The sequence below is a fragment of the Bifidobacterium pseudolongum subsp. globosum genome (genome assembly GCF_004155535.1).
GTDB classification, from domain to species: Bacteria; Actinomycetota; Actinomycetes; order Actinomycetales; family Bifidobacteriaceae; genus Bifidobacterium; species Bifidobacterium pseudolongum_C.
Window position 1 is genome coordinate 344,478 of sequence record NZ_RYUH01000010.1, and the last position, 57,671, is coordinate 402,148.

The following is a 57,671-nucleotide window of genomic DNA, read 5'->3' on the forward strand; positions in this document are numbered from 1 at the left end:
ATGCAGTACCGCAGACCGCCGCGCTCTCGTGGACCGTCCGAGAACACATGGCCTAGGTGGCTGTTGGAACCCGTCGCGCGCACTTCGAGACGCGGGTGCATCGGCAGGCTGTGGTCTTCGACCTCACGCACCGACGCGCGGTCGATCGGCGCGCTGAATGCCGGCCATCCGCATCCGGAATCGAATTTGTCGGTCGAGAAGAACAACGGCTCGCCACTGACGCGGTCCACATAGATGCCCGGTTCGAACACACGGTCGTATTCGTTGCGGAACGGCGCCTCTGTGGCGGCGTGCTGCGTGACTTCATACTGTTCGGGAGTCAGGCACCAGATACGTTCGATGTAGCGTTGGCGCTCACGCATATGGTTGATCACATCCACCGGAATATGGCAATAACCACCCGGATTGACGAGTAGATAATCCTGATGCTCGGGCTCCGCAGGTGTGAAGTTGCGCAACCGCTCCACTTCCACAGCCGGTTCGTGGCCGGCACGTTGCGCGAGCTGCGCCAGCGCCTCCTCATACACCACACGTTGTTCGGCGGCGCGCTCACCGGCCGGATACAGGCCGGAACGGTACTGCGCACCGACGTCGTTGCCTTGGCGGTCGACGCTGAACGGGTCGATGATGTCCAGAAACAGCAGCGTCAACGTCCGCAGGCTCACGCGCTCCGGGTCATAGGCAACGCGCACCGTCTCCACGGCACCCGTTGCGCCGGAACACACCTGCCGGTATGTGGGATTGGGCGTGTTGGATTGCGCATACCCCACGGTCGTGTCGGTGACGCCGTCGACGTTCTGCATGGCACGTTCAAGCCCCCAGAAACAGCCGCCGGCCATATATGCCACATGTGCTTCGGCGGCCGGCTCCGCATCATGCGCGGCCATGGCGCTCACGCCTCGTCCGCGTACTTCGCGGGGTCCTGATCAAAGACCTCGGCGCAGTGGGGGTTGCAGAAATAGATGGTTTTGCCGTGGAAGACGCGTGTGTCAGCCGCGTGCTCCGGATCGACGACCATGCCGCAGACCGGATCGATTGCCTCATGCACATCGTTCATGGTATGTCCTTTCGTTGTGGCGGTGTTGTCTGCCGCCGGCTTGGCGAGCGCCTGCTCGTCGATGGTGATGGGCGCAAGGCGCCCTGTGGTATGTCTAGGCTTAGCACGGGTCGGGTCGAAGGCATGCAGCCGGTTAGCGTTGAGCACAACCGAGAGCGAGGAGAACGCCATCGCCGCGCCGGCGATCATCGGACTGAGCAGGATGTGCCACGCGGGATACAGCACACCGGCGGCCACGGGGATGCCGAGCCCGTTGTACCCCAGCGCGAAGCCGAGGTTTTCCCGGATGTTGCGCAGGGTGGCGCGTGAGAGGTCCCATGCGGTCACCACCGCCATCGGCGAACCGTGCATGAGGGTGATGTCGGCGGATTCCATGGCCACATCGGTGCCGGTGCCCATCGCCATGCCCACATCCGCGCGCACAAGGGCAGGAGCGTCGTTGATGCCGTCGCCCACCATGGCCACCACATGCCCTTGGTCCTGCACCATGCGAATCACCTGCTCCTTGGCTTGTGGAGCCACATTGGCCACCACAGTGCTCATGCCGACCTGATGCGCGATGGCATAGGCGGTTGTGGCGTTGTCACCGGTGAGCATGACCGTCTGCACGCCGCGCGCGTGCAGCGCCGCGATGGCTTCGTGTGCGTCCGGTTTGACGGTGTCGGCCACGGCGAGCACCGCCACAAGGGAGCCATCGATGGCGGCCAGTACCGGCGTGGCGCCTGCGGCGGCGAACCGTTCCATAATCCCGTGTGCGTCGTCCATCTGCTGCGCGGGTATGGCGCCGTCAAGCAACGCGGCGTTGCCCACACGCACGGCGTGGCCCCGCACAGTGGCCAGCACGCCCTGACCGGGCACACTGGTGAATGCGCTGGCGTCGGGCAAGTCAAGGCTCCGGGCGCAGGCGGCCTCCACGACGGCTTGGGCGAGGGGGTGTTCCGAGCGTGCCTCCGCCGCCGCAATGAGCGCGAATGCGGCGTCATCGAGCGGTGTGCCTGTACCGTCCGCGCCATCTGCGCCGCAGTATGCCACTGCATGCGTGAGTGAAGGATGCCCTGCGGTGATGGTGCCGGTCTTGTCGAATACCACCACATCCACGGCGGCGGTGCGTTCCAACGCCTGGGCGTTGCGGTACAGCACGCCGTATTGCGCGCCCTTGCCGGTAGCGATTGTGATCGACAACGGCGTGGCCAGGCCCAACGCGCATGGGCATGCGATCACCAGCACGCAGATCGCACAGATGATGCCGTAGGCGGGCTGACCAATAGGACCCCACAGGCGCCATGCCACAAAGGTCCACAGTGCGATCAGCACCACGGCTGGCACGAACACGGCGGCCACACGGTCCGCGATGCGTTGGATCGGCGCCTTCGACGTCTGCGCCGTCTTGACGAGCGTGATGATCTGCGCGAGCGTCGTGTCGGCGCCCACACGTGTGGCACGGTAGCGGATCGCACCGGTCGTGTTGACGGTCGCGCCAATGACCTCGCTCCCCGCATGCTTGGTGACCGGCATCGACTCGCCCGTGACCATCGATTCATCCACGGCGGTCGCGCCATCGGTCACCACACCATCCACGGGTATGCGCTCCCCAGGCCGAATCTCCACAATGTCGCCAACGTGCACGTCGTCGGTCGGCACATCGACCACTGCGCCGCCGCGCACCACATGCGCCGTGTCGGGGCGCAGCCCGATGAGCGCGCGGATCGCCGCGCCTGTGCCGGCACGCGCGCGCGTCTCCAGCAGCTGCCCCAGAATCATCAGCGTGATGATCACGCCGACGGCCTCGTAGTATGGCTCGCGCGCGCCCCGCGGCAACAGGCCCGGCCAGAACGTGACGACGAGTGAATAGGCGAACGCGGCGACCGTGCCGACCGAGACGAGCGAATTCATCTCGGGCGCCCGGTGTGCCAACGCCATCCAACCGGTGCGGTGCACCGGCCAGCCGCAATAGCACATGACCGGCAGCGCGAGCGCCAACTGCAGCCACGGACTGGTGACCCACGCGGGCAGCGTGCTGTGGAACCACGCGCCGACTGCGGGAATCATCGGCAGCATCGCCACCAGCAGCAACGGCACGGTACATGCCACGCCGACGATGAGCCTACGGGTGAGCTCATGCGCCTCATGCGCGCGCTCGTCGTCCTCCGCCTGTTGCGCGGCGCGGATCTGCTCGGGCCCCTGCAGCACACCCGTTGCCTGCGACGGTGTCTGTACGCCCTGTGCTTCGTCACCGGAACCGGTGACGCGCAGTTCGCCGTGGAGCATGTTCATACCGCACGCGAACGGATAAGTGCCTGGAGCGAGCGCCGGCAGCATGAGCTGCGTGGTGTCGAACGCGGGCAGCGCACGGTCGATGCCCAGGTCGGGGAACACGACGTGCGACGAGCATTCACCGCTTTCCTGCCGGTCGAAGTCGAGGCGGATGGGACTGCCCGCAGGCACCTGCACGACCGCCGGCTCATAACCGCCCTTCACTGTGATGTGCGCAGTCTGCACGCCGTGGTCCTCCACCGACTGCGCGGCGCGGCGGGGCGCGAAGAAGAACCACACGAGCGCCGCACTGAGCAGCACCGCCACCACGACGATGATGACATTGATCACCAGTCACCTCCTGTTGCACCGTGCACATCACGCGCACGTCTTGCATGCTTCTTCTTGGTACAGCAGCGCGGGCGCACCCTGTATTCCACGCCCGCGTGTTGCCTGTGCCACGCCTGGACGTCGCCGTGCAGCTGAAAACCGCCGGCGCACCGCATGCACTGGCTACGCTGGTGCATGGAACCAGCCGAACCATGAAGGAGGCACCACCATGACCACACTGATCACCGGGGCCAGCGGGGGCATCGGCGCACAACTCGCGCTCCTGTGCGCCCAACATGACGACGAATTGTTGATCACCGGCCGCAACGCCGACAAACTCGCGGCGGTGAAAGCCAATCTGGAACGCGACTACCACGGCAAGGTCACGGCAATCACGCTGGACCTCGCGCAGCCCGACGCAGCCGCCCGCCTGGAACAGTACACCGTGGAACGCCATATAACGATCGACACGCTCATCAACGACGCCGGGTTCGGGGACTGGACCACATTCCTCGACATGGACGACGACCACATGCGCGCGATGATGCAGGTGAACATGGTCACGCTCGCCGAATTGTGCCATCGGTTCGGGCGCAGGATGCGCACGCGCGGACATGGGCGCATCCTCAACATCGCGTCGGTCGCCGCGGCGTTGCCGGGCCCCTACATGGCCATGTATTACGCGACCAAGGCGTTTGTGCGCTCATTGAGCGTGGCGCTCGCCTACGAGCTGCGCGGCACCGGCGTCACCTGCACCGTGGTGTGCCCCGGTCCGGTCTCCACTGGATTCGAGAGCGCCGCCAACATGCACGGCAGGAATTTCTTCACGATGGTCAAACCGTCCACACCGCAGGCGGTCGCGCGGTTCGCCTACGCCAAGATGCAGGCCGGCAGCGCACTCGCCTATTCGGGGGCGTTCGCCAAGCTGACCGCACTCGGTGTGCGCGGTGTGCCCACGCGCCTTGCCGCACGGTGCGCCGCGTATATGAACGGCGGCGATCCGCACACGTCACGGTAGACCAGCCGCACGGCGCGGTGACATCACAACAAGGCCGTACAGCCATGTGATCGTGTGGCTGTACGGCCTTGTTGCGGTTCGCCGTGTCTTGGGATTACGAGCGTGAGCGCGTGCGGAACGGCGCCGAAGCCTTGTGCTTCGTGTGCCGCTTGCGGTTCGCGGCGGGGCGGCCCTTGCGGCTCGCGTCGCGTGCCTTGAGCCGGCGCTCATGGCGTTTCACGGCTTCGTCGCGCTCGTCGCGCACCAGACGCTGCTCCTTGCGCTGGATGCGCTTGGCGCCGTTCTCGTAATTGCGCTTGCCCTTGCCCTGCTTCTTGTGCTTCTTCGACACCTTGCCAGCCGGTACGCCATCACGGCCCCGTTCGGCGTCATGCTGCGCTGGGTGATCGTCGCGCACACTGCGTACATCGCCGAGGAACCGCTGCGCGAACTCACGCTGCTCCTCGGTGAACTGCTGCCGCTGGCTGTCGCGGCGGTCCTGCGCACGTTCGGAACGCGAACGCTTGCCGCCCTTCGGGCTGCGTGAGCGCCGCGGTTCACGCTCCGCCCCACGGTTCTCGCCTCGGCGTCCACGGCGGCGATTGCGGGACTTGCCCGGCGCGCCTTGGCGCTCGGCGCGCTTGAGCGGAGGCAGCGTCCATCCTTCGACGGGCTCCGCAGGCGTGCCCACGAGCTCGAGCACCTGCGGCGAATCAGGCTTGACCTCGAGCGGCTTGACGTCGATGCCCGCCTGATGCAGCAGTTTGCGCGCATAGCGGCGCTGGTCCGGCGTGATCACGGTGATCACGTCGCCGGCCTTGCCGGCCCGCGCCGTACGGCCGGAACGGTGCAGGAACGACTTAGGGTCGTCCGGCGGGTCGACCTGCACCACGAGTTCCACACCACTGACGTCGATGCCACGCGCGGCCACATCAGTGGCCACGAGCACGTTCACCGAACCCGATTCGAAGGCCTGCAGGTTGCGGTCACGCTGGTTCTGGTTGAGGTTGCCGTGGAGCTCGGCCGCCGGAATGCCCTGCTGGGTCAGTGATTTGGCGAGCTTCTGCGCCTGGAACTTCGTGCGCGTGAAGAGGATGCGGCGTCCGGACCCGGAGGCCAGCTTGCGCACGAGGGCGGGCTTGTCGTTGCGCGTGGTGAGAAACACATGGTGGGTCATCAGATCGACCGCGGATGTCACCTCGTCGACGCTGTGCACCTTGGGTTCGTTGAGGAACTCGTCCACGACCTCGTCGACGCCATGGTCGAGCGTCGCGGAGAACAGCATGTGCTGGGCGTCGGGGGAAATCTGCTTGAGGATGCGGCGGATCGGTGGCAGGAAGCCCATGTCCGCCATCTCATCGGCCTCGTCGAGCACCGCGACGCGCACATCGTCCAAGGTCAGCGCGCCCTGTTCGATGAGGTCCTCCAAGCGGCCTGGACAGGCCACCACAATGTCGGCGCCGGCCTTGAGGTCGTTGATCTGTCTGCTGTACCGCACGCCACCGTACACGGTCGTCGTCGTCATGCCATACACATGGGCGAGCGGCGCCACCACATCGTTGATCTGGTTCGCCAATTCGCGCGTGGGGGCCAGGATCAGCCCACGCGGGTGTGGCGTCGCGTCGCTGTGGCGCAGAGCCTTGACGCGGTCGCGCTGCGCTTTGCGCACCGCCGAGCGGAAATCCTCCATCGAAACGCCGTCGTCGTACGTCACGTCGCCCAGACGGGTGACGAGCGGCAATGTGAAGGCGAGGGTCTTGCCCGAGCCGGTGCGGCCTCGGCCGAGCACATCACGGCCGGCAAGCGAATCCGGCAGAGTGTCCTGCTGAATGGGGAAGGCGGTTCGTTTGCCTTCGTCGGCCAGCGCATGCACAAGCGGGCCGGGCACGCCGAGTTCGGCGAACGTCATCTCAGGCTCGTCATAGTCGGCCTGTTCTTCGGAAGTCATCTGTAAATCGGGCACAATGGCCTTTCATAAAAATCGTTGAATAATTCGCGCGATATGCGCAAACTCGTCAACTATATCCGAAGGCCGCTACGAACCACACACCGCGCACAGCGGCGCCTCGGGGCGCATATACGGCGGCGCGCCGCGACATACGCGGATGTCGCGGCGCGCCCGTGAGAGGGAGGACAGACCGGTCAGCGGTTCTGGTCGCCGTCTTCCCGGATGGGGTGCAATGGTTCGGACGGCTTGCCTTGGTCACGCACGACCGACGAGGTCTTGGGGATCGCGCCTGTCGCGCGCCCGATGGCCTTGAGGCCGTGGTACAGCACGAGCACGGCGATCGAGCCGATCGCGATGCCGTTGAACTGCACGTCGGAAAGCGCGAACTGGAAGTTGGCGATGCCGATGATCATGACGATGGCGGCGGTCATGATGTTGAGCGGCTTGCTGAAGTCGACCTTGTTGTCCACCCAGATCTGCACGCCGATCATGCCGATCATGCCGTAGAGCAGCGTCGTGACGCCGCCGAGCACACCGGCGGGAATCGAGTTGATGACCTCGCCGAACTTGGGGCACAGCGAGAGGATGAGCGCAAAAGCGGCGGCGCACCAATACGCGGCGGTCGAATAGACCTTGGTCGCGGCCATGACGCCGATGTTCTCGCCGTATGTGGTGGTGCCGGAGCCGCCGCCGAAGCCGGCGACGGTAGTGCCGAGGCCGTCGGCGATGAGCGCGGTGCCGATCTGGTTGTCGTAGTCATGGCCGGTCATGGCGGCCACGGACTTGACATGCCCCACGTTTTCAGCGATGAGCACGAGCACGACGGGCAGGAACATCGGCAGCACGGAGAAATCAACCTGCGGCAGGTGGAATTTGGGGAAGCCGATCCACGAGGCGTCGGAGATCGCGGCGAAGTCGACCTGTCCGCGGAAGCACGCGTACGCGTAGCCGATCAGCACGCCGATGAGGATATTGAGGCGTCCCAGCAGGCCTTTGAACAGCACGGCCACGAGCACGACCGCCAACAGCGTGACGAGCGCGGTGTCTGGCGCCGTCTGGAAGTTGGTCCACACCGTGGGCGCCAGGTTGAAGCCGATGATCGCGACGATTGCGCCGTTGACCACAGGCGGCATGATGCGGTCGATCCATATGGCACCCGCGTATTGCACGGCCACGCCTATCAAGGCCAGAAGCACACCGGTGCACAAGATGCCGAAACTTGCGACGGCGATGCCTTTGCCGGAGCTGTACACGGCCGTGATTGGCGCGATGAAGCCGAAGGAGGACCCGAGGTACGACGGCAGGATGTTCTTGTTGATCAACAGGAACAGGGCCGTAGAGAATGCCGTGAAGAACAGTGTGGTGGATGGGTCGAAATGGGTGAGGATCGGCACGAGGAATGTGGCGCCGAACATGGCTACCACATGCTGCGCGCCGATCTCAATCGTGCGCGGCCAGGTGAGGCGCTCGTTGGGCTCGACGACCTCCCCCGGTCCCAAGGTCTTGCCATTGCCGTGCAGTTTCCAATGGAACATGCCCGCCATCGAAAGGTTGGTCATAAGGTCTCCTTGACTGATCGATACCGACTTGCTCGGTATTGTTCGCGGCGCCACGTGGAGGCAGATGCATGCGCCCTACGGAAAAACGCCATCGTCATTGTAAAGCCCCCACGTCACGAACCGGGCAGGAGCGTCGTTACAAAGCCCGCGATGGCGCCGTCACGCCCGCAGACAACAGTGGAGCCCACATCCCGGGAACGGGATGTGGGCTCCACTGTTGTCTGCGGGCAACCGCTCAACGGCCACCCAATCCACTCACTTCGCGGGGAAGAACACGAGTGCGAGGCCGATGCACAGCGCCACGAGGATGACCGAGGCGATGAGCGAGGCGCCGAAAGGCTTGACGCCCTTCTTCAGCGCTTTGAAGTTGACGTTGATGCCCAGCGCGGCCATGGCCATGCCGAGGAAGACCTTCGCCACATCGTTGCCAAGCACGTTGACGAACTCAGCCGTGGAGGGCCATGCCTTGAGCATGAGCGTGCCGATCGCGGCGGTCGCGATGAACCCGAGCATGAACCACGGGAACGCGACCTTGCGCTTGCCGCCGTCGGCGGGGACCTCACCGTGCTTCTTGTCCCACCAGATCGCCACGATGATCGCGACGAAGACGAGCATCAGCACACGCGAAAGCTTCATGATGTTAGCCATGGTGGCCGCATCCACAACACCCTGCTGCGCGGCGAGCCGCTCGTTGGTGAGACCTTCGCCGGCGGCGACGGCGTGCGCGATCTCGTGCAGGGACCCGCCTGCGACGAAGCCTTCCTGGGCCTGCGTGAGGCCGAACAGCGGGAGCACGGCAATCTCGAGGAGCGCAAAGATCGTGCCCATGATTGCGACGATCGCGATGGCGGTGACCTCGTCGTTCTCCTTTTCCTCCTCACGCTTTGGTGAGACCTTGATCGAACCGGAGACGCCCATCACGGCGGCCGCGCCGCAGATGCCGGTGCCACACGCCACAAGGATGGCCATGAGCGGGTCGACCTTCATCAGCCGGCAGATGCCGTAGGTGATCAGCACGGTGACGAGCACGACGCCGGCTGCGAGCGGCAAGCACTTGGCGCCGGTGGTGAACAGCAGCTGCAGGTTCAGCTTGAAACCGAGCAGGATGATGCCCAGACGCAGGAACTTGTTGGCGATCAGGCCTGCGGCGTCCTTGACGCCCGCCTTGCGCTCGGCGTTGTCTTTCGTGTACCACGCGCGGATCGGGAACTGAACGACCATGCCGATGAGCAACGCGATGATCAGCGCGCCCAGGATCTTGAACCCGTTGAACTGCGCGAGCCACATGCCGATACCGGTGGCGGCCAAGGTGACGATGACAATCAATAGCATTTGTTTGGTGGCAATGCGTTTGCCCCATTTGATACAAAACTCTTTCACACGCCCTATTTAAATACGCCGCTTGCGACCACGCAAAACACCAAGTACCACCCCAAGCCGCCAAAAGAACAGGAAAACATTGGATTCCCAGCGTCTGACGGTATTCCCCGCTTTGCCGAAGAGCGAACAAATTTGGCACACTGTGCACTACATATACCTGATGGTTACCTGTGAGGATTGGCAGACCACTCTCAGCGAACACACGCGACTCCCCCATAAATCCTGCGTAAGATGAATGTCAATGCACAAAGAAAGGCATCACAATGACTGACAATACCGAAACCAATGAAGAATCCATCAACATGAACAATGGTCAGGCCAATGGTGGCTCGACATGCGGCGCTTCCTCGGATGGCGACCTCGACTTCCAGGGCCAGGCCGATCACACCGAAGCAAGCGAGCAGGCGGAAACCAAGGGCCACAAGTGTGGCTGCGGCAAGTCCGATCCCTCCAACGACTTCCCGAAGTCGCAGGAGCCCAGTGGCGACGGCACCGGCATCAAGGCCGGCGGCGAACAGGCTGAGTAACCAGACCCCACGCGACACACCACACACCATGCGGCTGTGTTGCGGCAACGAATCACCCCCACCAGTGCGATACTGGTGGGGGTGATTCGTTGCCGCAACACGGCGCTCACATAGAGAAAGGCCCCACGATGCCATCCATCCCTTACCGTCTTGTCCGCTTCGACGACGAGCCGTTCGCGATCGACCCGGTCGAATTCGACCGCGGCATCGCCGAAATCGCCAGGTACTGGACCGAGATCGACGACGATCTGGCCGATACGGATCCAGACCGTGCCGCACGCATCCGCGAAGACCGCCTCCGCATCGCGAAATTCGACTATGCGCGCACGGCCTATTGGCATGACCCGGAAAGCATCGACGCGATCTGCGACATGCCATACCTGCCCGACGGCGGCTATGACGCCGAAGCCGGCGAATCGCGCGGCCATCTGCTCGACCTGTATCTGCCCCACAGCGCCATGGTGCGTGGTGGCGCCACATTGCCGGTGTTCATCGACATCCATGGCGGAGGCTTCACGTACGGCTACAAAGAGCTCAACCGCAATTTCAACATGCATCTGGCGGCGCTAGGATTCGCCGTGTTCTCGTTGAACTACCGGCCCGCACCGCAGACCGACCTGCGCGGCCAGCTCGCGGACGTCCAGAACGCTTTGGCATGGATCCGCGACCATGCCGACGATTGGCCCATCAGCCCGCACAACATCTTCCTGACCGGCGATTCGGCAGGCGGTGCACTCGCATGGTACACGCTGCTCATCGAGCGCAATCCCGACGCCGCCCAGGCGTTCGGCATCGCATCCCCATCGGAGCTCACCATCGCCGGCGCCACGCTCGTCAGCGGCGTGTTCGATCTGACGGAACGACCCGATGTGCCCAGCGCACGCACACAACTGGAACAGACCGTAGGCCGCGAATTCTTCGACGGCCTCGACGGCGCGATGCCGCTCGCCCCATTCTCGGCTGCCGCGCAGACGGCATTGCCGCCACTGTACCTGCTAACGAGCAGCGACGACTTCATCCAGGCGGAGACGCTCGGGCTCGCCACGGCCCTGGCATGCGCCGGGCGTGATTTCGAACTCCACGATGTCAAGGTGGCACCGACCGAGACGCTCGGCCATGTGTTCTCCGTATGCATGAGCTGGCTCCCCGAAAGCCAGCGCGCGCTGCAGCAGATCCACGATTTCGCCTACCGCAACTGCCGGTGAGTCCTGATCCATGCACAACACGGCGGGGCCGGCGGCGAACATGTCTTCGCCGCCGGCCCCGCCGTGTTGTGCATGCACTTGGTTATTTGCTCACATTGAACTTGAACTCGGTGATGTCGCCGTCCTGCATCACGTAGTCCTTGCCTTCGAGGCGCAGCTTGCCCTCTTCTTTGATCTTGGCCATCGAACCGTCGGCCGCCACAAAATCGTCATAGGAGACGACCTCGGCCTTGATGAAGCCCTTTTCGAAGTCGGTGTGGATGACGCCTGCGGCCTGTGGGGCGGTCCAGCCCTTGTGGATCTGCCAGGCGCGCACCTCCTTCTCCCCTGCGGTCAGGAAGGTCTGCAGGCCGAGGATGTCGAAGCCCACGCGTGCGAGCTGGTCGAGGCCCGATTCGCTCAGGCCGGCGTCCTCGAGCATCTCGCGGGCATCGGCTTCGTCAAGCTCGGTGAGTTCCGCCTCGAACTGCGCGTTGAGGAAGATCGCCGGGGCCGGGGCAACCGAATCGGCGAGCTTCTTCTTGAACTCCTCATTGGTCAGTTCGGCGTCATCCACGTTGAACACGTAGATGAACGGCTTGGCGGTGAGCAGGTGCAGGTCGGTGATGTCGTTCTTGTCGATTTCGCCCGCCTGTGCGGCCTGGTCGATTGTGCGCCCCGATTCGAGGATCGCCTTGGCTTTCTGCACCGCCTCCATGTAGGATGGCTCGATCTTTTTGCCGCGCAGGTCCTTTTCGAGTTTGGGCAGTGCGTTGTCGATCGTCTGCAGGTCGGCGAGGATGAGCTCGGTGTTGATTGTGTCGATGTCGTCGGCCGGGTCCACATGGCCGTTCACATGCACGATGTCGTCGTCTTCAAACGCGCGCACGACTTCGCAGATCGCGTCGGCCTCACGGATGTTGGCGAGGAACTTGTTGCCCAGGCCTTCGCCTTCGGAGGCACCTTTGACGATGCCGGCGATGTCGACGAACGTGACGGTGGCCGGCACGATCTTCTCGGTGTGCACGAGTTCGGCGAGCACCGGCAGGCGCTTGTCAGGAAGCGGCACCACACCGGTGTTGGGTTCGATCGTGGCGAAGGGGTAGTTTTCCGCAAGCACGTTGTTGCGGGTCAATGCGTTGAACATGGTGGATTTGCCCACGTTGGGCAATCCGACGATTCCGACAGTAAGAGACATGCGACTCAGCTTAGCGCCGCCGCTCGTCAAGAGGGGCCGTGCGCGAAGCATGCGCCCGGCCCCTGTGCAATACGTATCGCCTCAGCCCTGTTCGATGGCGTCGACGGCCTTGATGACGGCCCCGCGGAACGCGCTCTCCTCCAACGAGGCCACGCCCTTGATCGTGGTGCCGCCCGGCGAGCACACGGCGTCCTTCATGGCACCGGGGTGCTCGCCTTCACTCATATAGAGGGCGCCGACACCCTCGATCATCTTCGCAGCCAGACGATATGCGGTGGCGCGCTGCAGCCCGTATTTGACACCTGCGTCACCCAACGCCTCCATGTACATCTCGGTGAAGGCGGGGGCACATCCGGCGATGCACATCGCAATGCCCATGTGTGCGGTGTCCACGCGCTCGATCAGTGCAATCGAACCGAAAAGCTCTTCGAAACGGTTGCGCTGTTCGGGTGTGAGCGTGTCGACGTCTTCGGTGACGAGCACGCCCTTGCCCACCGCCATCGGCGTGTTGGGGATCGTGCACTGCACATGGATGAGCTCGCTCATCTCGCCAAGCATCCGCTGGAACTTCTCGAGCGTCCACCCCGCCGCGATCGATACGACGAACTTGCTTTCGTTCACCAGCGTCTGCGCGACCGGCTTCATCACCGCTTCCACCTGGTATGGCTTGATCGCCACGACGATCACGTCGGCCGCCGCGGCGACCTCGATCGGATCGTGCACGGCGCGCGCGCCGAGCGCCTTGGTGGTGGCGACGAGCTTGTCGTAATGCGCGGCGCACGCCACAATCCGGTCGGCGCCGACCGTGCCCGATTCGATGAGGCCGCGTGCGATCGCCTGCCCCATATTGCCAAAGCCGATGAATCCGATGGTCGTTGAATCGGTCATGATATACGTCCTTTGCGTGCGGTTCTCCTTGGGTGGTGGCGCGGGTTCCGCCGTGCCACCACCCATGGTAAGGCACACCGCGTGAACTTGTCAGAACATGGCCTGCAAATCGCCATTCGCACATGCCTCATCGAACAGATGGCGGAACACGGTGGCACCGTGCACGCCGTCGTGTTCGAACTCGTTCGTGACCCACGCGCGTGCATTGCCGATGCGGCTGAGCGTGTCGAGGCTCAACGAGGAATCCACATACATGTCGTCGAAATACACAGCGGCGCGCAGCGGCACCTCGTTGCGCGCGAGTTGGCCCTCGTCATAGATCACACCGAAGCGCGTGTCCTGCATCATCGTCTCGACGGCGCCGCGGAAGGGCTTGAGCTGCTTCTCCTGCTCGAACATCCACGGGAACACAGCCTCACCGGTCAGCAGCAACGGGCGCGCGTCCGTACTGAACCGCGGCATCGTGTCGCGCACACGCTGGGCTGCCCAGTCGATCGGCCGCTCGAGCTCGCCGCTGGCGTAGATGAACTCCTGCAGCGGCCAGTACAGCGGGGTCGATGCGGTGGCCGATTCCACGCCGCGCAGGAACTCGTCGCTGATCGGCGAGTTCGCCGAGGCGCTGCCGTCGCCGGCGGTGAACGCCTCGTCGAGCAGCCAGTGCACACGTTCGAAGCTCGGCTTCATACCGAACGACGAGCCGAGCGTCTGCAGCCGCTCCACGGTGAGCGGATCGCCGTTCGGCAGTTGCAGCGGGTCGGCGGACAGGCGGTCCGCAAGCACGGCGAGGCGTGCGCGGTCCTGCGGGTAGCGCGCATAGAACTGTTCCGTCTTGTGCTCCATGCGTGGGAAGGTGTGCTCATAGACTTCGGTCGCGTCCGCGGGCACGTGCGGAATGCCACCCGTGGTGAAACTGGCCGTAAGCGCGTCCGGGAACAGCGAAAGATATGTGAGCGTCAGGAAGCCGCCGTAGCTCTGCCCGAGGCTCACCCACCGGCTGCCCGCGAACTGTGTGCGGCGCAGATGCTCGAAGTCACGCACGATCGAATCGGCGAGGAAGTGCTTGAGGTAATGCGCGCCCTCTGCCGCATCCATTGCGCTGATGGTGTTCGAGTCGACGCGCGCGGAGCGCCCGGTGCCGCGCTGGTCGGGCAGCACGACGCGGAAGTGCTTGATCGCCTCGGCGATCCAGCCGTCCGACTGCGGGCTCAACGGACGGGGCCCTGCACCTCCCGGACCACCTTGCAGGAAGATGAGCAGTGGAAGCTCGGCGTGGATCTTCTCCGGCGCGTCGACCACGCGGTAGAACAGCGTGGTGCTTGGCCCGTTGAACCCTTGGCCGGGCACATGGCCGGTCCAATCCAACGGCACGTCGATAGCGTGTTCCTGCACGTGCAACCCGGGCAGATAGTATTCGTCAAGCAATCCCATGAATCGGCTCCTGTTCATTCCTGTGTGCGCCGGCTCTGCACGATGCCGGCGCTTCTCATCCCACAGTACTATTGCGTTGCGCCCGGTACGCGCTAGGGTGAGAACCATGACGAAGCATCCCGCGGCCCCCTCACACGACATGCCCTGCATCAGCGCGCTCGTGCAGCGCATCCGGCACTGGAGCGGCTGGAACAGGCAGTTCGCCGTGGATTGCCTTGTGGTGGCGCTGCTGTGCGGTCTATGGTCGCTCACCGGCTCCGGTTTCGTCGATACGCGGTATTCGTGGGTGCGCGTGCCCGAACACTGGCAGCTGCTGTGGGACCAATTGTGGGCTGTGGCGGTGACGCTGCCGTATGCACTGCACCGGATACGCCCCGAAACCGCGATTCGCTGGTTCCTCGTGACGGTTGTGGCCCAGCTCGCCGTCGGTCCAGGTGTGTTCATGGCCGATTTCATGGCTGCGGTCATGTTGTATTCCGGATTGGTGTACGGCACACGCGCGCAAGTGCGCAGATACCTCGTGACCGCCGCGGTGTTCGATGTGCTCGTCTCGGTGGTGTCCGCCTCCCGGCAGTTCGTGGTGTCGTATGACTGGCTGCGATTCGGGGCTCCCAGCATGCATCAGGTGCTATGGGGCGATTACCGGTGCCTGGAATACACCGAAATGGACGGCGGCACGGTGTGCTCCGCAAGCATGGCGTATGGCGGCATCGCCAACACCTCCCTCACCCTCGCCGCGCTCATCACCATCGTGCTCGTGTTCGCCATTGTGGCCGGGTTCTGGCAGCGCGCGCGTCACCAGACGATCGCACTGCTCAACGAACGCAACGCGGCGATTCGCGCACGCGAGCAAGAGGAGCAGCTCATCGCGGCCTCCGCCGAACGCGCGCGCATTGCACGTGACATGCACGACGTGGTGGCGCACACACTGTCGATCATCATCATCCAGTCCGACGGCGGCCGCTATGCCGCCGTGCACGACCCGCAACTCGCCCGTGAGACGATGCTCACGATCCGTCACGAGTCACAGCGCGCGCTTGATGACATGACCCATTTGCTTGGCGTGTTCAACAACGCCCCCACATCCGATTACCACGACATCGATGCACTGATCAACCAGGCGCGTTCGGTGAACTCGGCCATGCGGCTGATCCGCACGGTCAGCGGCACTCCACAGCCCGAAGAGCTCTCCCCCGCCGCGAGCGAGGCGCTGTACCATGTGGTGCAGGAGGCGCTCACGAACATCCGCAAATACGCCGGACGCGACGTGCATGTGGAAGTAACCGAGCGGTGGGGCGACGGCGCGCTGTCGATCACGATCGATGACGATGGTCGCGGTGCCTCGGCCTCGCTCGACGGGCACACGCCCGGCTATGGTCTCATCGGCATGCGCGAGCGCATCGACGCGGTCGGTGGCACGGTGACGAGCGGACCGCGCCTTTCGGGCGGCTTCGAGGTGAGCGCGTGCGTGCCGTTGCTCAATGCAGCATCCGGGCAGGAGGCGGCCCCTGCCTTCGCCGCACCCGCCGCGGCTGTGCAGGACGACGGCTCCGCACCGGCTGCACCCAGCGCTGCCGACCCCGAACCGGCCGCACAACACCGCCCGCTCCCCCTGCGTGTCGCGGACTGGGCGCGCACACTGCGGAGCACGCCGGTCGCGCGCGTGCAGCAGGACGCGCACGCCAACTGGATTGTGCGCCTGTCCCATTGGTTCGAGCACCATTACGCGCTCACCGACACATTCATCACATTCGCATTCATTGCGCTCTTCTGCATCATGGGCGCCGACATCACGTCCAGCATGGGTTCCGATCCACCCACGCTCGGCTGGCTCGAGCGCGTCATGACAGTGCTGCTGCTGGCTCCGCTCGCCTTGCGGCGGCGGTTCCCACAGACCGTGGCGGTCGTGTTCGCCGCCATCTGCTTCGTCCAACTGCTGTTCCTGCCCTCGGTGTACATGGCCAATCTCGCGGCCCCACTCGTCGTCTATACGGCGTCGGTCTATGGCAGGCACGGCAACTGGAAATGGCTTGTGCCGCTGTGCGCGATCGACAGCGTGATGTTCGCGCTCAAGGTGCTCGCATTCAACAAGTGCCATTACACGCTTTTCGGCATGTTGACCGGCGATGCGCGCACCGGATACTGCGCGGTATCGCTGCGACTCTCCCCGCTGCAGATCATCGTGATGATCACCGCCGTCACGTTCGTCTGCTGCATGATCGCCATGGTGTTCGGCCTGTGGGTGCGGGTGAACGGTTCCAATCCCCAGGTGCTGCAGGCGCGCACCGACGCGTTGCGCGCCGAACAGGAGAAGGCGCGCATCGCCGCGGCGAACCGCGAACGCGACCGCATCAGCGCCGCCATACAAGGCGAGGTCAGCGAGACACTGCACACGGTGATCGATCAGACGTCACAGGAACTCGATGAGATCGACGGGCAGCTCGCCGCCGGCGAGACGCCTTCGCCCGAGTCGATCAATGCGGCGTTCGCAGCGATCGGCGCGCAGGGGCGTGCGGCGCTCGCGCGCATGCGGCAATTGCTCAGCGTGCTGCGCGAGACCGGGTTCAGTGACGACCATGCCGACGTGGACGCGCATATGACGATGCCGCTCGCGCCTGTCGAGGCGATGGTGCAGCGTCAGGACGCCGCGGACGCCTAGGCGCCACGCGCGTTCATGCACGCCGCCGGTTACAGTGGTGGGTATGAGTGACGATTCGAGAATCCGCATTGTGATCGCCGACGATCAGGAGCTTGTGCGCGCCGGCTTTACCATGGTGATCAACTCACAGCCCGACATGCAGGTCGTGGGCCAGGCCTCGAACGGCGATGAGGCAATCCGGCTGGCGGAACAGCTCACGCCGGACATCGTGCTGATGGATGTGCGCATGCCGGGCATGGACGGCATCACCGCCACGGAGCACATCACGCGCATGGCCACCAGGGGGCGGCCCATCCGCGTGATCATCCTCACGACATTCGATCTGGATGAGTATGTCATGGCCGCCATCCATGCCGGGGCCTCGGGTTTCCTGCTCAAAGACACCGAGCCGGAAACGCTGCTGCGTTCAATCCGTACGGTCTACCAGGGCAATGCGATCATCGCGCCGACGGCGACCAAGCGTCTGATCGAGAAGATGCTCGAACCCGACTTCCATCTTCCGGGAAGCGAAGCCGAGCAGACGGCGCAGGAAGTGTACACCGATCCGGAGTTGGAGTCGCTCACCGAGCGCGAGCGCGAGGTGCTTGTGGAGATCGCCCATGGACTGTCCAATCAGGAGATCGCCGACAAGCTGTTCATCTCATTGCCCACCGTCAAAACACACGTAGCGCACATCCTGCAGAAGATCAATGCGCGTGACCGCGTGCAGGCGGTCGTGTTCGCATATGAGAATCATCTCGTGCAGTAGTGCGCTACGTGTGTGCCTGCCCGGGGCAGACAGTTCCCGGGCAGGCACGTATTGTGTCCGGCGATCAGGCTTCGGCAAGCGCCTCCACCGGCGGTGTCTTGGCGGCGCGGCGTGATGGGAACACGCTCGCCACAAGCGCGCAGACGATGGCGATCGCGAGGATGATGCCATAGGTGCGCCAATCGACCGGGTACACCACGGTGGCGATAGAGCTCATCACCATGTTGATGCCCAACCAGCCGAACAGGGTGCCGACGACCATGCCGACGACGCTCGAGACGACCGAGATGAGCACGGCCTCGATGGCGAGCGAGCTGCGCAGCTGTCCGCGCGTCATGCCGATGGCGCGCAAGGTGGCCGATTCACGGGTGCGTTCGATGACCGAGAGGCTCAGCGTGTTGGCCACACCGATGACGGCCACGATGACGGCCACGGCGAGCAACGCCACAAGCAGCATGAGCATGGCGTTGACCATGGTCTCCCACTGCTGGCGTTCCGCCACCGGTCCACCGAGCTGCACGTTCGGATACGCTTCGAACACCTTGGTCAGGTCGTCGAAGGTCTGTGAGAGTGGCACGTTGGCGCCCCCCAGTTTGAGCAACAGCATGTGCCCGGAATCTTGGAACGTGCCGTCGGCGAACATCGACTCGTTGACGAACGCCACGACGGGCGTGGTCTGGGTCACACGGCGGAAGTCACGCTGGGTCACGGCCAGATCGGCATGGTTGCCGTCGCGCATCAGCCCATCCACGCTGTTCACGTCGACCACCTGTTCCATGAGCGACACACGTCCATCGGCGAAGGTGAGCCGCTTGCCGTCATAGGCGTCGTATTGCGGCATGAGCGCGTGGCCGGCATCCACATCGACAGTCCCCAGGTCGATGTTCATGACCGACTGGAGGACCTGCGCCGATGGCACGCCGACGACAAGCGTATCCATGGTCTTGCCATCCGGAGTCTCGTATGTGGCCAATGCGGTGGGCGCATACAGGCTGTGCCGCACACCCTTGACCTTGGCGGCCTTGTCGGCGGCCTGCTGGGGCACGTTGCCGCCCTGCGCCACCACGTCGACGCTGTACCGTTCATCGAGCGCCTGGTTCATCGTGGCCTTCGCGCTCGCCGCGCCTGTGGCGATCGTGGAGACGAGGGTCACACCGATGAGCAACGCCGTGCCTGTCGCGGCGATGCGCCGGGGGTTCTTCTGGATGTTTGCATCGGCCAGCTTCGCCGAAGGGCCGCACAGCGAGACCAGCGCGCCCGCTCCCTTCATGAGCCACGGCATCCAGAAGATCGCGGTGAGCGCCAGGCCGAGGAACGAGAACATGCAGCCACCCACTGCGGCAAGCAGGGCGGAGTCTCCATGGTCTTTCTGCATCCACAGTGAGAGGCCCACAAGACCCATGCCCACCAGCAGGGCGAACAGGCCGATGACGGCACGGCCGACCTTCATCTTGCGCTGGTCGGTCAGTTCGAGCGGACGCATGGCCTCCAGCGGCGTCACGCTCGTCGCGGAACGCGCGGCCCCGAGCGAGGCGAGCACCGTGACCAGCACACCGAACACGATGGGCACCACCACGACCTGCCAGTCGATGATGATCTTGATCTGCATGGACGTCGAGGCCAACACGTCCGAAGCCCCCACGGCGGCGATGAGGCCGATGCCTGCGGCCACACCAAGGGCCGAGGCCACGAATCCCAGAATCGCCGCCTCCTCGAGCACGGAGATATACAGCTGCCGTTTGGTGGCGCCGATGGTGCGCAGCAACGCCAATGTCTTGCGGCGCTGCGCCACGAGCACCTGGAAGGTGTTGGCGATCACCAAGGCGGCCACCACGAGCGCAAGTACGCCGAATGCAAGCAGGAACTGCTTGGTCACATCCGTGCCGTCGCTGCTCATCTTCTTGATGGCCTCATCGGCCGCCTGTTGGCGCGAAAGCAGTCGAAAACCCTGTGGCAGGTCCCCGATGATCGTGGCTTTGGCATCACCGAGTGTGGTGGCGTTGGCGTTGTCGATGGAGAGGTACAGCTCGGTGGCGCTCATCTCGTCGAAGGAAGTCGTGCCGGAGAGTCTGGCGAGCAAACCGTCCGAGGCCACCGCAGCTCCGCCATAGAATCCGTAAGCGTTATGGGGATCATCGGTGAGCCCCACGATGGTCGCGGCGAACCCTTCGGGGTGGGCTTCGTCCGTATTGGCGGACGAATTGACCACCATCGTGTCCCCCACCTTGAGGTTCCACTGCGAGGCCAGACGCTGTGGCAGCGCGAACGCGTCGGGCTCGTCGGGCTTCGGGGCGCGCCCCTGCGCGATGGACACCGGCAGCAGCTTGGCGTCACGGCTCGTGGCGATCACCACACCACTGGCATGACGGTCCTGCGAGCTGTAGGTGATGGGGCCTTCCACATTGGGGCGCGCGCCCTCCACACCATCGACCGCTTCAAGACGGTCGATATGGAAGTCGCCCACCGTGTTCTCATACACACTGTCAGGGGCGTTCTGTGCGGGCGTCACCGCATAGTTGGCGTCGCCGTACAGCACGGTCTGTGTTTCGGTCATCGACGCGTCCAACGCGTTGCTGAACAGCAATGTGGCGGCGATGAACGCGGTGCCGATGAGGACCGCGATGCCTGCGGGGATCAGCATCCTCACGTTCTTTTTCATCATTTGCATGGTTATGGACCACATGGTTGGTATCCCTTTGCTCTTCCGTTCGTCTCTCATCACGCCTGCGGCGGCACCGGCGGCACCGGCCCGCGCGTGGCGCGTTCACGCTCCTGCATGAGCAGGTCGCTCATCTGGGCGGCGGTCGGTGTGTTCACATCCGCCACGATCTGCCCGTCGGCGAACACGATCGCCCGGTCGGCGTACGAGGCGGCCACCGGATCGTGGGTGACCATCACGACCGTCTGGCCCAGCTCCTTGACCGAGCTGCGCAGGAAGCTGAGCACCTCGGCGCTCGAGGCCGAATCAAGGGCACCGGTCGGTTCGTCGGCGAACACGAGTTCGGGCTTGGTGATCAGGGCGCGGGCGATCGCCACACGCTGCTGCTGGCCGCCCGACAACTCGTTCGGATGGTGGCTGAGGCGATCGCTCAGGCCCAGGGTGCGCACGAGCAGGTCGAACCACTGCGCATCCGGCTTCTTGCCGGCGAGGGTCAATGGCATGAGGATGTTCTGCTTCGCGGTGAACATCGGCAGCAGGTTGAAGCTTTGGAAGATGAACCCGATGTCATGCCTGCGCAGCATCGTCAGCTGCTTGTCGTTCAAGGTGGTCAGATCCACACCCTGGAACATGATGTGGCCCGACGTGGCGCTGTCCAAACCGGACAGCGTGTGCATCAACGTCGATTTGCCCGAGCCGGAAGGGCCCATGATCGCGGTGAAGCGGCCTTTTTCAAAGGCCACGTTCACATGTCGCAGCGCATGCACCGTGCTGTCGCCCTTGCCATAGTCCTTCACCAGGTCCACCGCCTGGATGGCCACCGGATCGCCGTGCTCCACGAATCGCTGGGATGGCGCAGCCTGCATTGCCGTCGTCATTGCTTTGTCCTTTCCATCAATGCGGGCCGCTCCCGCATCACTACCAGTCACCGTACCGGCGTAATCCGGCGCCCAGTATCGTGCCTGAGATGGAAAAAGCGGTGGGCCTCATCCTTAAGGATGAGGCCCACCGCAATCGACCAGCGCGGATTCACCAGCCCAATGCGACCATCGCGGTCACCCCGGCGGCCACGAGCGCCACGATGAGCAGCACAAGCCAGTCGGCAAACCGCATATGCGCGGGCCGCATCACCGTCGGCTTGGCCGAACCGGTGTGCATCTGCGTCCCACGGGTCAGCGCCGCGACCGAGGCCCGGCGCTCACGCAGCCGCAGCGCCACCCATGTGTCGCCGAATGCGGCACACCAGCCGCCGGCGCCACGCGACGCGCGCACGAGCCTGCGCTCGCGGAATACGGCGACCCACTGCGGCACGACGTTCACCGCGCGCGCCATGCGGCGCGCGGCGGACAACGGCAGGTGCAGCCCCGTCAGGCCGCGCACCCAGTCGGCGTGACTCGTGGTGAACAACGTGAGGAACAACGCGAGCACGATGTCGGCGATGCGCAGCACCACCACAAGGCACATCATCAGCGTCTGCGATGTGACACGCCACCACCCCAGCTGCCACAGCACACCGGTGCCGTAGGCGTTCATCGACAGCAGCATGATGACGGCCACAAGCGCGCACAGCGGGCCGAGCACAGCCCACAGGAGCCCCACATGCCGCGCCGGCACATGGTCGGTGAGCAGCATGACGTGCATGATGACCAGCATGGCGGCGAGGAACATCCAATTGCCCCACACACTGCACAGCACGACCACCACAAGCGTCATGCACAGTTTGACGCGCATGTCGAGCGCATGGAGCCACCCTGTGGCCGGCACATAGAACTGGCCGTTCATCGCGCCACCCCCTTTCCGTTCGAAGCGACATGCGCGCCCTGCACGGGCGGCGGCGCGAGGAAGCGCCGGCCATTCGCGCGCACGCGGCCGTACGAGACGAGGCGGCCTTGGTCGAGCCGGGCCGCATGCGAGCAATAGCGTTGGATCAGATCGGCGTCTTCGGTGGCGATGATCACCGTGGTGCCCTCCTGGTTCATGCGGGCCACGGTGTTGAGCAGCCGCGATTTGAGCCGGTGGTCGAGTCCGGCCGCCGGCTCGTCGAGCACGAGCACGGGCGCATGCATCACGAGCGCGCAGGCGAGGGCCACGGCGCGCTGCTCGCCGCTGCTGAGCGCGGCGGCGGGCATGTCCTCCACCTCGTAGAGGTCGAACAGGCGCACCATCTCGTTGACGCGCCGCGCCACTTCATCGTCGTCGACGCCGAGCGCGCGCGGACCGAAGCCGATTTCCTCGCGCACCGACTGGGCGCAGAACATGTCGGCGGGGTGTTGGCCGACCACGGCCACCTGCTGTGCCATCTGCACGGGGGTGCGCGACGCGACGTCGAGGCCATTGACCACGACCTGGCCGCGGTCGGGGCGCAGTTCGGCATTGACGAGACGCGTGAGCGTGCTCTTGCCTGAACCGTTGCCGCCGGTGACGGCCACGAAGTCCCCCTGCTGCACGGCGAACGCCACATCGTCGAGTTGCTGCGCCTCGCTGGGAGGCGAATCGGCGTACCGCGCGTGCACATGGTTGAACACGACGGCGGGGTTGTCCGCCGCGCCCGGCTCGTCGGATTCGATGACGAGCGGCGTGGCGTCCTGGTCGGAGACGATCACACCGACCGATTCGAGCAGCGAGCGCTCGCGGGTGAAGATGTCCGCCGTGGTGCGGCGGATGATCTCGCCGTTGACCATGAGGAACACCGCGTCGGCGCGCTGCGCGAGGAAACGCGTGTCCTGTTCCACGAGCACGGCCGTCATACGCGTGCGCCGGCGCATCACGTCGATCACATTGACGAGGTCTTCGTACCCCTCTTCATCGAGCAGGCTCGCCGGCTCGTCCACGATCAGCACATCCGGTTCGCCGGCGATGGCCGCGCCGATGGCGACACGCTCCATCTCGCCGGTCGACAATGTGGCGGTGTCGCGTTCGCGCAGGTCCTCGATGTGCAGCATGGCGAGCACGTCGTCGACCCGCGCCTCGATTTCGTCGGGTTCCACACCGCGGTTCTCCAGGGGGAACGCGATCTCCTCGGCCACGGTGGGGCTCGTGAGCTGGGCGCGTGGGTCCTGGCCAACGTAGCCCACGCGCAGGGAAAGGTCGCTCACCGTGGTGCTTTTCACATTCATGTCGGCGATGCGCACATACCCGTTGAGCGAACCATTCGTGCAATGCGGGATGATGCCGGCGAGCGCCTTGACGAGTGTGCTTTTGCCCGATCCGGTGGGTCCTATGACGCCGGCGAGCGCGCCTTGCTGCACATAGCAGCTGGCGTCACGCAGCCCTTGGATCGGCTCTCCCCCGCCACCGGGCGCCGCATACCGCCATCCCAGATTCATCACAGTGATAATGTCGGCCACACATGCTCCATCCAGATAACCGCCCGCTGTTTGCGCAGATGTGCGTAAGACAGCGGCGAACCGATACCAGCGAATGACACTGTTATATCAGACAACGGCTACGTGGCTGGCTGGTTGTGACGACAGGCACAATGCATGCGGATGGCGGTGAAGCGGCCCTGTACCATTACTGGGCGAACCCGCTTGCACGCACCGCCTCGAATCCACGGCGCAGGTCGGCGAGGATGTCGTCGATGTGCTCGGTGCCAATCGACAGGCGGATCGTGCCCTGATGGATGCCCTGGTCTTCGAGCTCGGCCTCGCTTTCCTGCGAATGCGTGGTGGACGCGGGGTGGATGACGAGGCTCTTGGCGTCGGCCACATTGGCCAGGAGCGAGAACAGCTCGAGGTTGTCGATGAACACGCGCGCCGCGTCTTTGCCTCCCCTGATCTCGAACGTGAAGATGGACCCCGCGCCGTGCGGGAACGCCTTGGCATAGCGCTCATGATCGGGGCGCCCTTCGATGCTCGGGTGCGAAATCGACTCCACTTCGGGCACGGTCTTCAAGTAGTCGATCACCGCCAGCGCGTTGCTCACGTGCCGCTCCACGCGCAGCGACAGCGTTTCGGTGCCCTGCAGCAGCAGGAACGCGGCGAACGGCGAAAGCGTCGCGCCGGTGTCGCGCAGCAGGATCGCGCGGATGCGCGTCACGAACGCGGCCGGGCCGAGCGCCTCATAGAAATTGAGGCCGTGGTATGAAGGGTCGGCTTCGGTGAGCGTGGGGAACTTGCCCGGCACGGCGGCCCAGTCGAAATTGCCGCCCTCCACGATCACACCGCCGAGCGTCGTGCCATGGCCGCCGATGAACTTGGTGGCCGATTCGACCACGACGTCCGCGCCATGCTCGAGCGGACGGTACAGGTACGGGGTGGCGAACGTGTTGTCGACCACGACGGGCAGATGGTGGCGGTGCGCGATGTCGGCGATCGCCTCGAAGTCCGGGAAGTCGGCGTTCGGATTGCCGAAGGTCTCGAAATACACGAGCTTGGTGTTGTCTTCGATCGCGTCTTCGAAGGCCTGCGGGTCGTTCACATCGACGAAGGTCGTGGTGATGCCGTCGCGTTCCAAGGTGTGGCGCAACAGGTTGTAGGTGCCGCCGTAGATGTTCTTGGCGGCCACGATGTGGTCGCCGCTCTGCGTGATGTTGCGCACCGCGTAATCCACGGCCGCTGCGCCGGACGCCACCGCGAGTCCGGCCGTGCCGCCTTCGAGCGCCGCGATGCGGTCTTCGAACACCCCTTGCGTGGAGTTGGTCAGGCGGCCATAGATGTTGCCCGGGTCGGCCAGCCCGAACCGTGCCTCGGCATGGTCGAAATCGTGGAACACATAGCTCGTGGTCTGGTAGATCGGCACGGCGCGCGCATCGCTCGCCGGGTCGGGCCGCTCCTGCCCCACATGCAGCTGGAGCGTTTCGAAATGGTAGGGGTGCTTGGCGTTCGTCTCACTCATGGTGTGGTTCCTTTTGCGTCGGGTGGGTGTCTGGTGTGGGTGCGGCGCGGGGTGCCACCGCACTGCTGGTACATGACGATACGGAATCGTTGCGGCGCAACGCAAGCGCGGCGTTATCGCGCTTTCCTATACCCCGCTATCATGGCGCGTCCGTCCGCGCCTGGGCGAGGCGCAGCCACCATCGCGACACGCCGGTGGCGTGAATGGGAGGCGGACGGCGTGATGCACACATGGCTATAATCCGGCACTGACAGCCGATGGCGCAGCCACCGGGAACCATACGGCAGAAAGCAGCATCATGAACGAGACCATCCTGTACCACCGCAACCGTGAATACATTCCGCGCATCGCCGCCGTGCATGACATGTGCGGCTATGGAAAATGCTCGCTGACCGCGGCCATCCCGATCCTTTCGGCCGCCGGCTGTGACGTGTGCCCGGTGCCGACCGCACTGTTCTCGGCGCACACCAAGTTCCCTGTGTTCACGATGACCGACACAACCGACATGCTCGAAGGCTACCTGGATGCATGGCAGAAGGAGGGTGTGGACCTCGACGGCGTGTATTCCGGGTTCCTCGGAGCCCCCGAACAGGTGGCCGTCATCCAGCGCCTGTACCGCGAATACCCGAACGCCCTGCGCCTCGTCGACCCGGTCATGGGCGACAACGGCGAGATGTACCCCACGTACACGGCCGAACTGTGCGAAGCGATGGGCGCGCTCGCGGACGGCGCCGACATCCTCATGCCGAACCTGACCGAAGCCTCGATCCTGACCGGCACCGCCTACGCGGGCACCGACCTCGACGACGCGCAGGTCAACGACCTGCTGCAGGCGCTGCTCGACTTGGGCGCACGCAACGTGGTGCTCAAGGGCATCGACCGCAATGACGGGCGCATCCGCAACTTTGTGGCCAATGCGCAGGCGGGCGTGGACGCCAAGGAAGAGATCGTCAACGAAAAGCTGCCGTTCATGTGCCATGGCACCGGCGACGCCTTCGCCTCGGCGCTGATCGGCGCCGTCATGGCCGGCCTCGACCTGGCGGCCGCATGCCGCCTCGCGAGCGTGTTCGTGTGCAATGCGATGCTCAGCACACGCCACCAGCCCGATTATGAGAACCGTGGCGTGAGCTTCGAACTGTGCCTCGGCGAATTGACCAACCTCGTCGACTGACCCCAGCGGCCTGCGGCCGTCCACTCCCATTGTGGACAACGGTGGACGACATCTGATCCATCCACATCGCGCAGCCGGAACGGGGCGTCCGACCACAGGGGCGCCCCATGCTTGCATCGGGTGCACGCATGCGCTGAACTGGGCTGCATGACTATTGCAACACCAGTATCACCAACCATCCGCACGCTCGACGATGCGCACAGCGACCTCACCTTCGCGCAGTGGTCGCACCGTTTGACCGACCCCGCCTTGCCGGCACGCACGTTGGGGCGCTATGGCGAGGCCGCCACATGCCAATGGCTGAGGGAACGGTCCTGGCATATCCTCGACGTCAATTGGCGCACCCGCTATGGCGAGATCGACATCATCGCACTCACACCGCACCGCACCATCGTGTTCGTGGAGGTCAAGACGCGCCGCACCACGCGGTACGGCCTGCCTCAGGAGGCCGTGCATCCGGCGAAGCAGATGAACCTGCGGCGTGCCGCCACCCAATGGCTCACCCAACAAAACCCCAAAGTGCCGCACATCGGCATCCGCTTCGATGTCATGGCAGTGCAGGTGCACGGCGACGAAGTGCACATGCACCATATTCCGGAGGCGTTCTGATGGCCATCGGCGGGGCGCTTTCCGTGGGACTCATTGGGCTGAAGGCGTTCATCATCCAACTCCAGGCGTTCATTTCGCCGGGCCTGCCCTACTTCTCGATCATCGGATTGCCCGATGCCTCGCTCAGCGAGGCACGTGAACGGGTCAAATCCGGCTGCACCGCGGCTGGCGTCGCATGGCCGCAGACCCGGGTCACCGTCAACATGTCGCCGGCCTCGCTGCCCAAACGTGGGTCGAGCCATGATCTGGCGATCGCCGCAAGCGTGTTGAGCGCGCAGGGGATCATCGACCCCGAGTGCCTGACCGACACGGTGGTGCTTGGCGAACTCAACCTTGACGGCACCGTGCTGCCAATCAACGGGTTGCTGCCGATCCTGCTGCATGTGCGCAACCAAGCGGTGCGGCGTGTTGTGGTGCCCCGCGCCAACCGCGACGAGGCCGAGCTTGTGGATGGTGTGGACGTGGCCTATGTCTCGCATGTGGGGGAACTGATGGAGATGTACGGCGCACAGGCCAAGGTCGCCGCGCCGCGCGCCCAGGTGCCGGCCGACAGCGCAGACCAAGCCTTCTCCCCCATGGCCGATGTGGGCGACATGCGCGAAGTCGTCGATCAGGACGGCGCCAAGAGGGCGTTGCAGACCGCGGCGGCCGGCGGCCACCATGTGCTGATGATGGGTCCGCCCGGCACCGGCAAGACGATGCTCGCCTCCCGCTTCCCCGGCATCATGGCGCCATTGACCGAGGACGAACAGTTCGAAGTGGCGTCAATCCGCTCGTTGAGCGGCACCCTACGCTCGTTCGGCATCAGCGACGTGCCACCGTTCGAGGCGCCGCACCACACCGCCACGGTGCCCGCCTTGGTGGGTGGCGGTTCCGGATTGGGCAAACCGGGGGCGGTCACCCGTGCGCACCGTGGCGTGCTGTTCATGGACGAGGCCCCCGAGTTCGCCCCACGCGCGCTGCAGACCTTGCGTGAGCCCCTCGAATCAGGTGCGGTGGCGGTGTCACGGGCCAAAGGCACCACGTTCTACCCCGCCCGCTTCCAGTTGATCATGGCGGCCAATCCCTGCCCATGCGGGTTCGGGTATGGCACCGGCGAACGCTGCACTTGCCGTGAGCGCGACCGTATCCGCTATTTCAACCGTCTGTCCGGGCCGATCCTCGACCGCATCGACATCCAGGTGGAGGTCAATCCGGTACGCCGGATCGGCACGTTGTGCACCGATCCGGGGCCTTCGAGCGCACAGATGCGCGAACGGGTCGTCCATGCGCGCAGTGTGGCGCGGGCGCGCTTCCGCGCACAGGGATGGACGTGCAACGCGCAGGCGTCCGGCACATGGCTGCGCGAGCATACGCCGGCTGCGGTGCTCGCCATGGTCAACACGGCGCTTGCCTCGCAACGGTTGAGCCTGCGCGGCGCGGACCGTTCGATGCGGTTGGCGTGGACGCTGTGTGACCTCGACGATTGCGGCGAGCCGACCGTGGACCACATGGCCCAGGCGATCGCCCTGCGCACCAAGGAGTTGACATGAGTGGCACGGCGGCACATGCGCGGCTCGTCGACCGCTGCGGCGAGCGCATGGCGCGGTGCCTGCTCACGTATTGCATCGATGGCGCCGACGCGCTGATGATGGCGCTGCTCAAAGGCGCGCCGCATGCGCTCGCGGTGTTCACCCTGCTCGTCGAGGGCCTTGACGGCCACGACGACGCCGAGCGCCGCCACGCCGACAGCGCATTGGACCATCTGTTCAGCCAAGGGGCCGCACGATGGGGCTGCCATGTGAAGCCCCAAGGGCTACAGGCCTTCCACCGCGCCCTCACACGCTGGCGCGCCCGCCTGCAGACCCTCCCCACATGGGAGTATGACGCGTTGACCGCATGGATGACGCATGAGGGCACGCAATGGGTGGTGATTCCGGGCGATGACCTGTGGCCCGAACGCCTTGGCGACTTGGCGGTCCGTTCGGATTGGGCTCCCCCATTGTGTTTGTGGGGCATCGGCGAACGTCATGCGCTTGCGGCATGCTCGTCGCCCGTGGCCGTTGTGGGGTCGCGCGGCGTGAACGAATACGGCAGGCATGTGGCCGGCGAGATCGCCCACGAAGCGGCCGCGCAGGGTCATACGGTGGTTTCGGGCGGCGCCATGGGCACCGATGCGAGCGCGCATTGGGGCGCATTGCGCGCTGTGGACACGGTGGGCGGCGGGCGGGCCGGCCGCACGATCGCCGTGTTCGCCGGCGGCCTCGACCATATGGGTCCCACATGCAACCAACGGCTGTTTGACGCCATACGCGCCCAGCATGGCGCGCTCGTCAGCGAGATGTGCCCACAGACCGTGCCGGAGGCGCGCCGGTTCCTGCTGCGCAACCGCATCATCGCCGCCTTGTGCCCCACCGTGGTGATCGCACAGGCGCGCCGGCGCTCAGGGGCCTTGAACACCGCGCATTGGGCGGCCGAACTCAACCGCGAGGTCTATGCGGTCCCCGGCAACATCACCGCACCCGACAACGCGGGCTGCAACGAGCTCATCCGCAACCAGCAGGCGATCCTGCTCGCCGACACAACAGTCGACGACCTATGCCATGCGGCGCATGCGCCCCATCTGCCGAAGACAAATCCGGCGCCAGCCGCACCGGTGCACGACGACGCCGACGCCGAAAGCATGGCACGTGAACAAGCCGTGCTGGGTGCCCTTGAGCGCATGCACCGCACCGGACGCCATGCCACACCGGACACGCTCGTCGAAGCACTGCAGGCGGATGGCAGCGCCGTCGTAAGCCCCGAACAGGTTCATGCCACACTCGGCCTGCTCGAACTGCAGGGGCGCATCAGCACCACAGGGGGCCGGATCACCGTGTGCACGGCCAAGTAGTCCCCGCACATGACCATATACATTCGCCACGCCTTGTGCGACAATACCGAGTATGAGTCCGAAGCACATCGAAGAGTTATATGATGCCGTCATTGTAGGAGCGGGGGCCGCAGGCCTGTCCGCAGCGTTGGGACTGTACCGGAGCGATGCCATGCAGGCATTGCGCGCCCAAGGGTCGGAACCGAAGATCCTTGTGGTGTCCAAGCTGCAGCCGTTGCGCTCGCACACCGGTTCGGCCGAAGGCGGCATCGCCGCCAGCCTGGGCAATGTGGAACCGGACAACTGGCATTGGCATTACTTTGACACCGTCAAAGGCGGCGATTGGCTTGTGGACCAGGACGCCGCCCGCGTGCTCGCCCAGGAGGCGCCGCAGACGGTGATCAACCTCGAACGCTCCGGTGTGGCGTTCTCACGCACCAAGGACGGGCTCATCGCCCAGCGCCGTTTCGGCGGCCACACCAGGGAATTCGGCCAGGAACCGGTCAAGAGGGCCGCCTACTCCGCGGATCGCATCGGCCACCAGATCCTGCACACCCTCTGGCAGCAATGTGCGGCATACGGGGTGCAGTTCGCCGAGGAATGGTATGTGAGCGACCTCGTGCTCGATGAGACCGGCAGCCGTGTGGCCGGCATCGTGGCCTACGACACCCATGCCGGCACCACGCACGCCATCGCCGCCACGCATGTCATCATGGCCACCGGCGGCGCAGGCCGCCTGTTCCACACCACCTCCAACTCATACGACCTGACCGGGGACGGCATGGCGCTTGCCCTGCAGGCGGGGCTGCAACTCGAAGACATCGAATTCATGCAGTTCCACCCCACCGGACTGGCGCACACCGGCATCCTGCTCTCCGAAGCCTCACGTGCTGAAGGCGGTGTGCTGCGCAACGCCGACGGCGAGGCGTTCATGGCGCGGTATGCACCCGAGCACAAGGACCTTGCCGCGCGAGATGTGGTCAGCCGCGCCATGCGCGCCGAAATCGAAGCAGGCCGTGGTGTTGCCGACCCCAAGGACCCGCTGGGTCCCAAGGATTGCCTATGGCTCGACCTGACCGGGCTCGACGCGCAGCATATGCGCGCCGTGCTGCCGCAGGTCGTGCAGACCGTGGAGGACTACGCGGGGCTCGACCCCAGCCGTGACTATATTCCGGTCAAACCCACCGCCCACTACACGATGGGCGGCATCCCCACGACGCTCAACGGCCAAGTCTACACGTGGGCCGATGGCGGGCGCCATATCGTCGACGGCCTGTATGCGGCCGGCGAATGCGCCTGTGTCAGCGTGCACGGCGCCAACCGCCTCGGCGGCAATTCGCTGCTCGACGCCTGCCTGTTCGGCACCCGCGCCGGCGCGATGGTGGCGCTGCGCCTGCTGGACCGGCCCGCCGCCGCATCTGACGTGGACCCCGCGCTGACCGAGGCGCTCGATGCCGCGCGTGCGCGCCGAGACGAGCAGATCACCGGCATGCTCGCCACGACTTCCCCCGACGACGTCGAAACAAGCGAGCAGTCCACCGACAACGCCTACCAGCTCATGGCCGATCTGGGTTCGGTGATGGAGGCCGGTGTGGCTGTGACGTGCGATGACGCGTCCATCACGCAGGCGCTGCACCGTCTGGAAGCGGATCTCGAGCCGCGCGCGCACGCATTGCGCACACACAGCGACGCACGCACGTTCAACCAGGAGATCACCGCGATCTGGGAGGCGCACCATCTCGTCGAGCTGGCCCGCACCATGCTCGCGGCCACCAGCGCCCGCCATGAATCGCGCGGGTCGCTCTACCGCACCGATTTCCCGCAGCGCGACGATACCGGGTTCCTGGCGCATTCGATGACCGCCGCCGGGCAGACGCCACTGTGGCAGCCTGTGCACATCGTCAACATCGAACCGGGCACGCGCGCCTACTGACGTCCTGATCACGACCACACGTACCACCCCACCACGTGCACCGCATGTGGCACACTGGTGAGGGTTTTTCTGGAAAGGCGACTATGCATCACGACGATTCGCGCAGCGAGACGGTGACCCTGCGCATCCATCGGTTCGCGCCACGCCCACAACGTGACCGCGACCGTGCGCGCGGCGGCAGCCCCTTCGCGCGCAAAAGCTCACCATTCGGCGATTCCGGCTCACGCTCCGCACGCCGTACGCGCGGCAAGCAGTGGGTGCAGGACTACCAGCTGGAAGTGCGCCCCGACGACACACTGCTCGACTGCCTGCTCACCATCAAACGCGAAGTCGACCCGACGCTCGCGTTCCGGTACTCGTGCGGGCACGGCATGTGCGGATCGGACGCCGTGACGGTCAATGGCACACCGACGCTCCTGTGCAAGGCGAAAGTGCGTGACTGGATCCAACAGCTGCCCGGAGCCACGCACGACGACGAAGGCTTCCGTCGCACCGGCGACGTCGATGACGATGCACAGCCCGGCACCCAGACAACCCCCGTCGATGCACCGTCCGGCGGCACGATCGAACTGGCGCCGTTGCCCGGTTTCCCCGTGCAACGCGACCTCATCGCCGACATCGACTCAATGCTCGAACAGATCACCAGGCTCAAGCCCTATCTGATCGCGGACGGCACGCTCGCCACTACGGTCGACGGCAAGGTCGACGTGTTCGAATACCTGCAGAAGCCCGAACAACTCGCGCAATACGAGACGCTCACCACATGCATCACCTGTGGCGTCTGTGAAGGCGCCTGCCCGGTCTATGCGGGCGGCGAGGCGTTCATCGGCCCCGCCGCGCTCATCAATCAGGCCCGGTTCGTCAACGATTCGCGCGACATGGCCACCGCCCAGCGCCTCGAGGCGATCGACTCCGCGGACGGCATCCAAGCCTGCCAGTCGGTGCGCGCCTGTTCACGTGAATGCCCTGTCGGCATCGATGTGGGTGAAGAGATCTGGCAGCTCATCGCCAAGGTCAAGGAACGCGAGGTGTGAGCTTCATGGACAAACGCAGCTATATCAACCATGCCAAGGCGTGGGAGTGCATCGAGGACCATGAGGCCGCCCGCGAGACGCCGTTCGTGCGCCATGCCCGCGCGTTGGCGCAGCAGGCGCAACTGCCCGCGTGCTCCGCGGCGGTGGGCGGCCTGCTCAACACCTACGAGACGCTCACACACGCATCGTCGGTCATCGTGATCGGCACCGGTTCGCTCGTCGAAACGGCCCAGCTCGTCGAAGGCCTGCACGGCGAAGGCAAGCTTACGGCGGTGGATTCCTCGGTGCAGGGCGGCGCGCAGGTGCGCATGCTGCTCAAGTCGATGGAAGACGGCACACGCACCACGCTGCGCATGGTCAGCGCGCAGCCAAGCGTGTATTTGCAGCGCCTCAACGGCGCAGACTACGACCTGATCGTGGTGTGCGGCGATGCCTCGAACTATGAGCCGGCCTATGAGCAGGCGCCGCGGCTGCTCAAGCATGGCGGCACCATCGTCTTCACTGATGCGCTCGCCATGGCCTCACCCCATGCCAAAGGCGGCCTGACCAACCCGGCGGACCGCAGTCCGAAGGCCGTGATGATGCGCGGCCTGCTCGACCGCATCGAAGACGACGAACGGTTCGTCACCGCGCTGACCCCAGCCGGCACTGGCCTGCTGATCGCCGGCTACCGCTGACGGATCAACCCACTCAACGCCACATCCACAGCCTCGTCCGCATCATCGGTGATCGTGACGAGGCTTGGGTCGAGCGGTGAAATCATGGCGCGCTGCGCGAGTGTGCCATTGACCCAGTCGAACAGGCCTTGCCAATACGAACTGTCGTACAGCGCGATCGGAATGGTGGCCGCCTTGTGCGTCTGCACGAGTGTGAGCAGCTCAAAGGTCTCATCGAGCGTGCCGAAGCCGCCCGGGCAGACGATGACGCCCGACGAGTACTTCACGAACATCGTCTTGCGCACAAAGAAATACCGGAACGTCATGCCCAGATTGACCCATTCGTTGATCCCCTGCTCATGGGGCAGCTCAATGCCGAGGCCAACGGATTTGCCGCCTTCGATCGAGGCTCCCTTGTTCGCCGCCTCCATGATGCCCGGTCCGCCGCCGGTGATGACGGCCACGTTGCGCCGCGCGATCTGCGCGCCCATGTATTGCGCCGCCTGATAGACCGGGTCGGCGGGATCGGTGCGCGCCGAACCGAAGATGCTGACGGCGGGGCCCAGCTCCGCAAGCGAGCCGAACCCATCCACGAACTCCGCCTGGATGCGCAGCACACGCCATGGGTCGCGGTGGAGCCAATCGATGGATTCATCCGTCTTGAGCAGGCGTTCGGTGGTGCTTTCCTCGGGGATCATCTGCCCGCGGAGCAGCACCGGGCCTTGCCGGTAGGTCTCGCCGAGCGGCGAGCGTTCGTCGTCAGGATGGTTGGTGTGCGGAGTGTTCATGCGTGCCCTTTCCAATGCGTTGGCTGAGCACAACAGTACCATCGGGCAACGTGGTCACGCTTTCGTCCCCCGGCTTGTCCGCACTCGCCGGCGCCGCCGGCTCATTCGCCGCGGCGAGTTCGAAGCGTTTGGATTGCCGGCTCAGCAGCACACCGCTGATCGCCGCGGCGATCAGCGAGGCGATGAGCACACCGAACCGAGCTTCAGCCGAAAGCTCAGCGTTGGCGTAGGCAAGCGACGCGATGAGGAACGAGACGGTGAAGCCGATGCCGCACGCCACGGCCGCCGGGAACATGTCACGCACACGCAGCCCCTTGGGCATCTTGAGCGAACCGAGGTGCGTCGACACCCATGCCACGATCATGATGCCCAACGGCTTGCCGACGACGAGCGCCACGATGATGGCGATGACGACCGGCGAGACGAGCAGCATCGGCGTGATCGCATCGAAATGCACGCCGGTGGCGAAGAACGCGAAGATCGGCAGGGCGAGCAGCGCGGAGAACGGCTGCAGCTTGTCGGCGTAGCGTTCGGCGCGCGGCGAGCGCTCACCGTACATCGAGCGCGCCGGCGTGAGCAGGCCGACGAGCACGCCGGCGAGCGTGGGGTGCACGCCCGCCTCGTACATCATGACCCACGCGAGGATGCCGATGATCGCCACACCGAACCATGGCACCTTGCGCATGCGCACGAGGAAATACCACGCGGCCGCGCAGATCGCGATGCCCACGAACCAATACCAGGAGTTGAGCGACGAGAAGAACACGGCGATGAGGATGATGGCCAGCAGGTCGTCCACCGTGGCAAGTGTCATCAGAAATGCGCGGATCGAGCCGGGCAGCGCCTTGGCGAACAGGGCGAGCACCGCGAGTGAGAACGCGATGTCGGTCGCCGTGGGAATCGCCCAGCCATGCGCGGTCTCACCGAACGGGAAGAGCGAGCCGTTCGCGATGAGTAGACTGCCCGGGTCTCCCGCACCCCACTGGGAGAACGCCGCGATGACGCCGATGAACAGGATCGGCGGCACGATCATGCCACCCACCGCACACAGCATCGGCACAGCCGCTGCGCGGATGTTCGACAGCGATCCGGTGGTGAGCTCCTGACGCAGTTCAAGGCCGACGGTCAGGAAGAAGATGGTGAGCAGGCCGTCCTGCGCCCAATGCCCCAAACCCATGTCGATGTTCGTGCCGGGAATGCCCACATGGCAGTGCGACAGGTGCTCGAACCCCGCGGCGGTGGCCGGGATGTTGGCGAGGACAAGCCCGGCGAGTGCGAATCCGAGCATGATGAGACCAGAAATACGGTCCGAAGCCGCGATCCTGCGTATGGTGGCCCATGCGCCATGCCTGCCTGTACTCATTGTGCCTCCCGAATGCGGACCATCCCGGCCGCCTGTGCTATATGTCAAAAACCATTCCATTATGCCGCAATCGGCACCCAGCTGCACGGGCGCGCAGCATCATGCACAGGTTCTTAACGATTGGCGAGCGCGGCGTGCATCCGTTCCAGCACGTCGGCGAGCATCGATGGCGGGCATGCCAGATTGACGCGTTCGAAGCCTTCACCTTCCACACCGAACAGCGCGCCCTCGTCGAAATACACGCGGGCTTTGGTGCGCATGAAGTCACGCAACTCATCGGCGTCCGTGAAACCCAGCCCACGGCAGTCGAGCCATGCGAGATAGGTGCCTTCGGGCTCGACGAGCGCGATGCCGTTGTGCGTGGCGGCAAACGCGCGCACAGTGGCGAGGTTGGTGGCGACCACGTCGAGCAGTTCGTCGAACCAGCCTTCCGCTTCGTTGTATGCCGCGATGCACGCGACGAGCCCGAAGTGGCTGACCGTCATGCCACCGATGTTTTCGGAGGCTATGTCGAAGCGCGTCTTGAGCTCCGGGTCACGGATGATGGTGTTCGAGCACAGCAGACCGGCCAGGTTGAATGTTTTCGTGGGCGCGGTGAATTCGATGCACTGGCGTGCGATATCATCGCCCAGCTCTCCCATCATCGTCACCGGATGCCCGGGCCACGAGAAATCGGCGTGGATCTCGTCGACGAGCAGCAGCACGCCGTAAGTACGGCACAATGTGGCGATGCGGCGCAGTGCATCGGCTGTCCAGACGCGGCCCACCGGATTGTGCGGGTTGCACAGCAGCATCGCGGTGCAGCGTGGGTCGGCGAGCTTAGCTTCCAGATCGCCGAAATCGATCGTATAGGTGTGGGTCGCTTCATCGTAGGCAAGCGCATTGTTGAGGATCGTCAGCCCATTGTGTTGCGCGGCCGAGGTGAACGGGTGGTAGACCGGCCGTTGGATCACGATGGCGTCGCCGGGGTGTGTGAATGCGCGCAGGGCCGTATTGACAGCGGGCATCACACCGTCGGAGAGCGTGACCCATTCCGGGCGCACCTCCATGTGGTGCCGGCGCGCCATCCACCCGGCGAGTGCGGCGAAATACTCGTCGGTGGCGTAGTCATACCCGAACACGTCGTGCTGGGCCGCATCCACGATCGCCTGTACGATCTGCGGCGCCGGTTTGAACTCCATGTCGGCCACGGACATGGCGATCACGTCGTCATTGCCCTCACCCATGTCGTCTTCGATCAGCTTCCATTTGATCGATGTGCTGTTGCGCCGTTCCACACGTGTCGTGAAGTCGTACACGACCTGCCCTCCTGACCGTCTGTCTGTGTGTGCGCACGCCCATGCGCCCGCACGAATCTTCAGTCTAATGCGCGCGCGTGAACTCGGCGGAACGGCCCGGAAATTGGCAAACCCCTTGACCGCATACGCAATCAAGGGGTTATTGTGCGCGAGACAGGATTCGAACCTGCGACCTGCTGATCCGTAGTCAGCTGCTCTAATCCACTGGGCTACTCGCGCAGCACCGCTGCGTCCGGTGTGACTGACGCTATGCGCGCCTCCACTGCAACGGCTGAGTGCGCGAGACAGGATTCGAACCTGCGACCTGCTGATCCGTAGTCAGCTGCTCTAATCCACTGGGCTACTCGCGCATGTTGCTTGTTTCAGGCAACTCGAAAAAGATATATCACTTTCACACAAAACACAAATCTCGGCGTGTCGTCTCACGTTGCACCGCTCGGAGCACTCCCCTATTGGTTGATGCGCAGGCGGGGGCGCTGCGTCGGCACATACTGCGGTTCGGCATTGCCATCCACCGCGTTGGCGTCCACAATGACCTGCGCGATGTCGCTGCGGTTGGGCAATTCGAACATCGTGGTCTCGAGCGTGCGTTCGATGATGGAACGCAGGCCGCGCGCGCCGGTGCCTTTGTCGAGCGAGATCCGGGCGATGCGGTCGATCGCGTCGTCGGTGAAGACCAGATCCACGCCATCCACATCGAAGAGTTTGCGGTATTGCTTGACGAGCGCATTGGCCGGTGTGGTCAGGATCTGCCGCAGCTCGTCGATGCCGAGTTCGTTGAGCGCCGTGACGACCGGCAGGCGGCCGATGAATTCCGGCAACAGGCCGAATTCCGCCAAGTCATCGGCGGTGACCATCGCCAACAGATCCTTGGGGTCGTACGTCTGGGTGCGCCATGCGGCGCCGAACCCGGTCTCACGTGTGCCGATCCTGCGTTCGACGATTGTGTCGAGGCCCACAAAGGCGCCGCCGCAGATGAACAGGATGTCGCGCGTGTCGATCTCCACGCCATCCGCTTCGCCACGCTGCTTGCGCGCGTTGTCCATCGGCACATGCACCGTGGTGCCCTCGAGGATCTTGAGCAGCGACTGCTGCACGCCTTCTCCGGAGACGTCGCGCGTCATGGCGGTGTTGTCTCCGCCCTTGCGTGCGATCTTGTCAATTTCGTCGATATAGACAATGCCGCGGCGCGCACGGTCCACATCGCCGTCGGCCGCTTGGATGAGCCGTCGCAACACCGTTTCCACGTCGTCGCCCACATAGCCGGCCTCGGTGAGCGTCGTGGCGTCGACGATGACAAAAGGCACCTGCATGGCCTTGGCCAGCGTCTGCGCCAGATAGGTCTTGCCCACGCCGGTCGGCCCGAGCAGCAGGATGTTGGATTTGGACACCTGCACGTCTTCGAGCGGGTCGATGATCCGGCGCGCCTCCCCAGTGAGCAGCCCCGGCTCCTGTGCGGCAGGGTCGTGGGCGTCGAGCGCGCCGAGCCTGATGCGTTTGAAATGGTTGTAGACCGCCACGCTGAGCGTGCGCTTCGCCGCCTGCTGGCCGATCACATAGCGGTCGAGCACCTCGTTGATCTGGGCGGGTTTGGGCAGGTGTGCGACTTCGAGCCTGGCGTCTTTCGACCGCTCCTCGGCGATGATGTCCACACACAGCGCCACGCATTCATCACAGATCGCCACGCCTGCGCCGGCGACGAGCCGGCCCACTTCGTGTTCGCTTTTACCGCAGAACGAACAGCGCTGCACGCCGTCGTTGTAGCTGACCACCCGTCCCATTGGTCACGCCGTCCTTCCCGTGGGCCCCTGATGTGCTGTGCGCCGGCGGCCACATAGGCGCGCCGGCGCACAGCACATCACGATGCCATGTGCATGGTTTGCGTTATTGCTTGCCGCCGCGCGGTTGCAGCACTTCGTCCACGATGCCGTAGTCCTTGGCTTCCTGAGCGGTGAGGAACGTGTCCACTTCGATGTCTTTGCGCACGCGTTCGAGCGGCTGCCCGGTGCGTTCGACAAGCGTGTTCTCGAGCCATTCGCGCATGCGGAGCATCTCGCGCGCCTGGATCTCGATCTCGGTGGCCTTGCCGAAGCCCTGGTCGATCGCCGGCTGGTGGATCAGCACGCGGGCGTTCGGCAGGATCAGACGCTTGCCCTTGGTGCCCGCCGCAAGCAGGATGGCCGCGGCCGATGCCGCTTGTCCGAGGCACACGGTCTGCACGTCGGGCTGGATGTAGTTCATCGTGTCGTAGATCGCCGTCATCGCGGTCATCGAACCACCCGGCGAATTGATGTACATCATCACGTCGCGGTTCGGGTCGAGGCTTTCCAGCACGAGCAGCTGCGCCATGATGTCGTCTGCCGTCGTGTCGTCGACCTGCACACCCATGAAGATGATGCGGTCGTCGAACAGGCGCGTGTACGGGTTCTGACGCTTGTATCCGTACGGCGTCTTCTCTTCGAACTCCGGCACGACATACCGGTTCTGCGGACCGGCGAGACGCTCGGCGCGCGCTACGAATTTCGCTTCTTCAGATGCCATGCTCACTCCTTGGTAGTGTTCATGGTGTCGTGCGTGGAGACGAGCTTGTCGACGAAGCCGTATTCAAGCGCCTCCTGCGCAGTGAACCAATGGTCGTATTCGTTGTCGCGGTAGATCTCCTCGACCGTGTGCCCGGTCTGCTCCGCGGTCAGTTCGGCGAGCGTCTTCTTCATGTTCATGATGAGCTCGGCGCTGATGCGCACGTCGGTCGTGGTGCCGCCGATGCCGCCGGACGGCTGGTGCATCAGTACACGCGCGTGCGAGGTCAGGAAACGCTTGCCCTTGGTGCCCGAGCTCAGCAGGAACTGGCCCATCGACGCGCACATGCCGATGCCCACCGTGGCCACGTCCGGCTCGATGAGCTGCATCGTGTCGTAGATCGCCATGCCCGCGGTGATCGAGCCGCCCGGCGAATTGATGTACAGCCAGATGTCGCTCTTCGGGTCCTCCGCGGCGAGCATGAGCATCTGCGCGCAGATGCGGTTCGCCATGTCATCCTTGACTTCCTCGCCCATCCAGATGATGCGGTCCTTGAGCAGCCGGTTGAAAATCGGGTCGGAGGGGCCTGCGGGCATGTCGCCTTCGGCCATGGTCGGTGTCAGTATTCCACTCACCTTGTCTCCTTTGTGGTTGTTGTGCAGTTACACATTACTTGTTTCAAACGACGGGAGGCCGTTTCTATTCCCGGCATGGCGCCCCGCCACGAATGTGCCGGTCACCGTGGCCACGGCACAGGCGAGCGCCACCGGCACATACAGGTTCGACGGTGCTTCGGTGAGTTCCATGACGAGCGTCATGGCCATGAGTGGCGCGTTCTGCGAGGCGCTGAGCAGCGCGCAGGCACCGATGAGCGCATAGACGCCGATTGAATTGGTGCCGAACAGTTGCATCCATACAATGCCGAGCACACACCCCATCGATGCGCCGAGCGCGATGCCCGGTGTCAGGACGCCACCGGAGGCGCCTGCGCGGATCGTCATCAACGTGACGACCGCTTTCGCGGCGAACGAGAGCAACAGCAGCGGGATGAACGCGAGTTCGGGGCGCCCCGCGAACCCCATCTGCGCGGTGGCCCGGCCATTGCCCATGACCTGTGGGATCCAGATGGCGATGACCGCGGTGATGCAGCCGGCGAGCGGCAGCTGCCAGAGGATCGCCGCACCACTCGCCTTATGTGATTCGGCCCATTGCGCGCCGCGGCGGAACCATGCGCCGCACACGCCCACCACGAGCCCTGCAATCAGCGCGAACCCCATGAGGTCCGGTGTGAAGATGGCGTCCACCTGCCCGATCACATAGAACGTGTGCGTGCCTTTGATCAGCGTGGCGACCCATGCGGCAAGCGCGGCGCAGGCGAACGAAAGACCGACGGTCACGGCGCTCACATTGACGAGCAGGATCTCCACGGCGAAGAACCCGCCGGCGAGCGGTGCGTTGTAGACGCCGGCGAGACCGGCGGCCGCGGCGATCGCAACCACGGTCTGCAGGTCGGCGCGGTGGAGCCCCGTCCACCGGCAGAGCCGTTGCGCGAGCATGGCGCCGAGTTCGCGCGGAGCAACTTCACGACCGACCGACAGGCCGCAGCCGACGATGAAGATCTGCAACAGCACATGCGCCACGGTCTGCCACACCGGCATCAGCGTGCCGCGCACCGCCTGCCGCACGGACGGCACAGCCTGCGTCTTGGTGCGCAGCAGCCACCACAGCAGCGCGGCGCACGAGGCGCCGATGATGAGCGACAACGCACGGCGCACAGGGTGGGTCAGGAACGGCCCGGGCAATTCAGGTGTTTCCACAAAGCCCAAGGCAATGTGCTCGATGGTGTAGAGCAGCAATGTGAGCGCGCCCGCGCATGCGCCGATGAGCACACCGAGCACCAGCACCGTCGTGATCAATGCGACGGACCGCGACCCCAGCGGCTTGCGGTCCGGATCGAGGTCGTCGCCGCGCGCGCCGGCCATCTGGAATTCGTCGTTGTCCCAATGGCCCGCATGCGCCCCGGGCTGCAGCATGGCCGTTCCCTTTGCCGCCACGGTCGTCCTTTCCGTTCGCTGTTCGATGATGGTACGCAATGGTCCCGCCGGCGCTGTGCTGGCGCGGGCGGGACCATTGCCTTACGGCAGTCAGCCAACCATGATCGGCGGTTCACCCGCCGGCATGTCAGGCGTTCTCTTCGTTGGAAGCGTTGAGCGAATCGGCCACGGCCGCAGCGGCAGCGGCGGCGGCGACGGATTCGTTGTCGTCCACGGCGGCCTCGGCTTCGGCCTCATCGGAGCCAAGGAACTCGCTCAGGTCGAGCGGCTCGCCGTCCACGGTGAACGAGACGGCGCGCATGCCGGCGAGCAGGCCCTTGGAACGGGCCACTTCCTCGACGGCGGAGCCGATCTGGCCGTTGCGCATGATGGCCTGGATGAACTGGTTCGGATCCATGCCGTACTGCTGTGCGATCGACGCGAGGAAGTTGAACACGTCGCTCTGCGACACCTCGACGTCCATCTTCTCGGCGAGCGCATCGAGGACCATCTGGTCTTCGAGCAGCTTGTCCACGGCCTCTTCCGCTTCCTTCTTCTGGTCCGCGGTGGCCTTGTCCTTGTCGGTGCCCATGCTCTGCAGCTGCTGCTCAAGCATGTGCTCCTTGACGCCCTTCGGCGCCGGGATCTCGAGGCCTTCCTCGATGCGCGCGATGAACGCGTCACGGGCCTTGGTGGCCTGCATGCCGAGCGCGTCGGACTCGATGTTCTTCTTGATCTCGTCCTTGAGCTCGTCGAGCGTGTCGAACTCGGAGGCTTCCTGCGCGAAGTCGTCGTCGAGTTCCGGCAGTTCCTCGGCCTTCACGGAGTTGACCTTGACCTTGACGAGGGCCTTCTCGCCTTCGTGCTCGCCGCCTTCCAGCGTGCTTTCGAACGAGGTTTCCTCGCCGGCCGACAGGCCTTCGAGGGCTTCGTCGAGGCCGTCGAGCATGGTGCCCGAACCGATCTCGTAGCTGATGCCCTCCTGGGAGTCGACGGATTCGCCGTCGATCTGCGCATCGAGGTCGATGTTGACGAAGTCGCCGTTCTGGGCCGGGCGGTCCACGCCCACGAGGGTGGCGAAACGCTGGCGCAGGGACTCAAGGCGGTTGTTCACGTCTTCGTCGGTGATCTCGGCCTTCTCAACCTCGATCGTCATGCCGTCAAGGTCCGGCAGCTCGAAATCAGGGCGGCGCTCAACGGTCGCGGTGAACTTGAGCTTCGTGTCGTCGTCCGCGTTCTGAGGCATTTCCACGACTTCGATCTCCGGCTGCGCCATCGGACGGATCTCCTTGGTCTGCAGCGCCTGCGAATAGAAGTCCGGGATGGCCTTGTTCACGGCTTCGCCGGCTACGGCGCCGAATCCAACGCGCTGGTCGACGAGCTTGCCCGGCACATGGCCCTTACGGAAGCCAGGAACGGTGATCTGCTCGGCGATTTCCTTGCGAGCGGTGTCGAGGTACGGCTCGAACTCTTCCTGGTCGATGGTGATGGTGAGCTTGGCCTTGGTCGGCTCTAGATTCCTAACGCTGATTTTCACGCTGTATGCTCCTGATACGTATTGTCAATGCTCTGCCCGGAGGCAACCGTTACATGATACCGCGAGTCAGCGACGCGGCCAACAGATGAATCTGCCATGGGCGGGCGCCTTGTTCCTCAAGGAATCCGGCCACATCGCGCGTGCCCGGCTCGTCGGTCCAGCACAGGTTGCGCACAATCTGCGGTTTGATCAGCACATCCGGCGGCGTATGCGTGTCTTCAGAAACCTGGTTGACGAGCGCCCGGCACTCCTGCAGACGCCTGAAACGGTCCGGGTGGTGCTTTTGCCAGAGTTTCATGGATTTCGGCGCATTGACCTGCGTGGCAGACCCTTCCGGCGCTGGCATGACCGGCAGTTCGCCCTCGGGCAATTCCAACGCGCGCTGGATGGCCTGCTTCCACACGCTCGGCTTGACTTTGCGCTGGATCGGTGCATACCGCTCGAACATCTTGTCCTGGTCGGTGCCCAAGTGCATGCGCACGCGCTCGTTGAGCGAGCGGATGGCACGGAACTGCCTGGCGTTGCGCGGTTTGGCCTGTGCGGCTTCGATGATCGACGCGTCGGCGAGCAGCAAACTCGGGGCGATGTCGTACCGCCGGGCGAGCTCATCGCGTTCGGTCCACAGTTCCTTGGCGATGGCAAGTGCACGGCGGTCGCGTTGGATGGTGTTGATGTGCGATATGCGCAGCCAGGGCACCGCATGGGGGCGCCGGGGGTGCAGATCCGTGCGCAGCACATACTCGAATTCCTGGCACGCCCATTCCCATTTGCCCGCGCGTTTGAGGTCGATCGTCATCTTGTGCGCGAGCGGGATGAGCAGTTCCACGTCGAGCGCCGCGTAATTGCGCCAGTCGCGCGGCAGCGGCCGGTACGACCAGTCGGCGGCGGAATGCTCTTTCGCAAGCGTCATGCTCAGATAATGCTCGGTCACATAGGCGAGACCGAAGCGGTGGAGTCCCAGGATGCGCGCGGCGATCTCGGTGTCGAACAGCGCGTGGGGCGTGAGCGAGAGTTGGGCGAAGCCGGGAAGGTCCTGCTTCGCGTCGTGCAGGATCCATGTGGCGTCGCCGACGGCGCGGTTGAACATGCCCCAGTCCACGCCGACCGCGTTCAACGCCATCGGGTCGAGCAATCCGATGCCGGCGCCGTCGCGTTTGAATTGGATGAGCCAATCGTCGTGGCCGTAGCGGTACCCCGACGCGCGCTCGGCGTCGGCCGCGAGCGGACCGGACGCCGCTGACAGCCTGTCGCAGTAGTCTTCGAAGCCTTCCAGGGTGTCGGTCACCTGCGGGACGCCTTCCCGGGGTTCCCGCAGCAACACGGGCTCGTCGTTCACGCGTGCTCTCCTTGTTGGTGCATCGGACTTGTCACAGACAAATCATGTAACCACTCCCCGACAGTCCACATCACCGGCCAAAGGTGCCGAAGCGGGCGCACAACCGTTTAATACACGGTGAATCCGTAGGATTCGAATTGCTCCTTGACGCGTTCCTTGCACGCGCGCGACGGCCCCTTCTGGTCTTCGAGCGGGTACGGGATGCGCATCTCATGCCACTTGGGGCGCCCGAGCTGGTGGAACGGCAGCACGTCGATGTGCTCCACGCTGTCGCCGAAGGACTGGCAGATCCGGGCCACCTTGTCCACGTTCTCCTCGCCGTCGGTCAGGCCGGGCACGAGCACGAAACGCACCCAGATCTTCTTGCCCTTGGCGGCGAGCCGTTGGCCGAAGTCGATCGTGGGCTGCAGCACGCCGCCGGTCACCTTCTCGTAGATGTCGGGGTCGCCGGATTTGACGTCGAGCAGGCACAGGTCGATGTCGTCAAGCATCTCGTCGGTGTAATTGCGGTTGAGGAACCCCGAGGTGTCCAGACACGTGTGCACCCCCATCTGCTTGGCTGCGTGGAACACGCGCGAGACGAAGGCGGGCTGCATCATCGATTCGCCGCCCGAGAACGTGATGCCGCCATGTGTGGCCTTGAACAGGTCCGCGTAGCGTTCCACTTTCTTGATCATGGCGTCGAGGAACACCGGCTTGCCATCGCGCATCTTCCACGTGTCCGGATTCTGGCAGTATTGGCAACGCAATGGGCATCCGCTCATGAACACCGTCATGCGCGTGCCCGGCCCGTCGACCGACGTGTTGATGTCCCATGAGTGCACGAAGCCGATGTCGCCGGTCTTCAGCGCGCGGATCCGGTCGCGCCGGTCGAGTCCGACCGGTGATTCGAAACCGGACAGGCCGCCCATGAGTGTTTGGCTGGCGTATTCCTTCGATGTTTTGAGCATGTGCTGCGTTGTCGTGCGGAACCCGGTGCTCTGCGCGTTGTTCTCCATGCCGGTCACCTCCATTGGCGCTAAGGCCCCTTTCACCTTACGGTGGGGTGCAGGGGCGCGCGTGTTGTTCATCGATTGCGTAACCAATTGCAAAGGGCGGAGCCAATGGCCCCGCCCTCATGCGTTCACGTCAGTCTGACGTCAGTCCTCCACGGCGCCCTGATGGAAGGTGCGCGAGATGACGTCGAGCTGCTGCTCCTTGGTGAGCTTGACGAAGTTCACCGCGTAACCGGAGACGCGCACGGTCAGGTGCGGGTACTTCTCCGGGTGCTCCACGGCGTCTTCGAGCTGTTCCTTGCGCAGCACGTTGATGTTCGCGTGGTACAGGCCGTGGCCGTTGCCCGCGTCGAGGATGCCCACCAGGTTGTTGATGCGCTCATCCTCGTCACGGCCCAGGCCGTCGGGGGTGATCGTGTTCGTCAGCGAGATGCCGTCGAGCGCGTCGTTGTAGTCGATCTTGCCGACCGAGAACATCGACGGGAGCATGCCGTGCGAGTCCATGCCGTTCTCCGGGTTCGCGCCCGGCGCGTACGGCGTGCCCTTGATGTGGCCCGAGGGGAAGGAACCGGTGTTCTTGCCGTATTCCACGTTCGAGGTGATCGTCAGGATCGACTGCGTCGGCACGGCGCCACGGTAGACCGGCAGGCGCTTGACCTGACCCATGACCGTGGAGACGACCCACTTGGCGATGTCGTCGGCGCGGTCGTCGTCGTTGCCGTAGAGCGGGAACTCGCCTTCGGTGCGGTAGCCGACGATCAGGTCGTCCTCGGCGCCTTCGACGTACTCGAACTCGTGGCCCGGCATGTCCTTGGCGTCCTTGTTGTAGATCGGGTACACCTTGGCGTACTTGCAGGCCGAGAGCGAATCCGCCGCGATGGACAGGCCGGACATGCCGCAGCCGAGCGTGCGGTAGACCTCGCGGTCGTGCAGCGCCATCTCGATCGCCTCGTATGCATACTTATCGTGCATGTAGTGGATGATGTTGAGCGCCTCGACGTAGGTCTCCGAGAGCCATTCGAGGGCCTTCTCGTAGTTCGCCTTGACCTTCTCGTAATCCAGGGAGCCGTCGGCTTCCGGCGTGATCGGCTCGATGTGGCCCTTGTCGATGACCTGCTGGCCGGTCATCTCGTCACGGCCGCCGTTGATCGCGTACAGGAGCGCCTTGGCGGAGTTCACACGGGCCGCGAAGAACTGCATCTGCTTGCCCACGCGCATCGGCGAGACGCAGCATGCGATGGCGGCGTCGTCGCCCCAGTGCGAACGGATCTCCTTGTCGGACTCGTACTGGATGGCCGAGGTGTCGATCGAGATCTTGGCGCAGAAACGCTTGTAGCCTTCCGGCAGCTTCGGATCCCAGAAGATCGTGATGTTCGGCTCGGGGCCCGGTCCAAGGTGCTCGAGTGTCAGCGTGTTGAGCAGACGGAACGAGGTCTTCGTGACGAGCGTGCGGCCGTCGTCGCCGAAACCGGCGTCCGACCAGGTCGCCCAGTACGGGTCGCCCGAGAAGATCGAATCGTAGTCCTTGGTGCGCAGGAAGCGCACGATGCGCAGCTTCATCACCAGGTTGTCGATGATCTCCTGGGCGTCCTGCTCGGTGATCTTGCCGCTCTTGAGGTCGCGCTCGAAGTAGATGTCGAAGAACGTGGAGACGCGGCCGAAGCTCATCGCGGCGCCGTCCTGGCTCTTGACGGAGGCCAGATAGCCCATGTAGGTCCACTGCACGGCTTCCTGAGCGTTCATCGCCGGGCGTGCCAGGTCCAGGCCGTATTCCTTGCCCAGGTTGATGAGCTTCTTGAGGGCCTTGATCTGCTCATCATGCTCTTCGCGGTAACGGATCCAGTGCTCGATCTCGGTCTCCGAGAAATCGTTGCGGTACGGGATCGCGTCCTTGTCGCGCTGCTTGAACTTGATCAGCGCGTCCACGCCGTACAGGGCGACACGGCGGTAGTCGCCGATGATGCGGCCACGGCCGTAGGCGTCCGGCAGACCGGTGAGGATCTTGTTGTGGCGGGCGAGCTTGATGTTCTTGGTGTACACGCCGAACACGCCGTCGTTGTGCGTCTTGCGGTACTTGGTGAAGATCTCCTTGATCTTCGGATCCGGCTCCTTGCCGGCTTCCTTGATGGCCTGCTCGACCATGCGCCAGCCACCGTTCGGCATCATCGCGCGCTTGCAGGGCTCATCGGTCTGCAGGCCGACGATCACATTGTCGACCTCAGCGGAATCGATGTAGCCAGCGGGGAATGCGTCCACATCCGCCGGGGTGTGGGTGTCCACGTCGTACACGCGCTGCTTGCGCTCGACAGCCAGGTAATTGTCATCCAGGTACTTCCACAGATGCTTCGTCTTGTCGGTGGCATCAGCGAGGAACGATTCGTCGCCCTCGTACGGGGTGTAGTTCTTCTGGATGAAGTCGCGAACGTCGATGTCCTTCTCCCAGTTGCCCGGCACAAAACCTTCCCAGGCCTGCTCCTTGACTTCCTCTGGGGAGAGAGCGGTCGCATCAACTGCTGCCATTGGTACTCCTTGATGTTGGTTCTCTTTTGATCAGCGCGTCCTCGCGCTGTCGACTCCTCCATCGTACGCGTTCTTTACCGGCGAAAAGCGTCGAAACGGCGTGAGCTAGCTCACAAATGCCGTTTTTGGCTGTGAACTAGCTCACGAATGGTGTGGAGAACCGGCACAAGGCCGTATGGAGACTACTTGGCGCCCCAGCTGTTCCACTGGTGGTCTTCGTCGTCCCACTGCTTGTTGCGCGTCTGGGCGGTTTTCAACGCGTCCATCGCGGCTTCGCGCGTGGGGTACGGTCCGATCCGGTTCTGCATCGGCGATTGCGGCCCGAGCTCCACCTCGCCGGTCGCCGTGTTGTAATACCACTGCTGTGGATCTGTCATGTTGGGTCCTTTCCTCTTTGGATGTCCGTATGCCGCGCGACCGCACGACCGCTATTCACGAAACGCGCTCGTGACGGGCAGACGGCGGTCGCGGCCGAACGCGAGCGCGCTGACCTTCGGCCCGAGCGGGTACTGGCGGCGCTTCCATTCGGCGCGGTCGACGAGGCGCATGACCGTCGAGACGGTCTCGTCGTCGAATCCGTCGGCGAGCAGGTCGGCGCGGCCGTGCGCGTGCTCGATGTATGCCTCGAGCACGCGGTCGAGCAGCTCGTACTGCGGCAGCGAATCGCTGTCCTTCTGCCCCGGGCGCAGTTCGGCGCTGGGGGCCTTGGTGATCGAGTTGACGGGGATCATCACACCGCCGGGCAGCTGCACGCCGGCGTCTCCCGCCTCGTTGCCGACGATGTGCAATCCACCGACGCCCATGCCCGCGGCGGCCGCGCTGTTGCGCCAGCGCGCCAACTGCCAGACCTTGGTCTTGAACACGTCTTTGATCGGCGCGTAGCCGCCCACCGCGTCACCGTAGATCGTCGAATAGCCGCAGGCGAGCTCGGACTTGTTCCCGGTCGCGAGCGCAAGCACGCCCTTGGAGTTCGAGTAGGCCATGACGATGACGCCGCGGATGCGCGCCTGCAGGTTCTCCGCGGACACGCCGTCCAGCGCGAGCTGCTGCTGGAACGCATCGTACATCGGTTTGATCGGCTGCACGTCGTAGTGTGCCCCGATGTTGGCGGCCAGATCGGCGGCGTCGTCTTTCGAGCCTTGCGACGAATACATGCTCGGCATCGAGATGCCGTACACGTTGCCGCCGCCCACCGCGTCGGCCGCCATGGCCGCCACGAGGGCCGAGTCGATGCCGCCGGACAACCCCAGGCACACACCGGCGAAACCGTTCTTGGCCATGTAGTCCTTGAGTCCCAGCACGCATGCGGTGTACACCTCTTCGTCGGGGTCCATACGCGGTGCGACCTCGCACACCTCTTGGTGTTCGCGGTCCGTGTCGAGTGTGAAGTACGCGAGGTCCTCCATGAACATCGGCGAACGCTGGAGCAGCGTGCCATCCGTATCCACCACGAAGGTGCCGCCATCGAAGACGAGGTCGTCCTGGCCGCCCACCTGGTTCACGTAGATCATCGGCGCATGCACTTCGGCGGCGCGCCTGCGGGCCAGGTCGAGCCGGGTCCGGGTCTTGCCCTCTTCGTAGGGGGAGCCATTGATCGTCAGCAGCACGTCGATGTGCTCCGCGGCAAGCTCGGCGACCGGGCCGCCGTCCTGCCAGATGTCCTCACAGATTGCCAGCCCCACGCGCACGCCGTCGATCGAAAGCACGACGTGCCGCTCACCGGCGGAGAAGATGCGGAATTCGTCGAACACGCCGTAATTGGGCAGGAAGTGCTTGTCGTACCCGGCCCACACCAGGCCGCCGTGCAGCACCACGAGGCGGTTGCGCGGCTTGCCGTTGGCGTGGTCGGTGCCGACGGTGCCCACCACCACGTACAGGCCTCCCATGCCTTCGCTTTCGAGCTGCGCGGCCAGTTCGTTGGCTTTGTTCCATGCGGCTTCACGGAATGTGGCACGCAGGGCCAGGTCTTCGATCGGGTAGCCGGTCAGGGTCATCTCCGGGAAGACGACGACGTCGGCGCGCTCACGCGCCATGCGGGTGGTTGCGATGACTTTGGCGGCGTTGCCGTCCAGATCGCCCACGCAGGTGTCGATCTGCGCAAGCGCGAAACGTGTTGTGCTCATGCTCCCCTAGTGTATCCGCTCGCCACGCGTTACGCGTTTCGAATGATTCACCGGGCGCCGCTTACGCGCAGGGCGTCAAGCACGTCGAGCGCGGCGTTCGCGTAGAAGTCGGCGCCCGTGCGCACCGTCTCGTCGAATCCCACGAAGCGCGGGCTGTGCCAATCGGCGCATCCGGGTGTGCCGTTCGACCCGACGAATGCGAACACCGGGCGGGTGACCCTGGCGTATTCGGCGAAGTCCTCGCCGGCCATCGACGGCATGATCGGCGCGAGGCTCGCGTATTGCGGGATATGCGCATACACCGGCTCGATGAGCGCGGGGTCGCTGACAAGCGGGTCCTGGAAGTCGTCCCAGTCCACGCTCGCGGCGATGCCGTAGGCCGCCGCCGTCTGTTCGACGATCGTGCGGAACCGCTCGGCCGCCAGGTCGCCGTCCTCGCGGTGGAAATAGCGCACAGTGCCTTGGAAGCCGGCTTCGGCGGGCACAACGTTCCACACGTCGCCGCCATGCACTTCGGTCACCGAGACGACGAGCGGGTGGAACGGCGTGACATTGCGGCTCACAATGGTCTGCAGGCTCATGATCATCGAGGCCATCGCCTCGAGCGGGCCGGTGCCTTTGTGCGGATAGCCGGCATGGGTGCCCTGCGCGTGCAGCGTGACGCCGAAGCGCACGCAGCCGGCCATCATCGGGGCGGTGCCCGCGGCGAGCGTGCCGGGCGCGTAATTGGGGTTGTTGTGCGTGCCGATGATCGCCTCGACGCCGTCGACGAGCCCCGCGTCGATCACGGCGCGCGCGCCGAGCCCCAGCTCTTCGGCGGGCTGGAAGATGATGCGCACGGTGCCGCCGATCAGTTCGCGGTGCGCGCTCAACCAGAACACCGCGCCCAGCAGGCTCGCCATGTGCAGGTCGTGCCCGCAGCCGTGCATGACGCCGGGGTTGACGGAAGCGAAGCCGAGCCCCGAATCCTCGTGGATCGGCAGGCCGTCGATGTCGGCGCGCAACGCGACGGTCGGCCCTGCGTGCGCGCCGGTGATCTGCGCCACGACACCGGTCTCCATCGGGTTCGCGAGCACGTCGATGCCGTGGTCGCGCAGCACACGCTCCAGATAGGCGCTCGTCTCCGTCTCGTGGAACGAACGCTCGGGGTGCGCATGCAGATGGCGGCGGATCGCGATCAGTTCATCGGTGAGCGCGATGTGCGCGGTGATGGATTCCATCATGGGTCCTTTCGGCGAATGGGTGAAGTCGGCGGGCGTGCGCGCTCAGCGGCGCAGCAGACGCTTGGCGATGGCGTTGGCGATGGCCTGCACGACCTGCACCAGCACGATCATGATGATCACGGCCGTCCATGTGACGGTCTGGTCGAACTTCTGGTAGCCATAGGCGATGGCGAAGTTGCCGAGGCCGCCGCCGCCGATGTAGCCGGCCATGGCCGACATGTCGAGCACGCCGATGAACAGGAACGCGTATGCCAGGATGAGCGGGGCGAGCGCTTCGGGGATGAGCACGGTGCGGATGATCGTGAGCTTCGATGCGCCCATCGCGCGTGCCGCCTCGATCACGCCGTGGTCGACCGGCACAAGGTTCTGCTCCACGAGACGCGATGTGGCAAAGGTGCACATCACGACCATCGGGAAGATCGCCGCCGTGGTGCCGATCGACGTGCCCACCACCTTGATGGTGAGCGGCTGCATGGCCGCCAGGAAGATGATGAACGGGATCGGGCGGATGATGTTCACCAGAATGTCGAGGATGCGGTAGACGACCCGGTTCTCGAACAGGTTGCCGGGGCGCGTGCCGTAGAGGATGACGCCGAGCACAAGGCCGAGCGCACCGCCGATCACGATCGTCACCAGCACCATCTGCAGGGTCTGCACGACCGACTGCGCGAGCAACGGCCGCAGCACGGTCCAGTCGCTGCGGCTCGCCAACGCCGCACCTGTCTGCATGGTCAGCATCTGCATCATGCACGCTCCTTGTTCTCGGATTGTTCGTCTTCGGGGTTCATCTCCACCACGTCGTCGACCTGTTCGAGCATCTCGACGTCGGTGGCGAGGGTGCGTACCTCGCCGTCCGCATCGGCGCTTTCGGCGGGCACGGCGAGCTGCGCGCGCGCCACCGCCTGCGCATAGTCGACCGGATCGGCCCGGGTGCCGAAGTCCACGATGTCGCTGTCTTGCGCAAGCTGTGCGAGGAAGCTCCCGATATGCGCGTCGTCACCGCTGAATTCGTAGGTGACCGCGCCGATCGCCACGCCCTGCACGGTGTCGATGCCGCCGTACAGCAGGCTGCTGTGCACGCCGTAGCGCGCGATGAGCTCGGAGATGTTCTGCCCGGACGCCGGCACGAGCGTCGCGCCGGCGGCGTCGGTGATGTCACGCTGGCGGATCACGACGGTCACGAGTCGGCCGGGCCACTGTTCGCGCATCGCCTCGACGCGCGCCGGGTCCGGCAGGCCGTCCATGGCCGTGGCGATGAACCGCTTGGTCACCTCCTGCTTCGGCGCGGCGAACAGGTCGTACACATCGCCCTGTTCGACGACCCTGCCCGCGCTCATCACGGCCACGCGGTTCGCGATCTGCTGCACGACGTTCATCTGGTGCGTGATCAGCACGATCGTGATGCCGAACTGCTCGTTCACGCGTTTGAGCAGGTCGAGCACCTCGGATGTCGTCTCCGGGTCGAGCGCGCTCGTCGCCTCGTCGGCGAGCAGGATCTTCGGGTTCGTCGCCAACGCGCGCGCGATGCCGACGCGCTGCTTCTGGCCGCCGGAGAGCTGGGAGGGGTATTTGTTGGCGTGGTCGGAAAGCCCCACGAACTCGAGCAGCTCCGCCACACGCTTGTCCTGGTAATCCTTGCGCCAGTGGTCGAGTTTGAGCGGGTAGGCCACGTTCTGCGCGACCGTCTTGCTGGAGAAGAGATTGAACTGCTGGAAGATCATGCCGATCTTCTGGCGCACCGGCCGCAGTTTCGATTCGCCCATCGCCGAGACGCGCTCGCCGAGCACGGTGACCGATCCGCTTGTGGGCTGCTCGAGCGCGTTGATCATGCGCACGAGCGTGGATTTGCCGGCGCCCGAATACCCGATGATGCCGAAGATGTCGCCGGCGCCTATGCTCAACGACACGTCGTCCACGGCGCGCGTCGACTGTTTGGAGCCGCGCTGCCTGAACTCTTTGCTCACATGGTCGAACACGATGATCGGTTCGCTCGTCTGTGTCATGATACTGCCTTCCACCTGATGGCCCGGCCGCCTGTGCAGGCCGTGGCCGGCGTGTGACGATGCTACAACAGCGGGGCCGAACGGCCCGTGCGCCATTGTAGCGAACGGTGCCGCTCGGCCCCATTGCGGGCACGGGCGTCAGTGCTGCTTGATGTCGTTTTCGATGTCGGTGAGGTACTGCTGCAGTTGCGCCGTGGTGAACTTGTCAGCGAACACGGCGGTGCCGCCGGACTCCTCCTGCAGGGCGTCGAGCACCGGCTTCGTCTGGTAGATCTCGACGCACTTCTTGTACACCTCGTTGTTCACATCATCGGCGCGCACGGCGAAGATGTTGATGTACGGGCGTGACTCCTCGGATTCCGCGTCGTCCTGGTATAGGGCGTCGGTGGGCTTGAGGCCGGCGTCGGCCACGTAGTCGTTGTTGATCACGCCTGCGGACAGGTCGCTTGAGCCCGCTTTGAGCGTGTTGGCGATCTGTTCGGCCTTCATGGGGACGACCTTGACCTTGGAGTTCGCGGTGTCCACGTCCTGCGGGATCGTGAACGCCGTCCAATCACCCTTGAGCGTGATGAGCCCCGCGGCCTTGAGCACGCCGAGGGCGCGCGCCTGGTTGGTCTCGTCGTTCGGGATCGCCACGGTGGAGCCGGCGGGCAGCTGCGAAAGGTCGGTGTACTTGGGCTTGTCGCCGTCGAACACCGAATACAGGCCGAGCGGGTAGATCGCCACACCGCCGAGCGGCTGCAGGTCCTTCTTGTTCTGCACGTTGTAGTTCGCCAGATACAGCAGGTGCTGGAACTCGTTCATGTCGAGGTCGCCCGCATCGAGTGCCGGGTTCTCGCTCGTGTAGTCCTGGAAATCCTTGATGTCGACGTAGATGCCCTGCGCCTTGGCCTGCTTGGTGAACTCCACCCACTGCGGGTCGGTGGCGCCGACCACGCCGATCACGACCGGGTTCGTCTCCGAGCCCTTCGGCGCATCGTCGTTCTTGTTCATGGCGCGGTAGCCGAAGAAAGCGGCCACGGCGAGCGCCGCGACCACCACGACCGCGATCACGATGTTGCGTGCGCGGTGGTTGACGCGCACCGGTTCCTCGGTGTTGAACTCTGGGGTGTTGGATGACATGGTGTTCCTCTGTGCTTATGTTGGGTGTCTTCTTGGCTTCCTCCGGCGGGTGCGCCGAACAACGTGTCCAACAATACGGCGCCCGCCTCACGCCACACGCGGGCCGGGATATAGCGTTTGGTTATACAATCCGTTCAATCCTTGGTATCGTGCCGATTGCGCTTTCGCCGAACATTGCGGAGCCCGCACTTGCAGCCAGAATACGACCACAATCATCTCACATAGTGACCAATCGATGGCGGTCCGACGGCTGGGCCGAAGGACCCCACTCCCCCACGCGCGCTACAGTGGCGCCCATGACCACTGCACCAGATCCGGCCGCCCCCGACATCCGCGCGGCGTTCTTCGACATCGACGGCACACTCACGAGCTTCACGACGCATGCCGTGCCCCAATCCACGGTGGACGCCCTGCACGCCCTGCGCGCGCATGGCGTGAAGACCTTCATCTGCACCGGCCGCGCGCCCTCGCAGACGCCGATCGTGCTGGACGCGCTGCCGGTGGAGTTCGACGGCATCGTCGGCGTCAACGGCCAGTATTGCTGGGACGCCAACGGCGTGATCGGCGCCGAGCCAATGGATCCAGGCGACGTGCGCACGATCCGCGACTGGCTTGACGCGCACCCGAGCGTCGTCGCCTGCTTCAGCGAGGCGGACGCCACCTACTTCAACCATGACTCCGCACAACTGCGCGCCATGTGGGGGTCGCTCGGCAAGACCGCGCCGCACATCGACTTCATCGACCCGCGCACGCGCACGAATCCGGTCTACCAGATCAGCCCGTACATCGACGCCGCGACCGAGGCCGAGCTCGTCTCACTGTGCCATGCCGTGCGCGGCGTGCGCTGGCACCCCGACTTCGTGGATCTGATCCCCGCCGACGGCGGCAAGAACAGGGGCATGGAGCGCATGCTGCACCATTACGGCCTGACGCGCGCCCAATCGATCGCGTTCGGCGACGGCGGCAACGACATCGACATGCTGCGCTACGCAGGGCTCGGTGTGGCGATGGGCAACGCAACCGACGAGACGAAGCAGGTCGCGGACTATGTGACCGGCAGTGTGGACGACGGCGGCATCGCGCAGGCGCTGCGGCATTTCGGCGTGATCTGACCCGCCCGCCGGCAGGTTGTTTTCCGGTGGGCTCAGCGGGCAGCAGGGACTGTGCTACGGTGAGAGGCTATGACAACTATTATCATGCACACCTCTGAAGGTGATATCCGTATCAATCTGTTCGACACGAAGGCTCCGCACACCGTGGAGAACTTCCTGGGACTGGCCACCGGCAAGAAGGAATGGACCGACCCGTTCACTGGCCAGCCTTCGCACGAGAAGTTCTACGATGGCCTCACGTTCCACCGCATCATCAAGGACTTCATGATCCAGGGCGGCTGCCCGCTCGGCACCGGCACCGGTGGCCCGGGCTATGACTTCGACGACGAGATCGGCCCGACGCTCAAGTTCGACCGCCCGTATCTGCTCGCCATGGCCAACGCCGGCCTGCGCCGCGGCGCCGACGGCAAAGTGCACGGCACCAACGGCTCGCAGTTCTTCATCACCACGGTGCCTACCCCGTGGCTTGACGGCCACCACACGATCTTCGGTGAAGTGGCCGACGAGGAGTCGAAGGCCGTGGTCGACAAGCTCGACGCCGTGGCCACCGACGGTCAGGACCGCCCGCTTGAGCCGGTCATGATCGAATCGATTGAGCTCGTCTGACCTCAACGGTGTCGTGACTCCACATCACGACACATGGCCATGGATGCGGCGCATACGTGGTTGCGCCGCATCCTTGGCCCCGGTAAGCCTGTAGACGTCGAAGACGCCGTCGATCTTGCGCACCGCCGAAAGCAGTGTGTTCAGATGCTGTGGATCGGCCATTTCAAAGCTGAACTGGCTCGTCGCCACACGGTCGCTGCCTGTGGCGATCGACCCCGAGAGGATGTTGACCCCGTGGTCGGAAAGCACGCGCGTCACATCGCTGAGCAGATGCGGGCGATCCAGCGCCTCGACCTGGATCTTGACCATGAACAGGCCCTTGGCGCTCGTCCATTCCACTTCCACCACGCGCTCCGGTTCCTTGCGCTGCAGGTTGATCATGTTCAGGCAGTCCACGCGGTGCACGGACACACCTTCATTGCGTGTGATGAATCCGATGATGTTGTCACCTGGCACCGGCATGCAGCAGCGTGCGAGCTTCACCCACACATCGCTGACGCCCTTGACCGAGATTCCCGGCGTGCCATTGTCGCGCTTGCGCTTCGAGGCGCGTAGCGGCAGCACCTCCTCTTCGGCCTCTTCATTGACCTCGTTGGCGCCCGCGTCCTTGACGAGGTGCGAGATCACGTTCTGCGTGGAGATCTGCCCTTCGCCGATCGCGGCGAACACCGCCTCGGCGTTGGGCATATTCACGTCGTCGGCCACGCCGACCATCGCCTCGGGCGTCAGCAGCGCCTGCACGGGCAGGTTGCGTTTGCGCATCGCGCGCGTCAGCTCGTCACGCCCCTCCTCGATCGCCTCGGAACGGCGTTCCTTGCTGAACCACTGGCGGATCTTGTTGCGCGCCTTGGGGCTCTTGACGAAGCTGAGCCAGTCGCGTGACGGGCCGGCGGTATCCGACTTGCTCGTCAGCACCTCCACGGTGTCGCCGTTTTCGAGTTTCGTGTCGAGCGGCACAAGACGGCCGTTGACGCGCGCACCCATGGTGCGGTGCCCCACCTCGGTGTGCACGGCATAGGCGAAGTCCACCGGCGTGGCGTCCGCCGGCAGCGAGACGATCTTGCCCTTCGGGGTGAACACGTAGACCTCGGCCGCGCCAAGGTCCTCTTTGAGCGAACCGAGGAACTCATTGGAGTCGGGCGTCTCACTTGTCCAGTCGGCGAGCTGCTGAATCCATGCCAGATTGT

45 protein-coding genes and 2 tRNA genes (2 of these 47 cut by a window edge) are annotated in these 57,671 nt (G+C 64.6%); 14 read left to right on the forward strand and 33 right to left on the reverse strand.

Going from position 1 to position 57,671, the window contains the following annotated elements:
• Both msrB and PG2093B_RS05695 read right to left on the reverse strand, forming a co-directional pair.
• Nucleotides 1-887, reverse strand: partial view of a peptide-methionine (R)-S-oxide reductase MsrB gene (msrB, locus tag PG2093B_RS05690; protein WP_129897656.1) — the 5' portion only. It extends 109 nt beyond the left edge of the window; only the first 887 of its 996 coding nucleotides appear in the window; it begins with the start codon at nt 885-887; its stop codon lies off the left edge, out of view.
• Between the two features lie 5 nt (nt 888-892).
• Entirely contained in the window at nt 893-3,661 is a 2,769-nt protein-coding gene (locus PG2093B_RS05695; RefSeq protein ID WP_129897657.1) for a heavy metal translocating P-type ATPase, read from the reverse strand.
• Nucleotides 3,662-3,869: 208 nt separating this feature from the next.
• Here PG2093B_RS05695 and PG2093B_RS05700 point away from each other — a divergent pair, with 208 nt between their 5' ends.
• Entirely contained in the window at nt 3,870-4,658 is a 789-nt protein-coding gene (locus PG2093B_RS05700) for an SDR family NAD(P)-dependent oxidoreductase (RefSeq protein ID WP_129897658.1), read from the forward strand.
• A gap of 94 nt (nt 4,659-4,752) precedes the next feature.
• On the opposite strand, the gene PG2093B_RS05705 is transcribed toward PG2093B_RS05700, so the two are convergent.
• The 3 genes from PG2093B_RS05705 to PG2093B_RS05715 form a co-directional block, all read right to left on the reverse strand.
• Nucleotides 4,753-6,585 carry a DEAD/DEAH box helicase gene (locus tag PG2093B_RS05705; protein WP_129897659.1) on the reverse strand — a complete coding sequence of 611 codons (1,833 nt, stop codon included), beginning with the start codon at nt 6,583-6,585 and terminating at the stop codon, nt 4,753-4,755.
• A gap of 194 nt (nt 6,586-6,779) precedes the next feature.
• Entirely contained in the window at nt 6,780-8,129 is a 1,350-nt protein-coding gene (locus tag PG2093B_RS05710) for a uracil-xanthine permease family protein (protein ID WP_129897721.1), read from the reverse strand.
• A 270-nt stretch (nt 8,130-8,399) separates the two neighbouring features.
• Nucleotides 8,400-9,524 carry a YeiH family protein gene (locus tag PG2093B_RS05715; protein WP_165366068.1) on the reverse strand — a complete coding sequence of 375 codons (1,125 nt, stop codon included), beginning with the start codon at nt 9,522-9,524 and terminating at the stop codon, nt 8,400-8,402.
• 263 nt (nt 9,525-9,787) lie between these two features.
• Here PG2093B_RS05715 and PG2093B_RS05720 point away from each other — a divergent pair, with 263 nt between their 5' ends.
• Together PG2093B_RS05720 and PG2093B_RS05725 are read left to right on the forward strand one after the other, a co-directional pair.
• Nucleotides 9,788-10,051 (forward strand): hypothetical protein, encoded by a 264-nt coding sequence (locus PG2093B_RS05720; RefSeq protein WP_129854701.1) that lies wholly within the window; start codon nt 9,788-9,790, stop codon nt 10,049-10,051.
• 128 nt (nt 10,052-10,179) lie between these two features.
• A complete protein-coding gene (locus PG2093B_RS05725; protein WP_129897661.1) occupies nt 10,180-11,256 on the forward strand; it encodes an alpha/beta hydrolase in 1,077 nt (358 codons plus the stop codon).
• 82 nt (nt 11,257-11,338) lie between these two features.
• Here PG2093B_RS05725 and ychF read toward each other — a convergent pair whose 3' ends face one another.
• The 3 genes from ychF to PG2093B_RS05740 all read right to left on the reverse strand — a co-directional run bounded on the left by ychF (nt 11,339) and on the right by PG2093B_RS05740 (nt 14,749).
• Complete coding sequence (gene ychF / locus PG2093B_RS05730) at nt 11,339-12,433, reverse strand: redox-regulated ATPase YchF (protein ID WP_129897662.1); 1,095 nt, start codon at nt 12,431-12,433, stop codon at nt 11,339-11,341.
• 81 nt (nt 12,434-12,514) lie between these two features.
• Entirely contained in the window at nt 12,515-13,321 is an 807-nt protein-coding gene (gene proC, locus PG2093B_RS05735; protein ID WP_129897663.1) for a pyrroline-5-carboxylate reductase, read from the reverse strand.
• A 90-nt stretch (nt 13,322-13,411) separates the two neighbouring features.
• Nucleotides 13,412-14,749, reverse strand: a complete 1,338-nt coding sequence (locus tag PG2093B_RS05740) for an alpha/beta fold hydrolase (protein WP_129897664.1) — start codon at nt 14,747-14,749, stop codon at nt 13,412-13,414.
• A gap of 106 nt (nt 14,750-14,855) precedes the next feature.
• Between PG2093B_RS05740 and PG2093B_RS05745 the strand changes: the two genes are divergently transcribed.
• Together PG2093B_RS05745 and PG2093B_RS05750 are read left to right on the forward strand one after the other, a co-directional pair.
• Complete coding sequence (locus PG2093B_RS05745) at nt 14,856-17,408, forward strand: sensor histidine kinase (protein WP_165369720.1); 2,553 nt, start codon at nt 14,856-14,858, stop codon at nt 17,406-17,408.
• A 43-nt stretch (nt 17,409-17,451) separates the two neighbouring features.
• Complete coding sequence (locus tag PG2093B_RS05750) at nt 17,452-18,156, forward strand: response regulator (protein WP_129897666.1); 705 nt, start codon at nt 17,452-17,454, stop codon at nt 18,154-18,156.
• Between the two features lie 64 nt (nt 18,157-18,220).
• On the opposite strand, the gene PG2093B_RS05755 is transcribed toward PG2093B_RS05750, so the two are convergent.
• The 5 genes from PG2093B_RS05755 to PG2093B_RS05775 all read right to left on the reverse strand — a co-directional run bounded on the left by PG2093B_RS05755 (nt 18,221) and on the right by PG2093B_RS05775 (nt 25,651).
• Nucleotides 18,221-20,839 (reverse strand): ABC transporter permease, encoded by a 2,619-nt coding sequence (locus tag PG2093B_RS05755; protein ID WP_129897667.1) that lies wholly within the window; start codon nt 20,837-20,839, stop codon nt 18,221-18,223.
• 35 nt (nt 20,840-20,874) lie between these two features.
• Nucleotides 20,875-21,693: an ABC transporter ATP-binding protein gene (locus PG2093B_RS05760; RefSeq protein ID WP_129897668.1), complete on the reverse strand. Its 819-nt coding sequence runs from the start codon at nt 21,691-21,693 to the stop codon at nt 20,875-20,877.
• A 151-nt stretch (nt 21,694-21,844) separates the two neighbouring features.
• A complete protein-coding gene (locus tag PG2093B_RS05765) occupies nt 21,845-22,597 on the reverse strand; it encodes an energy-coupling factor transporter transmembrane component T family protein (RefSeq protein WP_129897669.1) in 753 nt (250 codons plus the stop codon).
• On the reverse strand, nt 22,594-24,162 hold the full coding sequence (locus PG2093B_RS05770; protein ID WP_129897670.1) for an ABC transporter ATP-binding protein: 1,569 nt from the start codon (nt 24,160-24,162) through the stop codon (nt 22,594-22,596). The genes PG2093B_RS05765 and PG2093B_RS05770 overlap by 4 nt, the downstream gene beginning before the upstream one ends.
• Nucleotides 24,163-24,328: 166 nt before the next feature.
• Nucleotides 24,329-25,651, reverse strand: a complete 1,323-nt coding sequence (locus tag PG2093B_RS05775; RefSeq protein WP_129897671.1) for an O-acetylhomoserine aminocarboxypropyltransferase/cysteine synthase family protein — start codon at nt 25,649-25,651, stop codon at nt 24,329-24,331.
• Nucleotides 25,652-25,949: 298 nt separating this feature from the next.
• Here PG2093B_RS05775 and PG2093B_RS05780 point away from each other — a divergent pair, with 298 nt between their 5' ends.
• The 7 genes from PG2093B_RS05780 (at nt 25,950) to PG2093B_RS05810 (ending at nt 33,926) form a co-directional block, all read left to right on the forward strand.
• Nucleotides 25,950-26,822, forward strand: a complete 873-nt coding sequence (locus PG2093B_RS05780; RefSeq protein WP_101399685.1) for a pyridoxamine kinase — start codon at nt 25,950-25,952, stop codon at nt 26,820-26,822.
• Between the two features lie 147 nt (nt 26,823-26,969).
• The gene (locus tag PG2093B_RS05785; RefSeq protein ID WP_129897672.1) at nt 26,970-27,431 is read left to right on the forward strand and encodes a YraN family protein; all 462 of its coding nucleotides are present in this window, start codon (nt 26,970-26,972) and stop codon (nt 27,429-27,431) included.
• Complete coding sequence (locus tag PG2093B_RS05790; protein ID WP_129897673.1) at nt 27,431-28,963, forward strand: YifB family Mg chelatase-like AAA ATPase; 1,533 nt, start codon at nt 27,431-27,433, stop codon at nt 28,961-28,963. The genes PG2093B_RS05785 and PG2093B_RS05790 overlap by 1 nt, the downstream gene beginning before the upstream one ends.
• On the forward strand, nt 28,960-30,303 hold the full coding sequence (locus PG2093B_RS05795; protein ID WP_129897674.1) for a DNA-processing protein DprA: 1,344 nt from the start codon (nt 28,960-28,962) through the stop codon (nt 30,301-30,303). Before PG2093B_RS05790 ends, PG2093B_RS05795 begins: the two co-directional genes overlap by 4 nt.
• Before the next feature lie 52 nt (nt 30,304-30,355).
• A complete protein-coding gene (locus PG2093B_RS05800; RefSeq protein WP_129897675.1) occupies nt 30,356-32,215 on the forward strand; it encodes an FAD-binding protein in 1,860 nt (619 codons plus the stop codon).
• Nucleotides 32,216-32,298: 83 nt separating this feature from the next.
• Nucleotides 32,299-33,249 (forward strand): succinate dehydrogenase/fumarate reductase iron-sulfur subunit, encoded by a 951-nt coding sequence (locus tag PG2093B_RS05805; protein WP_129897676.1) that lies wholly within the window; start codon nt 32,299-32,301, stop codon nt 33,247-33,249.
• 5 nt (nt 33,250-33,254) lie between these two features.
• Entirely contained in the window at nt 33,255-33,926 is a 672-nt protein-coding gene (locus PG2093B_RS05810) for an O-methyltransferase (protein ID WP_129897677.1), read from the forward strand.
• Here PG2093B_RS05810 and PG2093B_RS05815 read toward each other — a convergent pair.
• The 19 genes from PG2093B_RS05815 to PG2093B_RS05905 form a co-directional block, all read right to left on the reverse strand.
• Entirely contained in the window at nt 33,917-34,693 is a 777-nt protein-coding gene (locus PG2093B_RS05815) for a TIGR00730 family Rossman fold protein (protein WP_232506621.1), read from the reverse strand. The two genes, PG2093B_RS05810 and PG2093B_RS05815, sit on opposite strands and share 10 nt — an antisense overlap.
• Entirely contained in the window at nt 34,665-36,056 is a 1,392-nt protein-coding gene (gene nhaA / locus PG2093B_RS05820; RefSeq protein WP_129897678.1) for a Na+/H+ antiporter NhaA, read from the reverse strand. Before nhaA ends, PG2093B_RS05815 begins: the two co-directional genes overlap by 29 nt.
• Nucleotides 36,057-36,169: 113 nt before the next feature.
• Nucleotides 36,170-37,354: a MalY/PatB family protein gene (locus tag PG2093B_RS05825; RefSeq protein WP_129897679.1), complete on the reverse strand. Its 1,185-nt coding sequence runs from the start codon at nt 37,352-37,354 to the stop codon at nt 36,170-36,172.
• A 145-nt stretch (nt 37,355-37,499) separates the two neighbouring features.
• A tRNA-Arg gene (locus PG2093B_RS05830) sits at nt 37,500-37,573 on the reverse strand.
• Nucleotides 37,574-37,630: 57 nt separating this feature from the next.
• A tRNA-Arg gene (locus tag PG2093B_RS05835) sits at nt 37,631-37,704 on the reverse strand.
• A 99-nt stretch (nt 37,705-37,803) separates the two neighbouring features.
• Nucleotides 37,804-39,135, reverse strand: a complete 1,332-nt coding sequence (gene clpX / locus PG2093B_RS05840; RefSeq protein ID WP_129897680.1) for an ATP-dependent Clp protease ATP-binding subunit ClpX — start codon at nt 39,133-39,135, stop codon at nt 37,804-37,806.
• Nucleotides 39,136-39,238: 103 nt separating this feature from the next.
• Nucleotides 39,239-39,895, reverse strand: coding sequence for an ATP-dependent Clp protease proteolytic subunit (locus PG2093B_RS05845; protein ID WP_022858783.1), 657 nt, complete (start codon nt 39,893-39,895; stop codon nt 39,239-39,241).
• 2 nt (nt 39,896-39,897) lie between these two features.
• A complete protein-coding gene (locus PG2093B_RS05850; RefSeq protein WP_033502171.1) occupies nt 39,898-40,485 on the reverse strand; it encodes an ATP-dependent Clp protease proteolytic subunit in 588 nt (195 codons plus the stop codon).
• Nucleotides 40,486-40,536: 51 nt separating this feature from the next.
• Entirely contained in the window at nt 40,537-41,907 is a 1,371-nt protein-coding gene (locus tag PG2093B_RS05855; RefSeq protein WP_129897681.1) for a chloride channel protein, read from the reverse strand.
• 148 nt (nt 41,908-42,055) lie between these two features.
• On the reverse strand, nt 42,056-43,444 hold the full coding sequence (tig, locus tag PG2093B_RS05860) for a trigger factor (RefSeq protein ID WP_129897682.1): 1,389 nt from the start codon (nt 43,442-43,444) through the stop codon (nt 42,056-42,058).
• A 49-nt stretch (nt 43,445-43,493) separates the two neighbouring features.
• Nucleotides 43,494-44,780 (reverse strand): HRDC domain-containing protein, encoded by a 1,287-nt coding sequence (locus PG2093B_RS05865; RefSeq protein WP_129897683.1) that lies wholly within the window; start codon nt 44,778-44,780, stop codon nt 43,494-43,496.
• Between the two features lie 107 nt (nt 44,781-44,887).
• Nucleotides 44,888-45,778 (reverse strand): pyruvate formate-lyase-activating protein, encoded by an 891-nt coding sequence (gene pflA / locus PG2093B_RS05870; RefSeq protein WP_026648089.1) that lies wholly within the window; start codon nt 45,776-45,778, stop codon nt 44,888-44,890.
• 141 nt (nt 45,779-45,919) lie between these two features.
• Complete coding sequence (pflB, locus tag PG2093B_RS05875; RefSeq protein ID WP_129897684.1) at nt 45,920-48,295, reverse strand: formate C-acetyltransferase; 2,376 nt, start codon at nt 48,293-48,295, stop codon at nt 45,920-45,922.
• A gap of 182 nt (nt 48,296-48,477) precedes the next feature.
• Entirely contained in the window at nt 48,478-48,672 is a 195-nt protein-coding gene (locus tag PG2093B_RS05880) for a hypothetical protein (RefSeq protein WP_129897685.1), read from the reverse strand.
• A 51-nt stretch (nt 48,673-48,723) separates the two neighbouring features.
• Nucleotides 48,724-50,418, reverse strand: a complete 1,695-nt coding sequence (locus PG2093B_RS05885; RefSeq protein ID WP_129897686.1) for an NAD+ synthase — start codon at nt 50,416-50,418, stop codon at nt 48,724-48,726.
• Nucleotides 50,419-50,465: 47 nt separating this feature from the next.
• The gene (locus tag PG2093B_RS05890; protein ID WP_431520215.1) at nt 50,466-51,641 is read right to left on the reverse strand and encodes a M20 metallopeptidase family protein; all 1,176 of its coding nucleotides are present in this window, start codon (nt 51,639-51,641) and stop codon (nt 50,466-50,468) included.
• A 42-nt stretch (nt 51,642-51,683) separates the two neighbouring features.
• On the reverse strand, nt 51,684-52,379 hold the full coding sequence (locus tag PG2093B_RS05895; RefSeq protein ID WP_230473189.1) for a methionine ABC transporter permease: 696 nt from the start codon (nt 52,377-52,379) through the stop codon (nt 51,684-51,686).
• 5 nt (nt 52,380-52,384) lie between these two features.
• Nucleotides 52,385-53,644 carry a methionine ABC transporter ATP-binding protein gene (locus PG2093B_RS05900; RefSeq protein ID WP_129897687.1) on the reverse strand — a complete coding sequence of 420 codons (1,260 nt, stop codon included), beginning with the start codon at nt 53,642-53,644 and terminating at the stop codon, nt 52,385-52,387.
• Nucleotides 53,645-53,782: 138 nt separating this feature from the next.
• Nucleotides 53,783-54,766, reverse strand: coding sequence for a MetQ/NlpA family ABC transporter substrate-binding protein (locus PG2093B_RS05905; protein WP_129897688.1), 984 nt, complete (start codon nt 54,764-54,766; stop codon nt 53,783-53,785).
• A gap of 296 nt (nt 54,767-55,062) precedes the next feature.
• Here PG2093B_RS05905 and PG2093B_RS05910 point away from each other — a divergent pair, with 296 nt between their 5' ends.
• Complete coding sequence (locus PG2093B_RS05910) at nt 55,063-55,878, forward strand: Cof-type HAD-IIB family hydrolase (RefSeq protein ID WP_129897689.1); 816 nt, start codon at nt 55,063-55,065, stop codon at nt 55,876-55,878.
• 69 nt (nt 55,879-55,947) lie between these two features.
• Complete coding sequence (locus PG2093B_RS05915; protein WP_129897690.1) at nt 55,948-56,484, forward strand: peptidylprolyl isomerase; 537 nt, start codon at nt 55,948-55,950, stop codon at nt 56,482-56,484.
• A 24-nt stretch (nt 56,485-56,508) separates the two neighbouring features.
• Here PG2093B_RS05915 and PG2093B_RS05920 read toward each other — a convergent pair whose 3' ends face one another.
• On the reverse strand, nt 56,509-57,671 hold the 3' end of the coding sequence (locus tag PG2093B_RS05920) for a RelA/SpoT family protein (RefSeq protein ID WP_129897691.1). It continues 1,171 nt past the right edge of the window; the window shows 1,163 of its 2,334 coding nt (coding positions 1,172-2,334); its start codon lies off the right edge, out of view; it ends in the stop codon at nt 56,509-56,511.

Coding starts and splice junctions, on each gene's coding strand:
- PG2093B_RS05700 (WP_129897658.1), top strand. CDS start 3,870: ATGACCACACTGATCACCGGGGCCAGCGGGGGCATCGGCGCACAACTC.
- PG2093B_RS05705 (WP_129897659.1), bottom strand. CDS start 6,585: ATGACTTCCGAAGAACAGGCCGACTATGACGAGCCTGAGATGACGTTC.
- PG2093B_RS05710 (WP_129897721.1), bottom strand. CDS start 8,129: ATGGCGGGCATGTTCCATTGGAAACTGCACGGCAATGGCAAGACCTTG.
- PG2093B_RS05720 (WP_129854701.1), top strand. CDS start 9,788: ATGACTGACAATACCGAAACCAATGAAGAATCCATCAACATGAACAAT.
- PG2093B_RS05725 (WP_129897661.1), top strand. CDS start 10,180: ATGCCATCCATCCCTTACCGTCTTGTCCGCTTCGACGACGAGCCGTTC.
- ychF (WP_129897662.1), bottom strand. CDS start 12,433: ATGTCTCTTACTGTCGGAATCGTCGGATTGCCCAACGTGGGCAAATCC.
- proC (WP_129897663.1), bottom strand. CDS start 13,321: ATGACCGATTCAACGACCATCGGATTCATCGGCTTTGGCAATATGGGG.
- PG2093B_RS05740 (WP_129897664.1), bottom strand. CDS start 14,749: ATGGGATTGCTTGACGAATACTATCTGCCCGGGTTGCACGTGCAGGAA.
- PG2093B_RS05745 (WP_165369720.1), top strand. CDS start 14,856: ATGACGAAGCATCCCGCGGCCCCCTCACACGACATGCCCTGCATCAGC.
- PG2093B_RS05750 (WP_129897666.1), top strand. CDS start 17,452: ATGAGTGACGATTCGAGAATCCGCATTGTGATCGCCGACGATCAGGAG.
- PG2093B_RS05755 (WP_129897667.1), bottom strand. CDS start 20,839: ATGTGGTCCATAACCATGCAAATGATGAAAAAGAACGTGAGGATGCTG.
- PG2093B_RS05760 (WP_129897668.1), bottom strand. CDS start 21,693: ATGACGACGGCAATGCAGGCTGCGCCATCCCAGCGATTCGTGGAGCAC.
- PG2093B_RS05765 (WP_129897669.1), bottom strand. CDS start 22,597: ATGAACGGCCAGTTCTATGTGCCGGCCACAGGGTGGCTCCATGCGCTC.
- PG2093B_RS05775 (WP_129897671.1), bottom strand. CDS start 25,651: ATGAGTGAGACGAACGCCAAGCACCCCTACCATTTCGAAACGCTCCAG.
- PG2093B_RS05780 (WP_101399685.1), top strand. CDS start 25,950: ATGAACGAGACCATCCTGTACCACCGCAACCGTGAATACATTCCGCGC.
- PG2093B_RS05785 (WP_129897672.1), top strand. CDS start 26,970: ATGACTATTGCAACACCAGTATCACCAACCATCCGCACGCTCGACGAT.
- PG2093B_RS05790 (WP_129897673.1), top strand. CDS start 27,431: ATGGCCATCGGCGGGGCGCTTTCCGTGGGACTCATTGGGCTGAAGGCG.
- PG2093B_RS05795 (WP_129897674.1), top strand. CDS start 28,960: ATGAGTGGCACGGCGGCACATGCGCGGCTCGTCGACCGCTGCGGCGAG.
- PG2093B_RS05800 (WP_129897675.1), top strand. CDS start 30,356: ATGAGTCCGAAGCACATCGAAGAGTTATATGATGCCGTCATTGTAGGA.
- PG2093B_RS05805 (WP_129897676.1), top strand. CDS start 32,299: ATGCATCACGACGATTCGCGCAGCGAGACGGTGACCCTGCGCATCCAT.
- PG2093B_RS05810 (WP_129897677.1), top strand. CDS start 33,255: ATGGACAAACGCAGCTATATCAACCATGCCAAGGCGTGGGAGTGCATC.
- PG2093B_RS05815 (WP_232506621.1), bottom strand. CDS start 34,693: ATGAACACTCCGCACACCAACCATCCTGACGACGAACGCTCGCCGCTC.
- nhaA (WP_129897678.1), bottom strand. CDS start 36,056: ATGAGTACAGGCAGGCATGGCGCATGGGCCACCATACGCAGGATCGCG.
- clpX (WP_129897680.1), bottom strand. CDS start 39,135: ATGGGACGGGTGGTCAGCTACAACGACGGCGTGCAGCGCTGTTCGTTC.
- PG2093B_RS05845 (WP_022858783.1), bottom strand. CDS start 39,895: ATGGCATCTGAAGAAGCGAAATTCGTAGCGCGCGCCGAGCGTCTCGCC.
- PG2093B_RS05850 (WP_033502171.1), bottom strand. CDS start 40,485: ATGGCCGAAGGCGACATGCCCGCAGGCCCCTCCGACCCGATTTTCAAC.
- PG2093B_RS05855 (WP_129897681.1), bottom strand. CDS start 41,907: ATGCTGCAGCCCGGGGCGCATGCGGGCCATTGGGACAACGACGAATTC.
- pflA (WP_026648089.1), bottom strand. CDS start 45,778: ATGGAGAACAACGCGCAGAGCACCGGGTTCCGCACGACAACGCAGCAC.
- pflB (WP_129897684.1), bottom strand. CDS start 48,295: ATGGCAGCAGTTGATGCGACCGCTCTCTCCCCAGAGGAAGTCAAGGAG.
- PG2093B_RS05880 (WP_129897685.1), bottom strand. CDS start 48,672: ATGACAGATCCACAGCAGTGGTATTACAACACGGCGACCGGCGAGGTG.
- PG2093B_RS05885 (WP_129897686.1), bottom strand. CDS start 50,418: ATGAGCACAACACGTTTCGCGCTTGCGCAGATCGACACCTGCGTGGGC.
- PG2093B_RS05890 (WP_431520215.1), bottom strand. CDS start 51,641: ATGATGGAATCCATCACCGCGCACATCGCGCTCACCGATGAACTGATC.
- PG2093B_RS05895 (WP_230473189.1), bottom strand. CDS start 52,379: ATGCTGACCATGCAGACAGGTGCGGCGTTGGCGAGCCGCAGCGACTGG.
- PG2093B_RS05900 (WP_129897687.1), bottom strand. CDS start 53,644: ATGACACAGACGAGCGAACCGATCATCGTGTTCGACCATGTGAGCAAA.
- PG2093B_RS05905 (WP_129897688.1), bottom strand. CDS start 54,766: ATGTCATCCAACACCCCAGAGTTCAACACCGAGGAACCGGTGCGCGTC.
- PG2093B_RS05910 (WP_129897689.1), top strand. CDS start 55,063: ATGACCACTGCACCAGATCCGGCCGCCCCCGACATCCGCGCGGCGTTC.
- PG2093B_RS05915 (WP_129897690.1), top strand. CDS start 55,948: ATGACAACTATTATCATGCACACCTCTGAAGGTGATATCCGTATCAAT.